We start from the raw sequence: 57,073 nt of genomic DNA, 5'->3' as shown, positions 1-57,073 counted from the left end.
GGCACTGCAGCCGGACGGGACCGGCCTCAAGCTCCGGGACGACGAAACAGCCGAACTCGTCAGCCTCGACGGTGACCGTCCCACCCGGGTGGCGGACCTTCACCTCGGCCGCTCCCGGCGGCACGAGCTGGCCGATCAGCCGGCGCCGGGCGCCGCTGGCCGCGACCTCGACCTCGACGGTCAGGCCGGGCGCGGTGAACGACAGCAGCCGCGGCTCGGCGGAGCCCCGCACGGTCGCAAGCTCCTGCTGGTCGACCAGCGAGTCGAAGGCCAGCTCGGCCAGCTCGGCGTCAACCGTCCGCCAGGTGAAGCTGGCCTTGGCCGCCTCCCGCACCCGCGCCGGCACCGGATCGACCTGCCGCATCACCGTCTGGAGCTCCTTCAGCAGCGACGCGTCCTCGTCGCCGAGCCCGGCGCTCCCAGCCTCGTTCCTCAACGTCCACCCTTTCCGTCAAGTCATTTTCCAGAGCACGCACGGCTGCTCCTGATACGTCCCGTTGCTCTCACGGCCTCCCACGGGATCCGCATGGCCGACGTGCTGCACGCACAGCCGCTCCTGTTACGCCTCGTTCCTCCGGGTCGTGAGCCGGAACGGGGTCGCTCCGGAGGTCGGCACTGCCTGGTTCAATGCTACCAACAGGCAGGCAGATACAGGCAGGCAGTAGATACAGACAGACAGACAGACAGACAGGCACAGGACGGCGCCCGGCGCGCCACCCGAGCGGGAGGAACCCATGACCCGGACCGTCGCCTCGATCATCGGCGGGCAGCCCTGGAGCGGCGCGGCCGGGGCCCGCCGGATCAGCCTGGCCAACCCGGCCCGCACCGACCAGGTGACCAGCGAGGCGGAGCTGGCCGACGCCGCGGCGTTCCTGGACGCCTGCCGCGCCGCGCAGGCGGCCAGGCGAGCGTGGGCGGCGACCCCGGCGCCCGTGCGCGGGCGTGCCATCCAGCAGGCCGGCCGGCTCGTTGAAGCCAACAAGCAGGCGCTGGCCCGCATCGTCACCGACGAGATCGGCAAGCCGTACGCCGAGTCTCTCGGCGAGGTGCAGGAGGTCATCGACACCTGCAGCTTCTTCCTTGGCGAGGGCCGGCGGCTGTACGGGCAGACCGTGCCGAGCGAGATGCCCGACAAGCAGCTGCTCACCTTCCGGACGCCGGTCGGGGTGGCCGCCATCGTCACCGCCGGGAACTTCCCGGTCGCCGTGCCGTCCTGGTACCTGGTGCCCGCGCTGGTCTGCGGCAACCCGGTGGTGTGGAAGCCGGCCGAGTACGCACCGGCCAGCGCGCAGGCCCTGACCCAGCTGTTCCTCCACGCCGGCGTGCCCGCTGGGGTGCTGCACCTGGTCCTCGCCGACGGCCCCACCACCTTCGAGGGGCTCGAACGGGCCCTTACCGCCGGCCTGGTCGACAAGGTCGGCTTCACCGGCTCCACGGAGGTGGGGCGGCGCATCGGAGCGCTGTGCGGCCGCCACCTGCAGACGCCCTGCCTGGAGCTGGGCGGGAAGAACCCGCTGGTGGTCATGGCCGACGCCGACCTCGACCTCGCCGTGGAAGGGGCACTGTTCAGCGGGTTCGGCACCGCCGGGCAGCGCTGCACCTCGCTCGGCACGGTGCTGGTGCACCACTGGGTCCACGACGACTTCCTGGCCCGCTTCACCGCCGCCACCGAGGCGGCGGCCATCGGTGACCCGTACGCCGACGTGCTGTACGGGCCGATGCTCTCCGAGCGGTTCCTCGAGCGGTTCCTCGGCTGGCTGGACCTCGTCGAGGGCCACCACCGGGTCGGCGGGTCGACCGGGATCGGCCGGATCACGCGCGCCAACCCGAGGCAGGGGTTCGTGGGCGACCCCGACGCCGGCCTGTACTGCCACCCGACGATCGTCGACGGCGTCACCGCCAAGGACGAGCTGTACCGCACCGAGACGTTCGGCCCGATCGTGGGCGTGGCCTCCTTCGGCGACTTCGACGAGGCGGTGGACCTCGCCGACGGGCACGGCTACGGGCTGTCGGCGTCGATCTACACCCAGGACCCCAAGGCGGCGTTCCGCTTCCGGGAGCGGGTCGGCGCCGGGATGGTGAGCGTCAACAACTCCACCTCGGGCGCGGAGGCGCACCTGCCGTTCGGTGGCAACGGGCGCTCGGGCAACGGCGCCCGCCAGTCCGGCATCTGGGTGCTCGACCAGTTCACCCGCTGGCAGGCGGTGAACTGGGACTACTCCGGCAGGCTGCAGAAGGCGCAGATGGACGTGGCCGACGTCGACGCCGACCTCGACTTCCGCCTGGACGCCCCTTGACCGGCCCGCCCGCCGGTTGACACCGCGGGCCCTCTGCTGGTTGACACCGCGGGTCTCCTTCCGGCACCGTCGGGAGCGTGACCGGCGTCCTGCTCACCCGGAACCGCGCCCTCGACCACGGGCGCGTGGTCTCGTGCGCCTGTTGGCAGGCCCGGCGGTCCCTCCTGGCGGCATAGCGCGCCGCCGGACAGGCGGGTACCGCTCGGGCCGCGGCTTCCCCCTGCCGTTCGGGCGACCCCGCCCGCGCACGAGAAGGATGGCCCGCCATGCTGGCGACCCGGACCGCCGACCCCTGGACCGACACCGACGTCATCGACGCCAGGGCCCCCCGCTTCAACCAGGCCACCGTCGGCCTGGTCAGCCTCCTTGCCCTGCTCACCGGGTGGTGGTGGCTGCTCGCCCTGCTCGCCTTCCAGCTCGCGCTCGGCCTGACCCTCGGCCGCCGCTTCTGCCTGCCCTGCCTGCTGTACTTCGAGGTGGTGCAGCCCCGCCTCGGCGAGGGGCCGGTCGAGGACGCCCGCCCGCCGCGGTTCGCCAACATGGTCGGCGTGGCCTTCCTCACCGCCGCGTCAGTCGCGTACCTGGCCGGCTTCCGCACCGTGGGCGCGACCCTTGGCGGTATCGTGGCCGCGCTCGCGCTGCTGGCCGCGGTCACCGGGCTCTGCGTGGGCTGCGAGGCCTACCGCCTGCTGGCCCGGGCCCGCGGTGTCCGGCGCGGCGCCGTGGGCGCCGTCGACCTCGGCGAGCTGGGCGCCGACGCCGTCGCCTCCGAGACGCTGGTGCAGTTCACCCACCCGCTGTGCGGCGACTGCCGCGAGCTGGAGGGACGGCTGCGGCGCGACGCCCGCCCACTGGTCAGCGTGGACGTGTCCGAGCGGCCTGACCTCGCCCGCCGCTACCACGTCACCGTGGTCCCGACCGCGTTCACGGTCGCCGGCGACGGCACCGTCCTCGAACGCCTGGCCTGACCCCAGCGACCATACTTGACTTGGGGAACGTCACTTGGAGAACGTCACTTGGGGAACGTCCGCGGGAGGTTGATCACTGCGAGAGGAGACCGTGCTCTTTCGCCCACTGAAACAGCGTGGCACCGGTGCATGGCAGTCGCGCGTCCGTGTCCCGGAGTTGGTCGACGAGCCGCTCGGCATCGGGAAGCGATAGCTCACTCGCGCTCACTCCATTGGTGATGAGCCACAGCGTGCCGTGGACGACGACCCCTCGCATCGATGCGGCGTGCGTCCCGGCCCGCTCGTCGATCACCGCGACGCCGGCATTGACCTCAGCCCACGCGAGCACCGACGCCTCGCCGACATCCCGCTCCCCACTGCCCAGGATCTGGGCGTAATGGGCGAACGCCCGAAGCTCAGGCAGGCCGTCGCAGGCCACGACTTCGAGCCAGTCAACGTTTCGAATGTCGGCCAGGGGCGGATGCGTCAGCTCGCCCCCGCGAACCTCGTCCAAGACCGCTCTCGGGGTGACCCGCCTGTAGTTCGCGGTGAGGCGGTCGAGAACCGCCAGGCGGCCAGCTCGTGCGAAGTGGCTGAGCGGGGAGGTGTCAAAGACCAGCGCGTTCACGGCAGCGGATCGAACTCACGGCGCAGTGCCTCGACGGGCAGCGCGTCGAGCTGCGGCAGCTCTTCCTTTGCAACAGAGCCCCACAGAAGGTCGACCGTGCGGTTCGCCCCGAGCTTTCCGCCGCGGTAGGCACGGAGCACTGCCTGCGCATAGCGAGGCGAGGCTGACGGTGGATGCAGCTCCTCGACCACGGCCATTCCCAGCTCGATGAAGTCGGCCCTGGTCGGAGGGTGGGCCAGCAACGCTCGACGCTCGGCGTCGGTGACCAGCCCGAGGCTCTTCAACTGGCTGCAGAGCGCGGACCAGCTCACGCGGTACTCTACGCCGAGACGGACCGCCTTCTCCCGAGGCTCACCCGCTCCGGCTTGCCATCGTCTCGTGACCGACTCGCGAGGCAGCAAGAGGTGACTGGCAAACTCGTTGACTCGACGTTCCGTCTCGTCACCGTTCTCAGCGAGGGACAGGTCGGTGGAGTACTCGTCGGCGAACACGTGGTGGCCGATCTCGTGGGCCAACGTGAAGCGGCGACGGCCCGGGTCGGTGTCGCCATTGATCACCGCGACCCCGAAGTCGCCGAGCGACACGTAGGCGCCGTCGCCGGAGGATTCGCCGAGCGGCAGCGAGAAGCAGACGAGCCCGAGCCGCTCGGCGATGTCGGCGAGCTGGACAAGTGGCTCGGTTCCCTGACCCAGGCTGCTGCGGACGCGGTCCGCCGCGCGCTCGGCTTCGCTGACGCTCCGTGGTGTCGGAAGCTGTAGGTCGCTGACAGCAGGGTTCAGGAAACCTTGCCCCACGAGGAACTCCACGTCGCGAGCTGCCTTGTCGACGGCTCGGTCGAGGTGCATCGAGCGGTGACCGACCGCGGCGTCGGCCCGGCGGCTCACCACCGGCTGGGGTGACTCCACAAGGAACCAGTCCAGTGGCCGCTGCAGCTCGGAGGCGATACCAGCCAACTCGACGGCGGACACCTTTCGAGCACCGGCCTCGATCTTGGCGAGCGCCGTTCGATCCAGCCCAAGCGTCGCCGCGAGGTCGGCCTGCGTACGCCCGGCTTCGACACGGGCATCAGCGATGCGCTGGCCGATCTGCTTCTGCTCGAAGATCTGACCTGGTGACACGTGTGCGATTTTAGCACGCGAATGGTCGGCCGGGTCCAGCTCCTGGCTTGGCTCGCCGTAGCGGGCGCCCGGCGAGGCGCCGTACTTGAACCGCAGCAGGTGTTCGTGGCACCTGCCGCAGCGCCACGGCAGGGCTGTGACGGGACCGTTATCTCAGCACTTCGGGAAGGGGCACGTCCGCCTGCGCCCGGCGCGTGAACCGGCTCACGATGTCCGACACTGCACCTTCGTTGGTGAGGCCCGTCGACCGGTTGCGGGCGTAGGCGATCAGCTCGCTCAGGTCGCTGGCGAGTTCCTCGTCCTTGAGCCGCTGCGCGAAGGTGCGGAGCTGCCGAAGTGGCCGGATGCAGGCCGGATAGCCAGCAGCAGCCTGCTGGAGCGCTTGCCGAGCAACCCAAAGCTGGGTCTGCGCTCGGTCGAAGATCGGCTGCTCGTCGAAGTGCCAGTATCGGCAGCACTCGACAAAGTGCAGCTGCTTCTCCCAGTCAGCGGACGCGTGGTATCGACGCCACGGCTCGGTTGGTCCGGCAAGCAGGCGCTGTCCTCTGCTGGTGCGCACGGTGAGCTCGAGCTGGGTGATGCGCTCGGGAAGGTGTGGAACCAGGACGGCCACGGGCTGCAGCGGCTGGGTCGGGAGCTCGGCGGTACCTGCAGCCCGCACGGTGTAGTCGTGCAGCTCGACGGTGACCTCGGTCCAGGACTGCAGGCCGAGCAGCGTCGCGATCGTGTCCTCGTCGGCCATGTCGAAGTGGCTGTAGTCCAGCGCGCCGACCAGCGTGATACCGATCCCGGCTGCGGCGGCGGCAAGCGCGAAGAACAGCGCCTGGAGCGTCTCCACGGCGGTGAGGACCTGGTCAAGGAGCACCAAGCCCGAGATCGGCTGGGTGTTGGGGCGGCGCACGCCGTGATCGGTGAGGATCAGCTCGTCGCCTTCGATCAGGTAGTCCTCGTGCGCCTTGGCGTCACGCAAGGCGATGTCGAGGCCGTCCAGCAGCGGGACGAGGCTTGGCTGCTGGGATGCCTGGCGCAGCAGCATGCCCGCGTTCCGGCGGCGCACGTCCTGGTAGCTGCGTTGGCCGTTCACGGTCAGGAGCGCCGCGACGTAGCGCTTGCCGGGGCCTTCGAGCAGCTCGTGGGCAAGGGCGAGGACGGCGCGGACCGCCTGCCGGTCATCGCGGGCGGCCGCAAGGACGGCTTGGGCGGTGACCGCGGCGTCGTAGCCGCGCCGAGCAGCATCCTGGATGTCGTCGACCAGCGTGTGGTCGTGGACCAGCCGCTGGAGCTGGTCGGGACGCCGCGTGAAGACTGCGTAGGCGTCGTGGGCGATTCGGCGGAAGCGCTGGTCGTCAAGGACCACCTCGGCGTGCAGCGTCATCATGCGCAGCAGCAGACCCATACCGCTGGGGCAGGAAGCACCGAGGAGCTGCTCGAAGTCCCGGGCGCCGTCCTGCTCGAGCAGGAGTAGATCGGTGGTGCCGGCCAGCCGGTAGGCCTCGACGGCGAGCGCGGCGACGATGTCGCCGGCCCGGTCGGAGGCGCTGATCCGCCGCCAGCGCTCCAGCCGCTCGATGAGGTGATTGCCTTCGTCCTCTGCGGCATCCAGGGCCTGCTGCCCCGCGTCGGCGGCTGCTTGGGCTTGCAGCGGCGTGGGCGCCGCGCATGCCGTGAGGTAGCAGCCGGCCACCTGGGTGAGGTGCCCGATCAGCGCGTCGGCGGTGCGCCAGAGCGGCAGGTGCGGCCGAAGCCACCGGGACGTGTGGAGCTGGTCGCGGAGGTCGACGAGGTTGGTGACGAGTTCGAGCAGCCGCGGAGCGGCCGAGGGGTCCTGGATGGCGGCGTTGAGGGTCGGCAGGAACCGGCCCACCCACTCCACGAGGGGGTCGAATGCCTGCTCTGGCGGCCACGGATCGCTGGCCGGGCGCGATCGGGCTTGGCTGCCAGGTTGGCGGTCGAGGATGGCCAGGGCCTCGCGGGCGAGCCGCTGGCGGCGCTGGAGGTCCGGGTCGACCTCGCGCGGGTCGGGGCGTGCACCGCAGGTCGGGCATGGTATCCCGACGACACGGGCCCCGCGGCAGCCGCGGCACTCGATCTGCTTCCACGACAGCCCAATCCTGTTCGCGCGCCGGCGGCTGGTCATGTTTGCACGTAGCCCTTGAACGAGGGGGTCTCAGGGTGCATGCAGTATGGCGGCCCAGACCCAGGCACGCCGGTGAATTTCGCCAGGACACTCGGCGACGCCGGTTGTAGGTCGTTCGGACGGAGACGGTGGTGAGCGCCTGTCAAGCCGACCAGGAGTAGGGCTGGATGGTTGGAGGCCACGTCCGGTCTTGGAGCTTTGCCCAAACCAAGTTCGCCGTGCGCCCAGGCGAGCTTGTCGCACAGCTGCTGGCTCTCCTCCCGCGAACTGGCGAGGACGGCAATGGGACTTGGCACACCCTTGACTATGCAGCAGGCAAGGGCCTACCACACCTCATTGTTCCACTCCAAATTGAAGGGCCTGAATCTACCCCTTGGCCGCGCCTGATCGGGTGAGCGAACGTCGCGCCAAGACGTGCTGTTCATGGAAGTCCCGGGCTTCTGGCACGTCGGCATACCTGCTCATCAGGAGCCTATCCAGCTCAGCGGCCCGCCACAGCGTCGAGGTGCGAAGGAACGCGGAATCAAACGCCTTAGCCCCGACCTCGGCCGCACCGTCGACCTCCCCACGCAGCCCCAGAATCATTCCGAGTTCAACTTGGGTGGTCGCAACGCGGGTCGGCCAATAGTTCGGCCGCTCGGGATCGCTACACTCCTCGATCACTCGGTTCGCGTGCTCCTCGGCAGGATCGGGCTCGCCCAACAGCACGAAGCTCGTCGCAGCATAGAACGACAGCTTCGGGGCGTCGAAGACGAAATGGTGCTCCGGATGCGCTGGGGCCGGCGTCTTATCCATCTCCTTCGTCGCGCGCCGGATCGCCCGCTCGGTCTCCCATTTGTCGCCGCGTCGGGCCCATGCTCTGGCCTGCTGCAGGGTCAACGCGACCAACGCGGAAGCACCCGCCGGCGCGAACGCCTCGCCGGCGCGGGCCGCCTCGATGGCGTCGCGATAGCTACCATCGGCGAGGGAGAACCATGCCTTCGTCTCCAACGCCCACGCCATCAGGTCATGATGATCGGCCTGCCTGCCGAGGTGGAATGCAACGCCGCGGTTCGCCTCGGCGGCGGTGCGGTCGCCAACGTCGAAGTGCAGGCAGGCAAGCAGGAGCGCGAGCCAGCCGGCGGAGACGAGCAGGTGCCGTCGCTGCGCGATCGTGAGTCGTCCTTGGAGGAGCTGGCCGACGTACCTGAGCTGCTTTAGGACCTCCCGCCGAAGCACGACAGGCATCGTACTGGAGTAGTCTCGGCAGAATCGATCGACGATGCGGTCGATCGTCTCCAGCGTGTCCGGGCCGATGTCTGATTGCTCGGTCTGCCGCATCAACTCGACTGCGTCGGCCGTCCAATCTTCACCAGCAGCCACTGTCTCGGTGTTGTACTGCCCATCCTCGACGGAGGAAGTCACCAAGGGCCTACGGCGGACCGATGCGCGTTCCTCGCTGGTAGGCAGGCCCAGATGGTCGGCCGGGAGCCCGAACAGACGGCACAGCCCCCTCCGGTAACGCCGCTCGGGCCGTCGCATGCCACGTTCCCAGCGCCACCACATGTTGGCGTTCACGCCGGCCTGCTTGTCACCCATTGCGAGCATGACCTCTCGCAGATGCCCGGCTGCCTCGCCCAACGACCAATCGCGAAGTTCACGCTGCTCGCGTAGCAGCAAGTTATCTTCTCGCTCGATCGGCATGGAGTCCCTCTAGCGGACGAATAAGGGCAATCGTACCGCGTAGGCCGATCCTTGCTTCTCGCAATGGTCTTCTCATCGTCCACAGCGGCCGAGTGGACGAAGCGCGGCCGATACCGTCAAACCGCCCGCTCATGATCCCTAACAGGGCTACGCGCTCGCCGCGGTCGCCGTTGGGCTGGTCGTCTGCATCCTCCTGCGGGTCGCCGAGCCGGCCGCCATGACCAGCCGGCCCGACCCCGAGGACCCGCTTGCCCAGGTCGCGGCGTCTGATCAGGACGCGGCATCGTTCGGGGAGCAGGCGCCGTGGTGGCCCGGGCGTCGGCGGCGTGCGATCCGGGGACGGGCGGCATGAACGCCCTGGGCGTGGCCCTGATTCTCCTGGCCGTGCTGGGCGGGACGGTCCTGGTCGCCGGGTTGCTGTACGCCGACTACCAGAACGAGTGCGACCACCGGCGCTGGCTGGCCCGGCGGCAGCGCTGGGCAGCGCGGGAGCAGGACAGGGAGCATGACTGACCCCACCGAGGCGGTCTCGCCGGCCGAAGACCACCGCTCACCGACCCTCCCCCGGCGGCCGGCGTGGGTGCGGCACAATGCGAGCGTGATCGTCGACTGCGCGGTGTACGAGAACGGCGTCCGGCGTCCGGGCGTGGTCGACCTGAGGGACGCCTACGAGGCGGCCGGCAAGGGCGCGTTCGTGTGGATCGGGCTGCACCAGCCGACCGAGGAGGAGTTCGGATCGGTCCGGCGCGAGTTCAACCTCCACCCGCTGGCCGTCGAGGACGCCATCAAGGCCCACCAGCGGCCCAAGCTGGAGGTCTACGACGACACGCTGCTGCTGGTCCTCAAGCCGGCCCGCTACGTCGACCATGAGGAGGTCCTCGACTTCGGCGAGATCCTGCTGTTCGTCGGCGAGGGGTTCGTGGTCTCGGTGCGCCACGGCCAGACCAAGGCCCTGGTCGAGGTCCGGTCCAGGCTCGAGGCCCACCCGGAGCTGCTGGGCTGCGGGCCGAGCGGGGTGATGTACGCGGTCCTCGACCACGTCGTGGACAACTACGTCCCGGCCGTGGAAGGCGTCGACGAGGACATCCGCGAGATCGAGCAGCAGGTCTTCGCCGGCCAGGGCGGCTCGGCCGAGCGGATCTACAAGCTGCAGCGCGAGGTGCTCGAGTTCCTCCGGGCGACCGCGCCCCTGATCGACCCGCTGGAGCGGCTGGCCAGGGGCCGGCTCCCCCATGTCGACCCCGAGATGCGCGAGTACTTCCGCGACGTCTACGACCACGCACTGCGGGTCGTCGAGCAGGTCGACGGGTTCCAGCGCCTGCTCAACAACGCCCTCGAGGCCAACGCCACCCAGGTGACCCTGCGCCAGAACGAGGACGTCCGCAAGATCTCGGCCTGGGTGGCCATCCTCGCGGTGCCCACGATGATCGCCGGGATCTACGGCATGAACTTCGAGCACATGCCCAAGCTGCGCTCAACGATCGGCTACCCGCTGGTCATCGGCGTGATGGTGCTGGCCTGCTCGCTGCTGTACCGGATGTTCCGCCGCAGCGGCTGGCTGTAGGTGCGACGAGCGGAGGTCCTCGAGCTGTTCGACAACCCGTGACCGCCCGGACCTGCGTCGTCGTGGGCGGCAACCTGGCCGGGGGCCGCGCCGCCGAGACCCTCCGAGCGGCCGGGTTCGACGGCCGGGTGGTGCTCGTCGGCGCCGAGCCGGACCGCCCCTACGAGCGGCCGCCGCTGTCCAAGGCGTTCCTGCACGGCCGCCAGCCCGAGGAGGCGCTCTACCTGCGCCCCGAGGGCTGGTACGCCGAGCACGAGATCGAGCTGCGGCTGGGCACCCGCGCCACCCGGCTCGACCCGGCCGCGCGCACGGTGGAGCTGGACCGCGGCGGGCCGCTCGGCTACGACCGGCTGCTGGTGGCCACCGGGTCGAGGATGCGCCGCCTCGACGTACCCGGCGCCGGCCTGGCCGGCATCCACCTGCTGCGTACCGTCCGCGACGCCGAGCGCCTGCGGGCCGAGCTGGCGCCCGGCCGCCGGGTGGTCGTGGTCGGTGCCGGGTTCATCGGTACCGAGGTGGCCGCCTGCTCCCGCGACCTGGGCCTCGAGGTCACCATGCTCGAGGCCGCGCCCCTGCCGCTGCCCCGCCTGGGTCCGGAGCTGGGGCGGATCTGGGCCGGGTACCACCGCGACCAGGGCGTGGACCTGCGCACCGGCGACGGAGTGGCCGCGTTCCGGGGCGACGGCCGGGTCGCGGCGGTGGTCACCACCTCCGGCCGGGTCGTCGCCTGCGACCTGGCCGTGGTCGGCGTCGGGGTTGTCCCCGAGACCGAGTGGCTGGCCGGCTCCGGCGTGCGGCTCGACAACGGCGTGGTCGTCGATGAGTACTGCCAGACCCGCGTGCCCGGGGTGTTCGCGGCCGGGGACGTGGCCGCCTGGTGGCACCCGCGGCTCGGCACCCGGCTCCGGGTCGAGCACGTCGACAACGCCCACAACCAGGCGGTCGCCGCCGCCCACGGCATGCTCGGCCGGCGGGTGCCTTTCGCGCCGGTCCCGTTCGTCTGGTCCGACCAGTGGGACCTGCACCTGCAGGTCGTCGGCATCGCCGACCGGTACGACCGGGTGGTGCTGCGGGGCAAGGTCGAGGACCGCTCGTTCGTCGCCTTCTACCTGCTCGGACCCGAGGTGCGGGCCGCCGCCGGGGTGAACCGTCTCAAGGAGATCGCCGCCGCCCGCCGCCTGGTCTGGGCCCGTCTGGACCACCCGGACCAGCTCGCCGACGAGGACGTGGAGCTCCGCTCGCTCATCCCCAAGCGCCCGCCGGCGTGAGCCGAGTTCGCCGGGCGGGAACGCGGGCCGGGCGGGAACGCGGGCCGGGCGGGAACGCGGGTGGTGGCCGTACCGTTGCAGCTTCTCCGAGGGCAGCCTGTTCCCATGGGTGCTCGACAGGCGGGAACGCGGGTGGTGGCCGTACCGTTGCAGCTGGCGAACGACCAGGATGAGCACCAGTCAGACGAGCACCAGTCAGACGAGCACCAAGAGCAAGGAGTCCCGCATGATCTTCGGCTTCCACAAGACCAGCATGCCCGCGGCCAAGGACGCGCTGCCCGGCCGGTCGGCACGGATGCCTGTGCCGGAGCGCCATACTGTCCTGGGCACGCCCCTGACACCGCCCTTCCCGGACCACCTGGAGCAGGCGGTCTTCGGCCTCGGCTGCTTCTGGGGCGCCGAGCGCGCGTTCTGGCAGACCCCCGGCGTGTGGACCACCGCGGTCGGCTACGCGGGAGGGTTCACCCCCAACCCCACCTACGAGGAGGTGTGCAGCGGGCGCACCGGGCACACCGAGGCCGTGCTGGTCGTGTTCGACCCCGGCCAGGTCAGCTACGAGCAGCTGCTCAAGGTCTTCTGGGAGAGCCACGACCCGACCCAGGGGATGCGGCAGGGCAACGACGTCGGCACCCAGTACCGCTCGGCCATCTACACCCGGTCCGACGCCCAGCGCGAGGCCGCCGAGGCGTCCCGCGACGCCTACCAGAAGGAGCTGACCGCGGCCGGGTACGGCCAGGTCACGACCGAGGTCGGCGTGGCGTCGGAGTTCTACTACGCCGAGGACTACCACCAGCAGTACCTCGACAAGGTCCCGAACGGCTATTGCGGCATCGGCGGCACCGGGGTGAGCTGCCCCGTCGGGGTGACGAGGGCGGAGAACTGACGCAGCTGCCGTTGTGCTCGCGACGCTCGGACCGGGACGGCCCGGTTGGCCTCGCCCGCCGCCAACACCGGGCAGGTGAGACCGTCGACGCCGCTCAGCACAGCCTATCCAGGAGGCGTCATGAACCCAGCGCCCGTGCAGCGCATGCTGCCAGTCGCCAGGAACCTCTTCGACATCCCCCCTGACGTCGCCTACTTCAACGTCGCCAGCCTGGCCCCGACCCTGCGCGCCGGCGTTGCCGCCGGGCGGCAGGCGCTGCAACGACGAGCCCAGCCGTGGCGGATCGCCGCCGCCGACTGGTTCGACGACGCCGAGCGTCGGCGGGCGCTGTTCGCCCAGCTCATCGGCGCCCCAGCCGGGAGCGTCGCGCTGGTCCCCGCGACCAGCTACGGCATGGCGGTGGCCGCCGCCAACCTGCCCGCCCGGCCAGGCCAGCGCGTGCTGGTCCTGGCCGAAGAGTACCCGTCTGGGATCTACACCTGGGCTCGCTTCGCACGCCGGACCGGCGCCGAGCTCCACACCGTGCACCGTGCGCCGGGGCAGGGCTGGGCCGACGCGGTCCTGGCAGCGCTCGACGAGCGGGTCTCGGTGGTGTCGGTGCCGCAGGTGCACTGGACCGACGGGGCGCTGGTGGACCTCGACCGGATCGCTCCACCTGCCCGCAGCGTCGGGGCCAAGCTGGTCGTCGACGCCAGCCAGTCCGCGGGCGCGATGCCGATCGATGTCGGCGTCCTGCGACCGGACTTCCTGGTCACGGTCGGCTACAAGTGGCTGCTCGGCCCGTTCGGGCTCGGCTACCTGTACGTCGACGAGGCCTGGCACGACGGCCAGCCGATCGAGGAGAACTGGATCCTCCGCGACGGCGCACGAGACTTCGCCCGCCTGGTCGACTACCCGGACACCTACCAGCCCGGCGCACGCCGCTTCGACGTCGGCGCGCGCACCGCCTTTGAGCTGACCCCGATGGCGATCGCCGCGTTGGAGCAGGTGCACGCCTGGGGCGTCGCCAACATCGCCGCGACGCTGCATGCGGTGACCGCACCCATCGAAGCTCGGGCCTGCGACCACGGCCTGGCGACCCCGGCGGCGCGGGGGGCGCACATGCTCGGCGTGCGCGTCCCTGACCAGCTCCGCAGCAACCTGCTCGCCGCGCTCAGCGAAGCCGGCGTCCACGTGGGTGTCCGCGGGTCGGCGCTGCGGATCAGCCCACATCTGCACATCACCGACGACGACATCACCCACCTGTTCGCGACGCTCGACCGGGTCCTTTGACGAGCCGCGTCCAGCAGCTGGGCTTCCGCTCGCTGCGACGGAGGCGGACTGGGCCACGGGGGCTCGAGCGCAACCGTGTTCCCAAGGCAGGCGTGCAGTCGGGGTTCCGTGGTATCCAGGTGGCATGCCTGCTGCTTCCAAAGCTGGTCCCATGCTGTCCGCCGACGGGGTCACCTTCCAGCTTCATGACACCGGTCGCGACCTGGCCGCGGCCTGGCTGTTCCAAGAGGTCGCCATGCCCCGCGGCGGCTGGAGCCTCGAGCCCGACGGCAACGGCAGACCGTGGCGGCTGCGCTTCCCCCGCCCGGCCGTGGACCGGATGGAGTACCTGATCGAGCTGCTCCACGGTGACGGGCGCAGCGAGCTGGTCTGCGACCCGGCCAACCCGCTGCGCGCCCCCGGACCGTTCGGCGACAAGTCGGTCGTCGAGTTCCCCGAGTACCGGCCGCCGGGCTGGACGGTCCCGGTCGACGCGCCCGCCGGGACCACCACCGACCTCGAGGTCGACGTGCCCACCCTGGGCGGGCGGATGCGGGCCGCGCTCTGGGCCAGCCCGGGAGTGACCGCCCATGAGCGGCTGCCGCTGCTCGTCGCCCACGACGGCATCGAGTACGCGCAGTACTCGAGCCTTACGCTCATGCTCGACCGGCTCTCCCACCGCGGCGCGCTCCCGCCCATGCGGGCCGCCCTGCTCCACCCGATGCGGCGCGACGAGCACTACTCGGCCTCCGACGCCTACGCCGAGGCGCTCGCCCGCGAGGTGCTGCCGTCGCTGGCCACGGTGGCCCCGGCGCCGCCGGGCCGCCGCTTCCGCGTCGGCATGGGCGCCAGCCTCGGCGCGCTCGCGATGCTGCACGCCCACCGGCAGCGCCCGGCCACCTTCGGCGGGCTGTTCCTGCAGTCTGGCAGCTTCTTCCACCACCGCTACGACCACCACGAGATCGGCTTCGAGCACTTCCAGCGCATCCGCCGCTTCATGGACCGCGTGCACGCCGACCGCGAGTGGAGCCACCCGATCCCGATCGTGATCACCTGCGGCGGCGTCGAGCTGAACCTGCCCAACAACCGGGCCACCAGCCTGGTGCTGCGCCGCCAGGGCTACCCGGCGCGCTTCGCCGCCAGCCGCGACGCCCACAACTGGACCGCCTGGCGCGATATGTTCGACCCGCACCTGGTGAGCCTGCTGAAGGAGCTGTGGGGATGAGGCGCGACGAGTGGGCGGTCGAGTCGCCGGCGATCGGCACGGGAGGCGTCGTCGCCTACGGCCACTACGGCCGCCCGCTGCTGGCCTTCCCCTCCGACGGCGGCCGCCGCACCGACTTCGAGGACCGCGGCATGGTCGGCGCCGTCGGCGACCTCGTCGAGGCGGGCCGGGTCAAGCTCTACTGCGTGGACAGCTTCGACGACCAGAGCTGGCGCAACAACGCCCTGCCGCTCGAGGAGCGGGCCCGCAGGCACGCCGGGTACGAGGACTGGGTCGTCAACCACGTGGTCCCGCGGGTCCACGCCGACTGCGGCGGCCCCACCGAGGTGATGCTCACCGGGTGCAGCTTCGGCGCCTACCACGCCGCCAACTTCGCGCTCAAGCGGGCCGACCTGTTCCCCCTCGCCATCTGCATGAGCGGGGTGTACGACGTCGCGGCGGTGGGCGGCGGCTGGGAGCGGGGCGACGCGGTCTACTTCAACAACCCCACGGACTACATGGCCAACGCCGACGGCGACCACCTCGACTGGCTGCGGCGCCAGGTCCACCTGGTGCTGGTCTGCGGCCAGGGCATGTGGGAGGACACCACCGGCGCGCTCGAGAGCACCAAGGCGTTCGCAGGCGTGCTGGACGCCAAGGGCGTCCCCCACGAGCTGGACCTCTGGGGCTACGACGTGCCCCACGACTGGCCCTCCTGGCGGGCCCAGCTCGCCCACCACCTGCCCCGCTTCTGCTAGGAGGCTGTGCCACGGTCGGGCGGGTCCCGCCGCCACGGCCCCCCGAGCGCGCCTGTGCCACGGTCGGGCAGATCCCCCAGCGCGGCCGCTCAGGCCTGGCCGCTGGGCGCAGCGGCCAGGGGGACCCCGGCCACCGTCTCGTCGGCGAGGTGCTCGACCACCGCCTTGAGGTCCCCGGTCCGCTCGTAGACCGCGAGCTGGCGGTCGGCGCTGGTGCCGTCGCGCAGGATCGTGTGCAGGTACTGTGCGTCGGCCCGGGAGCCCAGCTCGTCGACCACGTCGTCGACGAACTCGAGCAGCTCGCGGGCGAGGTCGCGCATGGGGACCTCCTCGAGCTTGCCGAAGTCGATCAGCTTGCCGTCGATGCCGTGGCGGACCGCCCGCCACTTGTTCTCGGCCACCAGGGAGGGCAGGTACTTGCGGAAGCCGAGGTTCTGGCCGCGCAGCTTCAGCAGCTTGGCGCAGATCGCCTGGATGAGAGCGGCCACGCAGATGACCTCATCGACCCGGGTGATCGCGTCGCAGACCCGGAACTCGACGGTCGGGTACTGCCAGTGCGGCCGCAGGTCCCACCAGATCTTCTTGCCGTTGTCGATGCAGTTGGTCTTGATCAGCAGCTCGACGTGGTTGTTGAACTCGTCGTAGGAGCCGAACTCGGGCGGGATGCCGGTGCGCGGGAAGCGCGACCAGATCACGCTCCGGTAGGACTTCAGGCCGGTCTTGCGCCGCAGCCAGAACGGGCTCGAGGTGGACAGGGCGAGCAGGTGGGGCAGGAAGTAGCGCGCCTCGTTCATGACCTCGACGCGCGCCTCGGGGTCGGGGATGCCGACGTGGACGTGCATGCCGAAGATCAGCAGCTCCCTGACCACGTCCTGCATCTCGGCCTCGAGCAGCTTGTAGCGCTCGAGCTCGGTGATGCGCTGGTCCTGCCAGCGCGAGAACGGGTGGGTGCCGGCCGACACGATCCGCAGCCCGTCCGGGCTGAGCAGGCCGGCCAGCGCGCCCCGCAGGCGCACGACCTCGGCGCGCGCCTCGCCGACGTTCTGGCAGATCTTGGTGCCCACCTCCACCACCGACTGCAGCATCTCGGCCTTGACGTCCTCGCCGAGCAGGGGCCGGGCGACCGCGAGCAGCGTGTCGATGTGGGCCCGCAGCTCCCCGTCGGAGTCGACGATCTGGAACTCTTCCTCGATGCCGATCGTGAGTCGCGGCTCGGTCACAGCGATCCCTCCACCACGTAGGCGGGCACGATGCTTCCCGCGCCCGCGGTGACGTTGAGCAGCGCGGACGACGACAGCCGGGTGAGCGTGCCCGCGACCCGGCCGTCGAACAGGTACGGGTCCATGTCGACCGCGAGGTCGAGCAGGCGCACGCCCTCGAGCGCGACCGGGAACGGCTCGCGCGGCACCGGCACGGCCTCCTGCACCACGTAGGACTGGGTCAGGGCGACGTCGACCGCCTGCTCCCAGTCGTTGGCGTGGACCGTCCAGCCGAGCACCACCCCCTTGCCGCCGTACTCGTCGTTGGGCTTGAGCACCAGCTCCCGGGGCCGCTGGCAGACATAGGCGACCAGGTCCTGGATGGGCTCGCCGTGGCGGGTGGTGGGGCCGTGGCGGACCTTGCGCGTCCACGGCACGTGCCGTTCGATCGCCTCGCGCTGGGCCGGGGTGTAGAGCCCGGCGTAGCGCTCGTCCGACAGCAGGGCCAGGCTCATCTTCTTGTGCAGCAGCTTGGCCCGGAAGGTGTTGACCACGCACACCGCCCCGGCCAGGTAGGCGTCGCGCAGGGCGTGGTGGGCCTCGTCCTCGGTGGCCAGCAGCTCGCTGGTGAGCACCCGGCGGTAGACGAGGTTGACCCGCTCCCCCTCGGCCCACAGCGAGCCGCCCGAGAAGTCGAGGCCGGCCGGGTCGCAGATGTGGGTGCGGACCCCGCGCGACTCGAACCACTCCCGGAACATCTCGAACTCCGACAGGGTCGGCAGGCCGGGCCAGTCCACGATCGCGACGACCGGGGTGTCGCCCGTGCCCCACTCGGCGAACGCGCGCAGCATGCAGTCGAGCTGGGCCTGGCGCACGGGCAGGTGGTGCAGCCGCCAGCGCTTGCGGAACGCCTGCATGACCGGCAGGGACTCGAACACCTCGGCGAGCACGTCACCGTAGGCCATGCCCGCCGGCGACTCGGCGTTGTACTCCACGTAGCGGATCTCGTCGGCGAAGAAGCTGTCGAGCCGGCTCGACGGCGACGACGAGCCGCAGCCCGGGTCGGCCAGGGCCAAGCGCTCCTCCTCGGGCGTCAGGTCCAGCTCGGCGCGCAGGTCGGCGTCGGCCAGCAGCGCCCGCTCGAGCGCGCCGAGCGCGGCGTAGACGGTCTCGGCGGCGCCCACCGCCCGGTCCCAGCGCGCCTGCTCGATGAGCTGCGGGCGCAGCGCGACCGAGAGCGGGTGCGCGCCGAAGTACAGGCCCCGCTCGCGCTGCCCCTCGGCGAGCGCGGCGCAGGTCTCGTTGGCGAGCGCCCGGTCGTCGAGGAGCTCGTGCCAGGCGGCGACGGGATCGTTCACACGTACCTCCACCAGCGGTGCTCGCCCCGCCAGGGCGGGGCCGCCTCACCGCGCGCGTAGCGTAGGACCAGCTCGCTCATGTGGTGCAGCACCCAGTCGAAGCCCTCGTCCTTGATCGAGAAGTTGTCGAAGTCGGGGGCCGGGTTCAGGAAGTCGATCGCGTACAGCACCCCGTCCTTGACCGCGAACTCGACGGTGTCCATGTCGTAGCCGAGCGCCCGGGTCAGGGTGCGCGCGTCACCGATGGCCCGCTCGCGCAGCTCACCCTCGGGCGGGTTGTCGGTGACGTAGCGGTCGAAGAACGGCCGCCTGGGGTCGTAGCGGAACGGCAGCACGTCCTCGCCGATCACGATGCAGCGGACGTAATCGTCCCAGTCGATGTACTGCTGCAGGATCATCGTCTTCTGCCCGGTCTGGTCGTAGGCGCGGATCAGCTCCTCGAGCGAGCCGACGACGTACACGTCGCGCGAGCCGCCGCCGGTGTTCGGCTTGAGCACCGCGGGCAGGCCCGTGTAGCCGACGACCGCCTCCCAGTCCAGGGGGTACTGGAGGTTCCGCAGCGACCGGTCCGGGTCGATGTAGCCGATGTACTCCTTGTTGGGCAGCACGATCGTCTTGGGCACCGCCACCCCGAGCTTGCGGGCCAGGGTGCACTCGAAGAACTTCTCGTCGGCCTCCCACCAGAACGGGTCGTTGATGACCGCCGTGCCGAGCAGGGCCACGCTCTTGAGGTAGGCGCGGTAGAAGGGGACCTCGTGGGAGATCCGGTCGACGATCACCGCGTAGCGGGGCGGCTCCTCCAGCTCCCCAGCGCCCCCGAGCGAGCACATCTCGGCCCGGATGCCGTCCTGCTTGCCCTTCTCGTTCACCACGTCGAGGAACGGCAGCGGGAAGGTGTTCTCGATCCCTACGAGCAGGCCGACGAGCTTGGGCATGGGGGCTCCTTCCGGGCGCGGACCGGGCGGGTGCGGCCGTGCACCCGTGCTAGGCCGCACGTGTGCGTCCGGTCGGTGGACGGCGGTGGGTTCCGGTGGCGATCACCCGCTTCCTGGCGGCGGGGAGCGTCGGGGACACGGCGGTGCGCCCGTTCTTGCCCTCGCCACGGCAAGCCTAACCAGCAGCGGCGGCCACGGGAAGGGTGTCGGCGGGCTCGCGGGCGCCATCCTCGGGCTCTAGGGCGGTCCAGGCAGGCCGACCGCCTGGCCGGTGTCACCCAGGGGACCCCACCGGACGAGGCACTCGTCGTGGAGGTCGTTCAGAAAGGCAGCGAGTAGCTCCCTCGTGCTCGCCAGCCCGGCGTCAAGGTACCGCTCGAGCTCGTCGACCGCGGCGTTGCACTGCTCAGCGGTGAACCGGCTGAGCAGTTCGTCGAGGTGGCCGGTCTTCATGATGAACGCTCCTTCGCCCGACAGGTGTCCACGTGACGCACCCGCCCATTCGTATGATCCCATCGCGATCTGCCATGACGCACCGACCGTCCGGAACCTCCGCCGGCCCTGAGACGGCTGCGAAGCGAGGTGGAAGTCTTGCTTCCGGCCGCGCCGTCTACGGGGCGGGTGGGCACTATGATCTGGTGTCAGTAGCCCGCGACCAAGGCATCGACCATGCTCATCTGCGCGTTCGCCCGCTCCGACCCGGGCCGGGTCAGGGACCGGAACGAGGACAGCCACCACCCGGGGAGGACGCTGTTCGCCGTCGCCGACGGCCTGGGCGGCCACTCGGCCGGGGAGGTCGCGTCCGCGACCGCGGTGCGCGTGCTGGCCCGGCTCGACGGCATGCGCCCGGCCAGCGTCGAGGCGGCCCGGGAGGAGCTGGTGGCCGCCTTCGAGGAAGCCAACCGGGTCGTTCGCGACGAGGCGGCGCTCGACCCGGCCCGCGCCGGGATGGGCACCACCCTGACCGCGGCCCTGCTCGCCGCCGAGCAGCTCGTCATCGCGCACGTCGGGGACAGCCGTGCCTACCTGCTTCGGCCCGGCGAGCCGCTGCGGCAGCTCACCAATGACCAGACGGTCGTGGCCGAGATGGTCCGCCAGGGCCGCCTCTCCCGCGACCAGGCCGCCTCGCACCCCTACCGCAGCGTGCTGACCACTGCCATCGGGCTGGAGCGGGAGGTCGACATCCAGCTCCCGCCGCCGCTCCCGCTCCGCTCCGGTGATCAGGTGCTGCTCTGCTCCGACGGCCTCACCGAGCCGGTCGGCGAGGACATGATCGCCGAGCTGCTGATGTCGTCCCCGGACGGCGACGCCACCTGCGACGCGCTGGTCGACGCGGCCAACGCCGCCGGCGGCCCGGACAACGTCACCGTCGTCCTGGTCCGGACCGCCAAGGGCGACCCGGGCGCCTGACCGTCGCGACGCCGGCCCGTGCCGGAGGGGCGCGGAGCATCACCGGGCCGTTCCGTGCGGTCCTCGGCGCCAGCGGCACGGTCGTGGGCGTCGTCGCCGGAGGTCACGGGGATGGCCGCGCCTACCCCGGGCTGGCCGCAACGTGCACAATCGGGTGCGCCGGGGTAGGGCGAGCGCTCCCAAAGGGTAGGCGGAGAAGAAGATGAGCAAGCGCATGGGCAGGCAGGAACCGACGAGACCGCTGGGGCCGTACGACCCCTGGGCGGAGACGTCGCGGCTGGGCGGACCGTGGCCGCCGCAGGAGCGGCAGCGCCCGTCGCGGGCCCGCATCGGCATCGCCCTGCTGGTCGTCGCGCTGCTCGTGCTGACGGTGCTGGGGGTCGGGGGCTTCGTCGGCTGGCGGCTGTGGCCGTCCTTCCCCAACCCGTTCGCTTCCCGGTCGGTGGACCGCAGCCCGCCCGTGGTGCTCAAGGCGATCGAGGACCTGCACGTCTACAAGGCCGCCTCGGGCAACTTCCAGATCCTGATCGACCTCGAGAAGGACTCGAAGTACCTGCCGTCGTTCGTCAAGGGCGAGCGGACGCTGTTCGTGGCCGCCGGCAGCGTGGACGCCGAGGTGGACTTCTCCGGCGTCGACAAGGGCGCGATCAAGGTCTCCGAGGACCGGCGCTCGGTCTCGGTCACCCTGCCTCACGCGCGGCTCACCAAGGCCCGCATCGACCCCGACCGCAGCTTCGTCGCCTCGCGCAAGCGGGGTCTGCTCGACCGGCTCGGTTCGGTGCTGTCCGACAACCCGACCAGCGAGCGGGAGCTGTACCAGCTCGCCACCACCAAGCTCGGGTCGGCCGCGGTCGAGAGCGGGCTGGTGGCCAGGGCCGAGGCGAACACCCGGGCGATGCTTGTGGGCATGCTCCGCTCGCTCGGCTTCACCAACGTCACCGTCACCTTCCAGGACCCGCCCACCTGACGGCGGTCACCCGGGGCACGCCGGGATCACCCCGGGCACGCCGCAGGTCACCGGGGCACGCCGGGATCAGCCTGAGGCGCCTGGCTGCTGTCCGGAATACAACCGGTTATCGGACTGAAGACCTGAGGACGTGGCCACCACCTCGGTGGACGGCGTCAGGCAGGAGCGCCAGCCGGGGCCGCCGCCGTCCAGGTAGGATCGGGCCATGCGGGTGTGCGTCATCGGAGCGGGCTTCGCCGGGCTCGCGGCAGCCTGGACCCTTCAGGAGGGGGGCGCCGAGCCGCTCGTGCTCGAGGCGCGCGACCGGGTGGGTGGCCGCGTCCACTCGGCCCGGCTCGGCAACGCCGCCATCGTGGAGCTGGGGGCCGAGTTCGTCGAGCGGGGGCACCGCGCACTGGCCGACACCACCGGCCGCCTCGGCCTCGAGCTGGCGCCGGCCGGCATGAGCTACGGCGACCGCGAGCCACGGGGCGGGCTCGGCGTGGACCGCGAGACCCTCTGGGCCGAGGTGGCCAAGCTCGGGCGGCTGCTCGCCGAGCCGGGCCGAGCCTGGCGCCGGCCAGGCCTGTCGGTCGCGGCGGTGCTCGAGGCCTTGCCGCTCGACCCGGGGGCGCGCGAGGCGATCGCCGCCCGCATCCAGGTCTCAGCTGCCCAGCCGGTGGGCGCGCTCGCCGCGACCTCGCTCGACCACGCCGGCTCGACGTTCGACCGGAGCGAGAGCGTGCGCGTGGCCGGTGGCAACCAGCGCGTCGCGGACCGCCTGGCCGAGCGCCTGGGCCCGGCGGTCCGGCTCGGCGCCCCCGCCGAGTCGGTGGTGTGGACCGGGCCTGGGGTGCGGGTCCGGGCCGGCGGAGACGTGGTAACGGCCGACGCGGCCGTCGTCGCGGTGCCGGCCTCGGTGACCGGCCGCATCCGCTTCGACCCGGCCCTGCCGGCCTGGAAGGCGGGCGCGCTCGGGCGGGTCGTCTACGGGCACGCGGCCAAGCTCTTCGTGCCCCTGCGGCGGCCGGCCCCGCCCAGCGCGGTTCTGTCAGTTCCCGACCATTACTGGACCTGGACCGCGCGGGGCGCCGACGGGGCCGTGCAGCCGGTGGTCAGCGCGTTCGCGGGCTCGGCGCCGGCGCTCGAGCGGCTCGGCGTCGCCGAGGGCCCGGGTGGCTGGCTGGGCCGGCTGCGGGCGCTGCGGCCCGACCTCGACCTCGACGAGGCCGGCGTGGTGCTGTCGACCTGGGACTGCGATCCCTGGGTGGGTGCCGCCTACTCGACCCGCACCCCGGACCGCGACCCTGGCGACGACGAGCTCCTGGCCCGCCCCGCCGGCCGGCTGCACTTCGCCGGCGAGCACACCGCCGGCGACTGGGCCGGGCTGATGGAGGGCGCGGTCCGCAGCGGCCTGCGCGCTGCCGCCGAGGTCCTCGGGCGCCTGCCCGGCTGAGCCCGGCCGGGCTGTTCAGGGGACCAGGCAGAACGTAGACTTCCGGGCAGCGCGGACATGGGGCGGTAGCATGGCGGAGATGGCCGGCGCCCGGGCGGGCGTGTCGCTGAGGCGGTTCCGTGGCGAGGTGTACACCCGCCACCCGAGCGACGCGCTGCGGGTCGCCCTGGGTGTGGTCCTCGTCGTCCTGTGCACCCGATCCGTGCACAGCGACCGGATCGGCCAGCAGGAGACCAACGTCTTCCGGCTCGTCAACGACCTCCCGATCCCCGGCTGGGCCTACCCGTTCGTCTGGTTCATGATGCAGCTCGGCAACCTGGGGGCCGTGCCTCTGGTCGCGGTGGCGGCCGCGGCGACCCGCCGCTGGCGGCTGGCCTTCGACGCCGCGGTCGCCGGCGGCGCCATCTACGTGGTGGCCAGGGTCATCAAGCAGTTCGTGCAGCGGGGCCGGCCGCAGACCCTGCTCGACAACGTGCACATCCTCGGGGAGCCGGCCCGGGGCCTGGGCTACGTGTCGGGACACTCCGCGGTAGCGGTCGCGCTCGCCACCGTGGCCAGCCCCTACCTCGGCCGCCGGGGCCGGCGGGTCGCGTGGGCGGGCGCCATCGTGGTCTGCCTGGCCCGCATGTACGTGGGGGCGCACCTGCCCCTGGACGTGCTCGGGGGCGCCGCGCTCGGCTGGGCGGCCGGGTCGCTCGTCCACCTCCTGCTCGGGGCGCCCAGGGGCCGCCCAGCCTTGGCCCGCGTGCGCCAGGCCCTGCACCGGTACGGGCTCGACCCGGTCGAGCTGCAGCCGGTCGAGCCCGAGTCGCGCCGGTCGGCCAGCTACTACGTCACCAGCCGGGACCGGCCCGACCTGTTCGTCAAGGTGGTCCCGAGGGAGCGGCGCGACGGCGACCTCCTCTGGCGGGCCTGGCGGTGGCTCACGCTCCGCAGGTCGGCCGGACCACCCCGGTTCAGCCCGCCCGTGCAGCAGGTCGAGCACGAGGCGTCGATGGCGCTGCTCGCCGCGGGCGCCGGCGTGCGCGCGCCCGCGGTCCTGCTGGTGCGCCCGTTCGGCAACGGCGCCGGCCTGCTCGTCGAGCACCGCGTGCCCGGGCTCGGCCTCGAGCGCCTCCCCGCCGAGCGCATCGACGACACCCTGCTCGGCGAGGTCTGGCGGCAGGTCGCCATCCTGCACCGGGCCAGGATCGCGCACGGCGACCTCCAGCCGGACAGCTTCGTGGTCGACGAGGAGGGCCACCCCTGGCTGGTCGACTTCGACCGGGCCGAGGCGGCTGCCGGCGAGCGCCAGCTCGACCAGGACGCCGCCGGGCTGCTCGCCTCGCTTTCGCTCGTCGTCGAGCCGGCCCGGGTCGTGGCATCGGCCCGCGAGGCGCTCGGCCCGGACGCGTTCGGGCGGACGGCTGCGCTGCTCGGGTCCCGCGACCTGCCAGCGCCGACCCGCCGTGCCCTGCGCGCCCGCCCCGAGGTCCGGGAGCAGCTGGAGGCCTGAGGTGCCGGCCCTCCCGGCAGAACCGTTCGGAGTTCGCGACCCCTCAGAGACGTCGGCGTCTACCCGCTGACGACGTCGTGGGGCAAGGACCGGCCCGCGCCGCCAGCGCGCCCGGTCACCGCTTGACCGCGCGCAGCACGATGAGCCGAGAGGCCCGGAAGACCCGCTGACGCCCGCTGATCAGGTTGGTCACGTCGTAGGCCGGGTCGTCGGTCCCGGAGCTGGCCACCCGCCCGGTCACCTTCCAGGTCCCGGACTCGCCGCTGCCGGGCCGCCTGACCTTGACCTCGCTGCCCTTCTCGATGGGCTCTGCCTGCGTCTGCGACATGTACGTCCTCCCGTCCATGGGCCTTTGATCCGGTCACGGCGCCCGGAGGCTACCCGTTTCGCCGAGCACGATCACTGTGGTGACGTCGGGCCGGCCGTCGAGCCAGGCCGAGGTCACCGCAGTGACGGTCACGGTCTGATAGCTGTCGGTCTCGTCGCGGTAGCCGAGACCAGCCTCCACCGGGGTCTCCGGCGGGAACGCCTGCAGGGCCCGGACGAGCTGACCGACGTTGGTGACGGTCGCCTGGTCGAGCAGGCTGGTGGTCTCTCCCATTCGCTGGCCCCTCCCTCCCGGCCACCCCGCCTGCGCGATGGACACGCAGGACACGGTACTCGAACACGTGTTCGGATGGTACTCCCCCGGCGCGGTCCCGTCCACGGACAGGGCCCACCCGCCAGGCGTGGCAGGCCGGCTGGCGCAGCGCCCGCACCGGCCGAGCCGATCCGGCCCCACCCCGGGAACCTGTAGGCTGCGACCGCGTGGGAGGAGCAGCGATGACGCATCCAGTCCTGGACGCGATCCCCGGGTGGCGCTGGTGAGCGTCGGGGCTTCCAGCCGAGCGCCTCGGGCCGCCCCGTAGGCTGCGGGCGTGGCCGACCTCGGGCTCCCCCAGATCGCCATCCTGGCCGGCGCGGCTCTCGTCGCCGGGGCCGTGAACGCGGTCGCCGGGGGCGGGTCGCTGGTCTCGTTCCCCGCCCTGCTCGCGGTCGGCTACCCCGCGCTTGACGCCAACGTCACCAACACGGTCGCGCTCTGCCCCGGCTACCTCGGCGGCACCCTGGGCTACCGCCGGGAGCTCGCCGGCCAGGGTGCCAGGGTCCGCGCCCTGGGCGCGATCAGCGCCGGCGGCGCCGTGCTCGGCGCCTTCCTGCTGGTCGTCAGCTCGGCTGAGTTGTTCGAGCTGATCGTGCCATTCCTGATCTTCCTTGCATGCGGGCTGCTTGCGGTGCAGCCGCGGCTGGCCCGGTTCGTGCAAGCCCGCCGGGAGCGCGACGGCGGCGGGCCGCACCGGGTCGCCCTGTACGCCAGCCAGTTCCTGGCCGCCGTCTACGGCGCCTACTTCGGCGCCGGGGTCGGCATCATGATGCTCGCCATCCTCGGGATCTTCCTGACCGACAGCCTGCAGCGCCTGAACGCCCTCAAGGGGCTGCTCTCCCTGCTCATCAACGTCATCGCCGCGGTCTGGTTCGCGTTGTTCGCCGAGGTGGCCTGGCTCGCCGTGGCCGTCATGGCCCTGGCCAGCCTGCTCGGCGGCCAGGCCGGGGTCGCCCTCGCCCGCCGCCTGGACGACCGCGTGCTCCGCGCCCTGGTCATCGCGTTCGGCCTGGCCGTCGGCCTGCGCCTGCTGCTGTCGTGACCGTCGTCGACCCGGGTGAGGCGAGGCGAGGTCGTCTGACCGCCCGCCACGTCGAGGTCGTCTGACCGCCCGCCACGTCGAGGCCGGAGCGCTCGAGCGAGCATTGCAAACGCCACCAGACCGCACTGTACCCGCGGACGGTGCGCCTGCTACGGTTCGCGCAATGAACGAGCCGGACAGGCGGGACCCGCGATGAAGGCAGGCGGGGAGTGGCGGCTCGGCGCCCCCTGGGGGCCGTCCGCGCGCCGGCTCGCCGTGGTGCTGCTGGCCGCCTCGGCCCTGGCCACGGGAGCGGCCTGGTACGGCAACGGCGTCCAGGGGAGCCCGCCGCAGCGGCCGCCACCCGCGTTCTACCAGCTCCCCGACCCGCTGCCGCTCCCGGAGGGCGCGCCCGGCCAGCTCATCCGGGCCATGCGGATCGCCGGGCCCGCGGCGCCGGCCGGCGCCCGGGCGTGGGCGATCCTGTACCACTCCCGCAGCGCCGACGGCCGTGACGTGGCCGTGTCGGGCCTGGTGGTCGCGCCGTCCCCCAAGCGGGGGCGGGCGCCGGCCGGCGCCCGCCCGGTGGTGGCCTGGGCGCACGCGACGGCCGGGCTGGCCGACCGGTGCGCCCCCTCGAGCCGCGGACTGGCCGGGCTGCGCGCCTTCGGCAGGGTCTGGCTGGCCAGGCTCCTCGACCGGGGCTACGTGGTCGTCGCCACCGACTACGAGGGGCTCGGCACCCCGGGCGTCCACCCCTACCTGGTCGGGAAGAGCGAGGGTCACTCGGTCCTGGACGCGGTCCGGGCCGCCGGCCAGCTCCGCGCCGCCAGGGCGGGCGGCCGGGTCGCGCTCTGGGGGTTCTCCCAGGGCGGGCACGCGGTGCTCTGGGCCGGCCAGCTCGCCCCGTCCTACGCGCCCGAGCTGCCGCTCGCCGGCCTGGTGTCGGTCTCGCCCGGCGGCGCCCTGGCTGCGCTGGACCGGGAGCCGTTCCACCCCGCGCCGCTGCGCACCACCGAGTTCGGCGTCCTGATCGCGACCGCCTGGCACGAGGTCTACGACGCCCCGCTCGACATCCTCACCCCGGCGGGCCGGGCCGCGGCCGAGCGGCTGCTCACCGCCTGCCCAGGGTCCAACCAGGGCGGCGAGCCCGCCCTGGCCCGGGACCCGCGCAAGGTCGGCCCCTGGCCCGGCCTGTTCGCCAGCAACGCCCCGGGCCGCGCCCGCGTGGACGCGCCGGTCCTGGTGGTGCAGGGGGCCGCGGAGGGGACCGCGCCCACGGCCGTGGTGCGCGCCCTGACCGCGCGCCTCTGTGAGCTGGGCGGCAGGCCCCGGCTCAGCGTCTACCCGGGCGTCCACCACGGCAAGGTCATGGAGGCGAGCGGCCCGGACGTGCTGGCCTGGATCGACGCCCGCCTGGCGGGCGTGCCGGCGGGCAGCTCCTGCCCGGCCTGACCGCGCACGGGCCCGAGCCGGCCAGGTTGACGCCGGCGCTGAAGCCCGCGACCACGCCCTCGGACCGCAGCCACTCGAGCCGGGTGTAGGCGTTCGCCCGGGAGCTGCCGACCCGGTCGGCGAGGGCGGCGACCGACAGGCTAGGATGGAAGCGCGATCTCACTCGGCTGGGCGATGCTGCCCCGCGCTCGTCGCCGCGCCGGGCTTGGCCGGCCGAAAGGAGCGCCCCATGACCCAGCAGCAGGCCAGCGACCCGCTCGCCCTCACCGGCTTCGAGGCGATCGAGCTGTGGGTCGGCAACGCCAGGCAGGCGGCCCACTTCTACCGCACCGGGTACGGCTTCACCCCCGTCGCCTACGCCGGTCCCGAGACCGGCGTGCGCGGCCGCGCCTCCTACGTGCTCGCCCAGGGCTCGGTCCGGCTCGTGCTCACCACCGCCCTGACCCCGGACTCCCCCATCGCCGAGCACGTGGCCAGGCACGGCGACGGCGTGCGCGACGTCGGCCTCGGCGTGCTCGACGCCGGGCGCGCGTTCGAGGCGGCGGTGGCCCGGGGCGCCACCCCGGTGCTCGAGCCGGAGGAGCTCAAGGACGAGCACGGGATACTCCGCCGGGCCGCGATCGCGACCTACGGCGACACCGTCCACACCCTGGTCGACCGGAGCGACTACACCGGCCCCCACGCGCCCGGCTACGCCGCCTGGGCGGTGGTGCCCGACCCGCTGCCCGTGGTCGGCCTGGAGGCCGTCGACCACGTCGTGGGCAACGTGGAGCTCGGCCGGATGGACGCCTGGGTCGACTTCTACGAGCGGGTCATGGGGTTCACCCAGCTCGTGCACTTCGACGACGAGGCGATCTCGACCGAGTACTCGGCGCTGATGAGCAAGGTCGCCTGGGACGGCACCGGGCGGATCAAGTTCCCGATCAACGAGCCGGCCAAGGGTCGCAGGAAGAGCCAGATCGACGAGTACCTCGAGTTCTACCGGGGGCCGGGGGTGCAGCACGTGGCCATCGCGACCTCCGACATCGTCGCCACCGTGCGCGCCCTGGCGGCCAGAGGCATCCAGTTCATGCGGGTGCCCGACACCTACTACGACGACCTGGCCGAGCGCTTCGCCGACCTCGACCTCGACGTCGGCGCCCTGCGGGAGCTGGGCATCCTGGCCGACCGGGACGACGAGGGCCACCTGCTGCAGATCTTCACCAAGATGAACCAGGACCGGCCCACGGTGTTCTTCGAGATGATCGAGCGCCACGGCTCGCGGGGCTTCGGCGAGGGCAACTTCAAGGCGCTGTTCGTGGCCCTCGAGCGCGAGCAGGAGGCCCGCGGGAACCTCTGACCTCCCCGGCCCCCGCCCGCGGGAACCTCTGACCGCACCACCCCGGCCCGGGCCCGCCGCGGGAACCTCTGACCGCACCACCCCGGCCCGGGCCCGCCGCGGGAACCTCTGACCGCCCCCGGCCCCGGCCCCGGCCCGCAGGCCCGGGTCAGGGCCGGGTGCCCGGGTCAGGGCCGGGTGCCCTGGTCAGGGCCGGGGGGCGACCTCGGCCAAGCGGTGGTCGAGCACGGGGTCGAGGCTCGGGTCGGGGTCGTGGCCGGCCGGGGCGCGCTCGATCCGCAGCTCGATGCCGCGGCCGTCCAGCTCCATGGTGGCGACCTGGTTGTCGAACCAGGGCCCGCGCAGGACCCGCCAGCCGATCGCGGGACGACGGGCGCCGGCCAGGCGTGCGAGCGCCCGCCCGATCCGCTCCCCCGCCGGGGTCATCGCCAGCCGGTGCACCCGGCGCATGCTCGGCTCCAGCGCGTTGCGGAGCGGCGAGCAGACCACCTGGTAGACCTTGCTCTCGAGGCGGGTGCCGGGCGGGTCGTCGACCCTGGCCAGGTAGGCGTGGTGGACGTCGCCAGACAGCACCACGACCGACGAGGGCGCCGGGCCCCGGCGGCCGCTCGCCACCTCCACGAGCAGGCCGGCGAGCCGGTCGAAGGAGCGGCCGAAGGCGGCCCAGTGCTCGAGGTCGGCCGCCTGGCGGAGGCGCTCGCCGAGCGTGGCGGCCAGCCGGCCCCAGACGCCGGCGCAGACCGCCTCGTTCCACGCCTCCAGGTGGTGGGTGCCCGGCGCGAGCAGGAACGGCAGCGAGGTGGCGACCAGCAGGTGGTCGAACTGCCCGGTCATGCGCTGCTCGACCCAGCGCCACTCCTCCGGGTCGAGCATGTCCCGGTTCTGCTCGTCGAGCACCCGCCCGCAGCGGGAGTCGATCACCAGCAGCCGGGTGGTGCCGAAGTCGCGGTGGTAGCTCCAGCGGGTCCCCTCGGTCTCCTGGTCGGCCTCGGCGGCGAACCGGCGCAGCAACGGCCCGGCGTCCTCGGCCGCCCGCACCTTGGCGTACACCGGGTCGTCGGCGAGCTCGGCGGGCGAGAGGTTGCCGAGCTGCTGGTAGATCCAGTAGGCGGCCAGCCCGCTCTCGATCCGCTCCTGCCACCAGGGCTCGGCCCGCATGGTGGCGAGCCAGGCAGCCGAGGTGTTCCAGTCGTCGTGGACGTCGTGGTCGTCGAAGATCATCGCGCTGGGCACGGTCGACAACAGCCAGCGCAGCACCGGCTCGCTCCACGCCTCCCGGTACAGGTGGGTGTACTCCTCGAAGTCGGCGACCTCCTCCCCGGGCGGCTGGCTGGTGTCGCGCCGCTCGCGGATGAACTCGCGGGTGCCCGGGGAGGTGTCGTCGGCGTACACCTGGTCGCCGAGCAGGAACAGCGCGTGCGGCCAGGCATCGGGCGGCTGCTCGAGCATGCGCAGCGCGAAGGTGCGCAGGGCGTCGACCTCGCGGCCGCGCTTGTCGACGTGCTTGGGCAGCGTGTAGGGCGGCTCGTGGGGCGCGGCGACCCGGCAGGAGCCGAACACCAGCCTGAGCGGCCGGCCTTTGCCCTCCGGGTCGAGGGTGCGGATGGAGCTGGGCGGGAAGCGGCCGCCCGGCTCGGGCCAGACCGGCTCGCCGTCCAGGAGCACCTCGTACTCGTAGGCCCGGCCCGGCTCGAGCCCCTCGACCAGCACGAGCCCGTAGTGGTGGCCCTCGACGTGGAAGGTGGCGGCGCGGTGGCCCAGCACCTCGACCTCGCAGGGGCCGTCGGTCTCCACCCAGACGGTCGCCTGGGCCTCGCCGACGTAGCGAAGCAGCGGTCCGAGCACGAGTCCTCTCATGGTTGCCTAGCCTATCCACCCGGGCCGGCCGTCAACCTGCTCGACCGCCACCGCACCGGGCGGGCCGTCAACCCCGGACCACCCGGGCCGTCAGCCCTCCGGACCGCTGCGGTGGCGGTCGAGCAGGCCGAGCAGCAGGGCGACGGCGGCGACCGCGGCGGCGACGCCGGCGGCGTCAAGGACCACCCCGACGTCGGGCCCCGGCGACGCGGTGAGCAGGGCGGCCGCGCTCAGGGCCTCGGCGGCCAGCACCACCCCGAGGATGGTCGCCAGCCGGTGGACGGGCAGCTCGCGGGCCTGGCGCGCGGGCGGGCGCTGCTCGATCGACCAGTAGGCCAGCTCGGCCATGAGGAACAGCGCGGCCCCGGCCACCGGGGCACCCTCGTCCACCCGGCGCGGCTGGGCGAGCAGGCAGAGCAGGTAGCCGAGCACCAGCGCCCACAGCACCCAGCCGACCCCGGGCGCCCAGGCCTGCACCAGCGACCAGGCGAGCAGCACGCCGGCGAGCAGCGCAAGGGTCACCGCGGCCGGGGCGAGCAGCCCCTGGCTGCGGCTCACCACGACCACCACCACCGCCCAGCCCGCGAGCGAGCCGGCGGCGGTCGTCACCCGCGCACCTGGCGCGCGTACCGCCGGAATGCCGCCACCTCCTCCAGGGCCGACTCCAGCCCCACCCCGTCCCGCCACTCGGCCACCGCGACGCCGAGCCGCTCGTAGCGCGCCCGCACCGCCTCGCGCTCCAGCCGCCACAGGCGCACGGCCAGCTCGCCGAGCTCGCCCTCGCCGGGCTCGGTCAGGCCAAGCGGGGAGACCTCGACGATCACCAGGTCGAAGCCGCGGGCGTGCAGGTCGAGCATGATCGCCCGGCCCCGCTCGTCGAGCAGGGGCGTGAGCGCGATCACCAGCGCCCTGGGCGGCAGCGTGCGGGGTGGGACCAGGCCGATCCCCTTGTCGACGAAGCTGGGCGAGGCGTCGGCCTCCAGCAGCGCCTCCACCACCCGGTGGAGGTGGGCCGGGCCGGTCCCCGGCACCAGCCACCGGAGCGTCCCGCCCAGCCGGACCAGCCCGACCCGGTCACGGCCGTCCAGGTAGCGGGCGGCCAGCGCGGTCGCCGCCCTCACGGCGTCGTCGAGGGTGGACCCGGCCGCCGAGCGCGCCTCCGCGAAGGTGTCGAGGAACAGCACGATGTCGGTGTTGCGCTCCGGGTGGGCGTCGTTGACCCAGAGCGCGCCCTGGCGCGCGCTCGCCCGCCAGTTCACCCGGCGGACCCGGTCTCCGGGCACGAACGGGCGCAGGTCGGCGAACTCGATGCCGTCGCCCTTGGTCCGCGCGACCTGGTTGCCCACGGTGACCCGGGTGTCGCGCGGCCGGACCAGCCCACGCAGGGTGCGCGCGCCCGGGTAGACCCGCAGGGGCACCCGCCGGTCGACCCGGGCCTCGAACTGGAACAGCCCGAACCGGTCGCGGACCCGCAGCCACGCCTCCCCCACCCCGTACAGGCCCCACCGGACCCCCCGGACGACGTACTCCAGACGGGCCACCTCGCCATCGGCCAGCCGCAGCGCGGTCGGGTTCGCCGCCCCCTCCAGGGTGAGCCCCTGGGGGACGGCGACGAGCACCTCGACCTGCTCGAGCGGGGCATGCGCGCACACCTCGACGTGGAGCGGGACGCCCTCGCCCTCCACGGCGCGCTCGTCGGCGAGGGTGAGGCCGACGCTGGCCGCGGGCGCCGGCGACCGGATCAGGCCGTACAGCAGCAGCACCGCGAACGGGGCGACCAGCGCGACCAGCTCGGGCAGGCCGCTGGCGAGCGCGCCGAGCAGCCCGAACGCCACGACCGCGGTGTACGCGCCCAGCTTGTGGGTCGGGTAGCGGGTCATACCCCGGACGGGCGGGGCGCGGCGACCGCGGCCGGGGTGGGCGTCTGCCCGAGGCACTCGGCGACCACGTCCTCGCCCCGGACCCGCTGGGCCCAGAGCTCGGGCCGGAGCACCAGCCGGTGCCCGAGCGCGGGCGCGGCGACCGCCTTGACGTCCTCGGGGGTGACGAAGTCGCGTCCGTCCAGGACCGCCCGGACCCGGGCGAGCTTGAGCAGCGCGAGGGTGCCGCGGGGGCTCGCCCCCACCCGGACCCTGGGGCTGGTCCGGGTGGCCGTCACCAGGTCGACCATGTACCAGCCGACGCTGTCGTCGACGAACACCTCCTCGACCGCCCGCTGCATGGCCAGCAGGGTGGCCCGGTCGATCACCGGGTCGAGGGCGACGTCGTCGGAGCGCCGCTCGATGCGGCGCCGGACCAGGCCCAACTCGTCCTCCCGGTCCGGGTAGCCGACCCCGGCCCGGAGCAGGAACCGGTCGAGCTGGGCCTCGGGCAGCGGGTAGGTGCCCTCGTACTCGACCGGATTCTGGGTGGCCAGGACCAGGAACGGCCGCTCGAGGGGCCGGGTCACCCCCTCGATGGTGACCTGGCGCTCCTGCATCGCCTCGAGCAGGGCGGCCTGCGTCTTGGGGGGTGCACGGTTGATCTCGTCGCCGAGCACCAGGTTGGTGAACACCGGACCCGGTCGGAACTCGAACTCGCTGGTGCGCTGGTTGTAGATGGACGAGCCGGTGATGTCGGACGGCATCAGGTCGGGGGTGAACTGGATGCGGGCGAAGTCCAGGCTGAGCACCTGCGCGAACGACCGGGCGATGAGCGTCTTGGCCAGCCCCGGGAAGTCCTCGATGAGCACGTGGCCGTCGGCCAGGATGCCGCACAGCACCAGCTCGAGCGCCGAGCGCTTGCCGACCACGGCCCGCTCGACCTCGTCGAGGGCCTTGCCAGCGCCGGCCGCCACCTCGGCGAGGTCCATGGGCACTCAGATCGCCTCGAGCCGGTCGAGCAGGTCCATGGGCACTCAGATCGCCTCGAGCCGGTCGAGCATGGCCCCCAGGGCGGCTGGGGTGGCGCCCGGGGCGGTCTGGTCGGCGGGCGGGCGGCGGTCGGCCCGGACCAGCTCCCACAGGTCCGGGCCGAGTGCCGCGGCGGCTGCGGCCGGGTCGCCGTCCAGGGAGATGCCCCGGCGGGCTGCCAGGCGCAGCTCGGCGACCTCCCGGAGCACCGGGCGGACCCGGGCGTGCAGGTCGGCCTCGCGCATGGTCGCGAAGTACAGCGCCTGCTCGAGCCGGCGCAGGTCCTCGGGGCGGCCTGGCTCCCCGGTGCCGCGCCGGGCGGCCCGGTCGTAGGGCGACCGCCGGGGCCGCAGCTCCTCGGTGCGGGTCCGGTAGCCAAGCCGCAGTACCAGCAGCACGGCCAGGCCGAGCAGCCACACCCGGCCGAGCACGGGCCGGTCGGGGGCGAGCGCGCGCAGCACGGCCATCCCGGAGGCGGCCGCCACGCCGAGCGCCGCCCACGTGGCGACCCGCCGGATGGTCGGCGCTGCCTTCCGCCTGCGTGGCGTCGGGGTGGCGCCGGCCCGGGTCATGCCGCGGCCCCTTCCCGGGTCATGCGGCGGCCCCCTCCCGGGTCATGCGGCGGCCCCCTTGAGGTCGTCGCGGACCGCGGCCAGTGCCTGGACCGCGTCCTGCCTCATGCCCTCGTCCACCGCATGCTGGCTGAACTTGGCCCGCTCGAACAGCTCGGTCAGGGCGGTGGCGGACCCGGCCGAGACCCGCAGGCCGGCCAGGGCGCGGGCCAGGTACTCGAGCGGCGCCTCGGCCGGGGCGCGCGGGATCCCGTGCGCGGCCAGGGTCAGCTCCATGGTCGCATAGGCGGCGATCACCGCCTGGCGCGGGTCCAGCTCCCCCTGCAGCTGGTCGAGGGACCGCTCGATCGCCGCCGACAGGTCCTCTGCCACACCGGCCAGGCCCAGCCCGGCCTCCCGCCGGCGCCGCCGTTGCCAGGTCACCACCAGCACGGCGAGCCCGGTGACCGCGCCGGCCAGCGCGAGCGCCTCGAGGCCGAGCACCCGCGGGGACCGTTCCGTGGCCGGCCGGCCGGCAACCGGGGCGCTCTGGGCCGGCGGGTCCTCCGGCCGGCCACCGCTGCCCCCGCCGCCGCGCCTGGCCCAGTCGGGGAGCTCCACGCCAGCCAGGATCACGCAGACCAGCAGCAGGGCCGCCACCCCGACCAGTCCCCGCCAGGGCTTGCGCTTCCTGGGCGCCGTGAGCCCCCGGCGGCGCCAGGCCTGGCTGGCCAGCAGTGCCACCTGCACCAGCCCGAGCACCAGGACCACGCCGTAGAACGAGACGAGTAGCCGGGGCGAGGCGACCAGCGGGCCCCGGGCCGGCCCGGACGCGTCCGGCCGCTGGTTGCGGCTGGCGACCGCGACGACCCAGAGCAGGACGGCGAGGGCGGCGAGGATCGCCGCCGTGCGCGCCGGCGACGGCCGGGGGCCGTCCCCGCCGCGCTCCCGCTCGTCCACGAGGCCTCCTCATGGCCCGGGGCGGCAGCGCCCGGGCGCTCAGGGGAGAGAATGGCACGCCGCGCTGCCGCCGGGGATAGCTGGACGCGGATTATTAGCTGCGGCTCAGGCGGCTGCGGCGCGGCATCAGCCCTGGCCCTCGGCCCCGGGCGACCAGCCCGGGGTCCCAGCCGGCCAGGCGGGCGCCGTCGCGCGGTCCGCCATCCCCGGTACCTCCAAGCTCGGGCGCTGCCCCCGAGGGACGTTGCCACGGCATGCCCTGCCCGGGTCGCGGCTATCCTGGCCAGGAGGCCGGCCCAGGCCCCCGCGCTTCAGGCGAGCGGGGCGGGTGCGCGGCCTTGGTTCGATGTGGGGGGAGCGAGCTCCCCCCGGTCCCCCAAGAGCGCCTGTGCCATGGCCAGGGGGATCCCGAAGGGCGCCTGTGCCATGGCCAAGGGGATCCCGAAGGGGCGCCTGTGCCAGCTTCTGGGGACCCGTGGTCCTCGTTCGATGGGGGGAGCTCGCTCCCCCCCACGGCCCCCCCAACAGCGCCGGTGCCATGGTCCGCCGGGTGCCGCGGGCGAGGTGGTACCGGTGGGTCAGCGCTTGTGGGAGACCATCGAGGCCTCGTCGAGCAGCGCGTAGAGCTCCTCGGCGGCAGCCGAGCCGAACGGGTGCCTGCTGTCGCGACTCTGCTTCCTCGCGTTCCACCAGGCGGCCATCTTCGTCAGCTGCATGGTCCCCCTCCTTCTCCTTGGGCGCTGGTCACCGGCCGGGGGCCGGCGGCGCCGGTGCGGCGCATCGACACGCCCAAGCATGAGGCCGCTCGGTAACGATCTGGCTGAGCCGCCCAACCGGAGTGGTCACGGAAGGTCACGACTTGGACCGGCCTGGCCTCCTCACGCAGGCCCGGCCAGCGGCACTTGCCCGCCCGGCCAGTGGATCCCCGGCTTTCCGACTACCCTGGGACAGGACGACCGCGGCGCAGACACTTGACCGGGGGCTCAAGAGGGTTGCGCGCGGCGGGGCGGGACGCCAGCATCCGGGGCATGAAGCCGTTCGTGGTCGCGCGCAACCCCGAGGACGGGACCAAGCTGCCGTACCTGGTCCGCCTGCCGATCGAGGGCGGGCTGGTCCTGAAGTGCGGGGCGCCCTGGCCGGTCACGGCGCGCGTGTACTGCCACCCCTACGAGCACGCCTGGCCGGCCGACGCCGACGTTGTCGACCACGCGCCGGTCCGCTCGTGCGAGCGCCGGGGGCCGGCGATCGACCTGGTGCTGGCCCGGGGCCGGAACTTCCGCTCCCAGTTCGTGTTCACCTCGCTGCGCGGCGGTCGCCCGGCCATCTTCTGGCAGACGGCCAAGGTGGCCAGGGCGGCCAGGCCCGGCGTGCGGGTGCCGGCCCGCCGCGCCTCAGGCGCCGAGCAGCTGGAGCTTCTGGTCGACACGCGCGAGCGGTACCCGTTCAAGTTCGCCCGCCAGCAGGCGTCGACCGTCCGCCGCGCCCTGCCGGCCGGCGACTACGGTGTGGAGCGGGACGGCGAGGTGCTCGCCGTGGTCGAGCGGAAGGCCGTCGACGACTTCACCCGGAGCCTGGCCGACGGCTCGCTCGCCTTCGAGCTGGCCCACCTGGCCGCGATGGACCGGGCCGCGGTGGTGGTCGAGGGCAGGTACGGGGCGCTGCTCAGGCAGGAGCACGTCCAGCCGGGCTGGCTGCTCGACCTCGTCGCCCGGCTGCAGGTCCGCTACCCGGCCGTCCCGATCGTCTTCGCCGACTCCCGGCCGCTGGCTGAGGAGTGGACGTTCCGGTTCCTGGGCGCCGCCAGCGTGGAGCTGGCGGACCTGGACGGCTGACCGGGCGGGGCTGCCCGCTTCCGCGGGCGGCGGCCGCCCCGGCCGGGGGCCGGCCACGCCCACTGGAAGGCCGCGCGGCCAGCCCGGACCCCTGAGGACCGGCGGAAGGCCGCGGCCAGCCCGGACCCCTGAGGACCGGTCCCTCAGGCCTCGCGGATCGCCCGCCAGCCGAGCAGGCCGCCGAAGCCGATCAGCCCGGCGCCGGCGAGCGCGTCCGCCGCCCGCAGGCTGCGCTCGCCGAGGCGGGGCCGGAGCCCGGCCATGGCCAGCGACAGCACCACGAACCAGGCGAAGCTGCCCACGCCGATGCCCGCGAGCAGGGCCGAGGTGGTGGCCGCGCTGGTCGCGACGCTGGCGGTCGACGCCGCGGCGAACACCCCGGCCCACGAGGCGATGGTGAGCGGGTTGGACGCGGTGGCCACCAGCGAGGTGCGCAGGGCCGACCGGGGCGTGCCGACGTCCCCCTCGACCTCGGCGCCGGCCCGGACCCGGAACGCCGACGCCAGCGTGCGGGCACCGAGCGCCAGCAGCACCCCGGCGCCGACCACGCCGAGCACGACCCGCAACGCCGCGATCCGCAGCAGCTGCGCGGCCCCGGCCACGCCGAGGCAGGCGTAGAGGAAGTCGACCACGGCGGCGCCCGCGCCGATGGCCAGGCCGGACGCGAGCCGCCCACGCAGCACGGTGCGGGCGCAGAGCAGCCAGATCGGCCCGACCTGGGCGCCGACGAGGAAGCCGAGGCCGAGCCCGGCGAAGAGTGCGGTGACCATGCCGGCAGTATCGCGGCCAGCCGGGCCGCGACGCCACGGGATATCCGCGGCCCGCGGGTGCGCGGCCCGCTGGAAGGGACAGCGGGCGGGCTGGCTGCCACGGCCGGCGGGTCTCGGTGCCGGGGGTGGTGCGGCGGTTGGCCGGGGGGCAGAATAGGGGCGTCCCAGAGGTCGAGGTGACGACGGGGGCGGCAGTGCCGAGCGGACCAGGATGCTCGGACCGCGGCCGGGCGCTGGTGGACGCGCTCGGGCTCACCAACCGCGGGATCCAGCTGGAGGCGGCCGCCGAGGGGTTCATCCGGCGGTGCCGGGCCGACGCGCGCGCCTCGGGCGGGCTGGCCAGGGAGGGGCTCCGCGTCTGCGAGGCCTACCGCGGGCTCGCCGACGAGCTGGCCGGCCTCGGCCTGGCCAGCCCGACCGCCACGGCTGTCGTGGCGGTGTTCGAGCATCACATGCGGCTGGTACGGGCGGCGCTCGACCTGGCCTACCGCCCGCAGACCGAGGAGATCGCCGTGCAGCGCGACCGCCTCGCCGACCTCGGCGCCAGCTCCGAGCGGCTGGTCGCGCTGCGCGACCGGCTGGCCGGCGAGGCCCCGGCCGAGCTGCTCGACCCCCGGAAGGGCTGACGCCTGCCGGGGTTCCGCCGGCGAGTCGGTCCAGCAGCTCACGTGGGTGCTGACGTCCCGCAACCGGTGACGCCCCTGGGTTCGCACCAGCTCCTCGAGATTTGCCGGCAGCATCCGGACGCGCTATTGTTTGATCGATCGCTCAAACCGTTCGATCATAGCGTCTGCTCACATCGAACGCTCAGCCTGAGCGCAGGAGGTGCGGCATGCGTGACCATGGTGGCTACCTCGTCGCGGTCTACCTGGCCTACGGCGTGGTCAGCGTCGGCCTGACCGTGTGGCTGGCGCGGACGCTGTTCGCCAGCGGCGCCGTGTTCCTGGAGGACGTCTTCGCCGACCGGCCGGGGATGGCCAGGGCGGTCAACAAGCTGCTGGTGATCGGCTTCTACATGCTGAACCTGGGCTACGCCTGCCTGCTGCTGCGGGCCGAGCAGGCATCCGACACGGTCGGCGCGATCGAGGTGCTCGCCCGCAAGCTCGGCATCCTGCTCGTGTCCCTGGGCGTCCTGCACTTCGTCAACATGTACCTCTTCTACCGCATCCGGCACCGGGCCAGGCTCGAGCAGCTCCCGCCACCCCCGCCCGTGGTGGGGGGTGGGGACGACTGGGGTCCTCCGACGCCGCAGCAGCCGTGGACCCGGCCGGGGGTGCAGGGGTGAGGCGCGCCCGCTCGGCGCCCGGCCCGACGATGTGGTAAGCAGACGGCGTGGGCCGATCGAGAGCGACCAGCGGCGCGCCTGGCGACGTGACCAAGGCGCGGATCATCGACGCGGCGCTGGAGACGATCAAGCGGGAGGGCATCGTCGGCTCAAGCGCCCGCGCGATCGCGCGCACCGGCGGGTTCAACCAGGCGCTGATCTTCTACCACTTCGGCAGCGTCGACGAGGTCCTGCTGGCCGCGGTCGACAAGCTGAGCGCGACCCGCATGGCCAGCTACGAGCAGCACCTGGCCGGCGTCCGCAGCCTGCCCGAGCTGGTCGCGGTCGGCGCCAGGCTCTACGCCGAGGACCTGCGCGACGGCCACATCACGGTGCTGGCCCAGATGCTCGCCGGCTCCTCCTCGTCGCCCGAGTTGAGCCGGCAGCTCCGCGAGCGCTTCACCCCCTGGATCGACCTGGCCAGTGGGGCGATCGCGAGGGCCGTCGCCGGCACCCCGTTCGAGCAGGTCCTGCCCGTCGACGACCTCGCCTTCGCGGTCACCTCGCTGTTCATGGGGATCGAGCTGCTCGACCACCTGGACGACGACCGCGCCCGCGGGCAGGCGGTGTTCGGCACGGTCGAGCTGGTGGCCCGTCTCATGGAGAGCTTCGCCGGCCCCAGCGCCCCAGCCGGCGACCGCCAGACGGGACCGGCCTGACCAGAACACCTGCCTGAAGCACGAGGCCCAGCTGGCGGACCGCGCCAGCCCACGCCGGGCAGCCTGAGCCCGCCACGCCGGGCGGCCTGAGCCCGCCACGCCGGGGGGCGGCCTGAGCCCGCCACGCCGGGCAGCCTGAGCCCGCCACGCCGGGTCACGCCGGCTGCAGCCGACCGGTCACGAGGGGTCCGTCGAGCAGGGCGCTGATCGCCTCCGGCTCGAGCGGCCGGGCGAAGTGGTAGCCCTGGCCGAGCAGACATCCCAGCTCGGCGAGCCGGTCGGCCTGCTCGGCCGCCTCGATCCCCTCGGCGACGGTCTCCAGGTCGAGCGTCCGGCCGATCTGGATGATCGCGCGGGCCACCGCGGTCTGGTCGGGACCGCCGGTCACGACGTCGATGAACGACTTGTCGATCTTGACCACGTCGATCGGGAACCGGTGCAAGTGGGAAAGCGACGAGTAGCCGGTCCCGAAGTCGTCGAGCGCGAACCGCACGCCGAGCCGGCGCAGCGCCGTCAGGGTGGCGGTGATCTCGTCGGCCGAGTCGACCAGTGTCGTCTCGGTGATCTCGAGGACCAGGTGCCTGGGATCGAGCCGGCTGTCGTCCAGCGCCTCGGCAACCTCGGCCACGAGCCCGCGGTGGCGGAGCTGGCGGGCGGACAGGTTCACGCTCAGACCGAGCGACGGGCGGGTCGGGTGGCGGAGCTGCCAGGCCCGCGCCTGGCGGCACGCCTCCCTGAGCACCCACCGGCCGATCGGCACGATCAGCCCGGTCTCCTCGGCCAGCGGGATGAACTGGGCCGGCGAGACCAGGCCACGGCTCGGGTGGCGCCAGCGGACCAGCGCCTCGACCCCGACCATGTCGCCCGCGGGCAGGGTCATGATCGGCTGGTAGAGCAGGGTCAGCTCGCCTCGCTCGACGGCCTGGCGCAGGTCGGTCTCGAGGCGCAGGCGGTCGGTGATGCCGTCCCGCATGGCCGGCTCGAACTCCGCCCACCTGGCCTTGCCGGCCTCTTTGGCCGCGTACATCGCCGTATCGGCGTTGCGGAGCAGCTCCTCGGCGTCGTGGCCGGCCCGGGCGCCGGTGGCCACCCCGATGCTGGCCGTCACCGGGACGTCGGTGCCGTCGACGGCGAGCGGCGCGGTCAGGGCGGCGCCGATCCGGTCGGCGGTGGCCAGGACCTCGTCGCGTGGGGCGCCCTCGAGCAGGACGGCGAACTCGTCGGCGCCGAGGCGGGCGACGGTGTCGGCCGGGCGGAGGCTCTCGGTCAGGCGACCGGCGACGGCCGCCAGCGCGGCGTCCCCCCTGGTGTGGCCGAGGCTGTCGTTGATGGTCTTGAAGTTGTCGAGGTCGACCAGGAGCACCGCGACCTCGTCGCCGTCGCGGGCGCTGGTGGCCAGGGCGTGCTCGATCCGGTCGCGGAACAGGGCCCGGTTGGCCAGCCCGGTCAGCGGGTCGTGGAACATGTGCCTGGTGAGCTGCTCCTCGAACTCCTGCCGCTCGGTCACGTCGCGGACGTTGGACACGATGCCGCGCACGCCCGGGTCGTCGAGCAGGTTGGTGCTCGTCACCTCGAGCCAGCGCCAGGAGCCGTTGGCGTGGGCCATCCGGTACAGGGCGCGCCGGGTCGACCCGGCCCGCCCGAGCAACGCACCCAGGGCTGCCTGGGCGCCGGGCAGGTCGTCGGGGTGCACGGCCTCCATGGCGGTGCGGCCGATCCACCGCTCCGGTGGCTCCCCGAGCACGCGCTCCACGGCCGGGCTCATGTAGGTGATCGTGCCGGCCGCGTCCCCGATGCAGACCACGTCCGAGGCGTTCTGCACCAGCGACCGGAAGCGGGCTTCGCGGAGGGCCAGGTCCTCGGCCAGGCCGACGTTGTCGAGCGCGAGCGCGACCTCGGCGGCGAGCGCCTCCAGCCCGCCGGCGGCCCCGTCCGGGAGCGGCCCGGTGTGGGCGGCGAGGATCGCGCCTTTCAGCGCGCCCTTGGCCCGCAGCGGCACGGTCAGCGCGGCCCGGCCCGAGCCGTCCTCCAGTAGCCCGGCGAGGGCCACGACGTCCCAGCGCGCGGGGTCGCCAGACGCGGCCGGCACGACCGCCGCCTCCGGACGGCCCCCCTCCCGGCCCGCGACAAGGACCGCCTCAGGCGCGCCACCTGCCCGGCCCGGGACCAAGACCGTCTCGGGCGCGCCACCGGCCCGGCCCGGGACCAGGACTGTAGGACCGTCCGGACCGGCCAGGACCAGGCGGAGCTCGACACCGCGGTCGGTCTCCAGCAGGCCGGCGGCCGCCTCGAGCGCGGCCCGGGCGATCACGTCCGCACCGGTGGCGGCGACCAGAGCCCCGCGGGCGCGGGAAAGGATCGTCTCCCGCACCCGCAGCAGGTCGAACTTGGCCAGGGTGGACGCGATCAACCGGACCATCACGACCGTGATGATGACGTTCACGAGCTGGGAGGCGAGCTGGCCGGGGCGGAGCCCACCCGGGCCGGAGACGAGCACGGTGGCGGTCAGCGAGCCGAGCAGGAACAGGGCCGAGGTGCGCAGCGCGGCGGCCGTCGACCCGTAGCTGGCCCGGTAGGCCAGCGCCATGAAGAGCAGCCCGGAGACGTCGAAGCGGGGCCCGGGCACCGTGAGCAGCGCGGCCAGCGCTGCGACTTCGACCGGCAGCACGGCCAGGGGGAAGTCGTCCCGGTCACGGCCGCGCACCCACCACCACCCGAGCCAGCACGCACTCGCCACGGCGGCCACCCGCAGGCCGAGCGGCTGGGCGCCCGCCGTGACCCCGGCCACGACGGCGACCGGCAGGTAGGCGAGCGAGGCCACCAGCAGCAGCCGGCGGAAGCGTGGCAGCAGGCGCTCGGGCAGGACCCGGAAGCGTGTGGGCACGAGGCCGCGCAGCCTGACCAGCCGCGACCGGCTCCCGGTCCGCGGCTGGCTGGACTCGCCCTCGATCGGCATCGCGCTCCCGGCTCCTCCACCCAGGCGGCGTCACGTCACCGCCTCCATCGGAAGGGCCGGGACGATCCTGAGCAGTTGTTCAGGTCCGAGCGGACCGACCTGTCCTGCCACCGCGACGGCGAGGCTTCGACGGACCGGCGGGACTCCCCGCAGGGCCGGTCACGACGTCGGCTTCTCCTCCGGTCCGGCATCGGCGGGATCCGACCCGGCCTCCTCGGGCTCGGACGGTGGGTGCCAGCGGGCGACCAGGCGGCGCGCGGCCCTGGCCTCGTCGAGCCGCCGCACCGGGGCGGTCACCGGAGCCTCGCGCAGCGGCCCCGCGTCCGTCTCGGCCTCGGCGGCCAGCTCGAGCAGGGTGTCGGCGAAGGCGTCCAAGGTCTCTACGCTCTCCGTCTCGGTCGGCTCGACCATCAGCGCCTCGTCGACGATGAGCGGGAAGTACACCGTGGGCGGGTGGTAGCCGCGGTCGATGAGCGCCTTGGCCAGGTCCAGGGCACGCGCGCCCTGCGCCTTCTGCCTGCGCGCCGACAGCACGAACTCGTGCATCACCGGCCTGGTCGCATAGCCCGGCTCGAAGGCAGAGGAGAGCCGCTCGAGCAGGTAGTTGGCGTTGAGCACGGCCCGCTCAGCCACCTGGCGGAGCCCGTCGCCGCCGTTGGCGAGCAGGTACGCGTAGGCGCGCACGATGATGCCGAAGTTGCCGTTCCAGCCGTGCACGCGCCCGATCGAGCGAGGCCGGTCGTGGTCCCACCGGAAGCCGTCGCCGTCGCGGGCCACGACCGGGCTTGGCAGGAAGTCGGTGAGGTGCTCGGCGACCACGAGCGGGCCCGCACCCGGCCCGCCGCCGCCGTGCGGAGTTGCAAACGTCTTGTGGAGGTTGAGGTGGACGACGTCGAACCCCATGTCGCCCGGCCGGACCTTGCCCAGGATCGCGTTGAAGTTGGCGCCGTCGTAGTAGAGCTGGCCGCCGGCACCGTGCACCAGCTCGGCGACCCGGGCGATGTCGCGCTCGAACAGGCCGAGGGTGTTCGGGTTGGTGATCATGAACGCGGCCACGTCAGTGTCCAGGACGGCCTCGAGCGCGTCGAGGTCGACCAGCCCCTCGGCACTCGACGCGACCGTGGTGACGTCGAAGCCGGCCATGCGGACCGAGGCCGGGTTGGTGCCGTGGGCGCTGTCCGGGATGACCACCCGGCGCCGGGGGTCGCCGTTGGCCTCGTGGTGGGCGCGTATGACGAGCAGGCCGGTGAGCTCGCCATGAGCGCCCGCGGCGGGCTGGAACGTGGCCCCGGCCAGGCCGGTCAGCTCGCAGAGGGCGTGCTCGAGCCGGGCCAGCACCTCCAGCGCGCCCTGGACCTGCTCGGCCGGCTGGGCGGGGTGGAGGCGGGCGAACCCGGGCAGGTTCGCGACGGCTTCGGCAACCTTCGGGTTGTACTTCATGGTGCACGAGCCCAGGGGGTAGAAGCCGAGGTCGATCGCGAAGTTGCGGTGGGCAAGGCGGGTGTAGTGGCGCACGAGGTCGCGCTCGGACACCTCGGGCAGGCGCACCGGCCCGGTGCGGCGCGCGCCGGCCGGCAGCGCCCGGTCGAGGTCGACCTCGGGCAGGCCGGCGCCGTCCGGGAACGACGACGCGCGCCGGCCGGCCGCCGACCGCTCGAACACGAGCAGCTCGGCCTGGCCCGTCCCGCCGGTCCCTCCTGGTCCCGAGATCCCCGCCGCCCACGTGGGCGCCTCGAACGGCACCCGACCACGGGCGCCCCGCTCCATCGGCCCGCCGCTCATCGACGCTCCTCCTTCTCACCCTCGGCGCCGGGTCGACCCACCCACTTCTCGCCCCCGACGTCGGGGTGACTCACCCACTTCTCGCCCTCGACGAGGAGTCGACCCACCAACTCCTCACCCTTCGCGCCGGGTCGACCCACCCCGGAGGTGCGGCGCTCAGCGTGCTCCCCTCCGGCCCCCGCAGCGCCCGCTCCAGTGGCCTTGCCCTGCTTGCCGGCGAGCCCGGCGAGCACCTCGCCCATGGCGTCGGCGAGCCGGTCCACGTCGGCCTTGGAGCGCCGCTCGGTCACGGCGACGAGCAGGCCGTCCTCGAGCCCGGGGACCAGGCCGGCGAGCGGCAGACCGGCGAGCAGCCCGCGGTCGGCCAGCCGGCGGCACACCTCGGCCGGGTCGGCGGGCAGGCGTACCACGAACTCCTTGAAGAAGGGCTGGTCGGGGAAGGCGAGGCGGGCACCGGGCAGGGCCGCGAGCCGGTCGGCTGCGTAGCGGGCCGCCCGCAGGCAGAGCCGGCCGAGCTCGTCCAGGCCCTGCGGGCCGAGCCAGCTCAGATAGACCGCGGCCGCGATCGCGTTCAGGGTCTGGTTGGTGCAGATGTTGCTCGTGGCCTTCTCGCGCCGGATGTGCTGCTCGCGGGCCTGCAGGGTCAGCACGAAGCCGCGCCGGCCGTCGCTGTCGACGGTCTCGCCCACGAGCCGGCCGGGCAGCCGGCGAACGTCAGCAGCCGAGCAGGCCAGGAAGCCGAATGCAGGGCCGCCGAAGCTGGGGTGGTTGCCCAGCGCCTGCCCTTCGCCCACCACGATGTCCGCGCCGAGCCGGCCGGGCGGCTCCAGGAGGCCGGCGGCGAGCGGGTCGAAGGTGACGACGAGACGGGCCCCGGCCGCGTGGGCGACCTCCGCGGCGGCGGCCACGTCCTCGATCACGCCGAGGAAGTTGGGCTGTGCCACGACCAGGGCGGCGGTCCCGCTCCCGGCCTTGCCGCGAGCCTCCTCGAGATCGGTGTGGCCGTCCAGGGTGCCGACCTCGACCAGCTTGATGTCGAGGCCCCGGCCGTAGGTCTCGAGCAGCTCGCGCACCCTGGGCGAGACCGCGCCGCTGACCAGGAGCTCGTGCCGCCTGGTGGCCGCGACCGCCATCATGGCCGCCTCGGCCACCGCCGAGGCGCCGTCGTACAGGCTGGCGTTGGAGACCTCCAGGCCGGTCAGCTCGCTGATGAGGGTCTGGTACTCGAAGAGGGCCTGGAGCACGCCCTGGCTCGCCTCGGGCTGGTAGGGGGTGTAGGAGGTGGCGAACTCCCCGCGTCCGGCCAGGTACCAGACCACCGCGGGCACGTAGTGGTCATAGACCCCGGCGCCCAGGAAGCAGGTCAGCTCGTCGAGGTGGCGGTTGCGGGCGGCCAGCCGGGCCAGCTCGGCGGTCACCTCCTGCTCGGCGTGCGGGCGGGGCAGGTCCAGGCCGGCGGGGGCGCGGAGCGCCGCCGGGATCGGCCCGAACAGCTCCTCGACGTCCTCGAGGCCGAGCGCCTCGAGCATCCGGCGCACCTCAGTGTCGGTATGGGGTTGGTAGCTCAACCGCTCCCCTCCTCACGTCCACCGGACCGGGCCAGGGGGCCACGTCCGGACAGCGGGACGAATTAGCGACATAGTGATCCAGCGACTTCTTTCTCCATCGACAAATCGATGAGCCGTCGCCGTCGTGCGGCGACAGCCTCGAGGCCGCGGCGGACCCGCGAACCGTCCGGAACGGGCGGCCGGGCCGGGACCGCCTGATTGAACACCGCCGTCGTGGGTGCCGCAACGCCACCGACAGTCCCATGGCCCGCGTCGCAGACGCCGAACCCTGGCCGGGTGGTGCCGGTACCAGGGCTTCCAAGGTGCGCTCGTGGGTGCCGAGCTGCTCCCAGCGCCGCTGGCCGGGTGCTGCAGGTGCCCGGGCGTCTCCACGACCAGGTGGCCGGGCGGCGCCTCCCACCCGGATGCTGGCCGGGCCGTCGTCGGTGGCGACCTGCAGGTCGACCCTGGCGAGGGCGCCTGACACGTCCAGGCGCCCGGACGGGCCGAGCCTCAGCCGCGGGACCTGCTGGAGCGGGCGGTGGCCCGGGTCGGCATCGGCTCCCCGGACGCCTGCGCCACCGGGTCGAGGTCCTCCAGCGGGAGCTGGCCGGGGCGGGAGGACGCCCGCTCGTCGGCGGGGAGGTGGGCGACGTCGCCCTCGGTGTCGGTCCACACGCGGCCGACGGCGATGCCGAACACCGCCTGCCCGTTCGACAGGACGTCGATCACCTCCTCGCCCGAGTGGCAGGCGTAGATGCGCTCGCCGTCGGAGATCAGGGTGACGTCCGAGAGCGGCCTGCCGGCCGACTCGCGGCGCAGATAGCCGATGGCATCGCGGATCTTCTGCAGGGAGATCCCGGCGTCGAGCAGGCGCTTGATCACGCGTAGCTCGACCAGATCCTCGAAGCTGTAGAGCCGGTGGGTGCCCGACCCGTCGGCCGCGCGCACCGACGGCGTGACCAGGCCGGTCCTGGCCCAGTAGTCGAGCTGGCGGTAGGTGATGCCGACCAGCTTGTAGACCGTGGTGCCACGGTAGCCTGGGCTTGCCGCCTCCGGGGAAGAGCGATCAGCCATCCTCACCCTCCTGCGGCGACAGCGCGAACTACAACGGTGTAAGGGACCAGCCTAGAGATCGCAGAACCGGGCGTCAACGACCCCCGAGCGACAGCGGGCGACCAGGTGGGTGGATGGGAGGAAGGGAGGAAGGGGGCGAGGTCTACTCGAAGTCCTCCGGACTGACCTGGTCGAGGAACTCGCGGAACTTCTTGACCTCGCGCTCCTCGTCGTCGCTCTCCTTGATCAGGATGGACGCCTCGCTGAGGACGCCCTCCTCGGCGTAGATGGGAGTGTTGGCCCGGACGGCCAGCGCGATAGCGTCGCTGGGCCGGCTCGACACCGAGTACTTCGACCCGTTCTGGCGCAGCTCGATGGTGGCGTAGAAGGTGCCTTCCTTGAGCTCGGTGATCACGACCCGCTCGATCGAGACGACGAGCTCGTCGAGCAGGTTTTTCAGGAGGTCGTGGGTGAGCGGGCGCGCGGTGGCGACCCCTTGGAGCGCGAACGCAATGGCCGTCGCCTCGACGTTGCCGATCCAGATCGGCAGGAAGCGCTCGCCGTCGCGTTCCTTGAGCAGCACGATGGGCGTCTGGGTGGGAAGCTCGATCCGGACGCCGACGAGGGTCAGCTCGACCAAAGCGAAACCCCCTCGAGCGTCGAAGGTTCTTGCGCCCGGCCGGGCGCCTGCCAGCAATCAGAGGCTATCAGACGCCCCTCCCACGCGCGACAAGACGATCGCCTGCGGCCGGCCGTGCCAGGTCGAGCCGTCATGCCGCCCTCGGGGCCAGAAACGGGTCGATCACCCCGGTCGCGGCGCCGGCCGGCACCGGGCCGGGCCGGAAGCCCTCCCCCCCACCGGCCGGGACGGGCGCGGGCGCGCCGTCGAGGGGGCGCAGGGGCAGCGGGGCGAGCAGGGTCCCGCCCGCGGCCAGCCACATCCGTGGCGGAGCGCCCGCACGGGGCCCCGGCCGGACCGGCGCGGGCACGGCGACGACCCGGCCGAGCAGGTCCCGGCGGACCAGGGCGTCCACGTCGGCCGCGACCTGCCAGCGGGCGGCATCTGCGCCGGTCCGCACCGTGACCGCCTGGCCGCGGGCGGTCAGCCTGACCCGGACCAGGGCGTTGAAGCCGTACTCGAACAGGGCCTGCACGTCGGTGAAGGCGTTGGGCGAGCCCAGGGCGACCGCGACCAGCCGGCGGCCGCCGCGGCTGGCGGATGCGACCAGGCAGCGGCGGGCCAGGTTGGTGAACCCGGTCTTGCCTCCCTCGGTCCACCGGTAGGTGAACAGAAGCTGGTTGCGGTTGGGGAAGCGCCGGGACGGACCAGCCCCCGGGATGGCGGCCCGACGGGTGCCGGCCAGGGCCCGGAAGTCGGCCCGACGCATGGCCACTTCCCAGAGCCGGGCCAGGTCACGGGCGCTGGTGTGGTGGCCCGGCCGGTCGAGGCCGTGTGGGGTCACGAAGCGGGTGGCCGTGAGGCCCAGCGCGGCGGCCCGCTGGTTCATGCGGCGGGCGAATGCCGCCTGGGAGCCGTCCACCGCCTCGGCCAGCGCAGCGGCAGCGTCGTTGGCGCTCTTCAGCATGAGGGCGAGCAGGAGCTGGCGGACGGTCAGGCGCTCCCCGACGCGGAGCCTGAGCGACTCCCCGCCGACCGCCACCGGCCCGGGCCCGATCACCACCACCCGGCTCTGCGGCAGGCGCTCCAGGGTGAGCAGAGCGGTCATGACCTTGGTGGTCGAGGCCATCGGGCGCGGCCGGGCCGCCGCCCGCTCCAGCAGCACCTGTCCGGTCTCCTGGTCGGCCAGGATGAAGGCGCGGGCGCGGATCTTGGGCAGGGCCACCGGTCCTGGCGGAGCTCCTGCCGCATCGACCGGCCGGGGGACCGACGGGCCGGCCACGGCATCCGGCGCGAGCGGCGCCGGCCCGGCGCCTACGGCCACCACGACCAGGAGCGCGACAAGCGCGGGCCGCCACCGCCGCACGGAGCCGCCGGTCACCGCACGGAGCCGGGAGCCGCCGGTCACCGCACGGAGCCGCCGGTCACCGGCGCCCCTCCGAGCCACCAGCGGCTGTCGCGACGCCCACCCAGGTCACCAGCCGCCCCCTCCGAGCCACACCGGCCGTCAGGGCGCCCACCCGGGTCACCAGCCAGCGGGCCTCCGAGCCACCGGCCGTCGCGACGCCCACCCGGGTCACCGGGGGCCTCCGGGCCACCACCGGCTGTCGCGTCGTCGACCCAGGTCACCGGCGGTGCTCCGTGGCCTCGGCAAAGGTCCCGATCGCGGTTCGCAGGGTGACGTCCCGCATGCGGCTCCCGAGGTCGGCGAGGCTTTCGAGCATCTCGCGGGCCCTGGCCCGCGCCTCCGGGTTGCGCTGGCGGACCAGCGGGGCCACGACCTGCTCGAACAGGGCCGCCTCACGCTCGGCGAACGTCTTGTACATCCGCAGGTGGCGGGCTTCCAGCCCATACTCGGCCAGGTCGCGGGCGAGCCGCAGGACCACCAGGTCGTCACCGCCGTACCAGCTGCCGCGCTCGGTCGAGCCTCTGGCCGCGATGAGGCCGAACGCCTCCAGCTCGGCGAGCTGGTCGGCGGTGGTGCCCGCGGCCCGGCACAGCTCGTCCCGGCTGAACTGGGCGTCGGAGGGCGGCGCGTTCGACAGCAGGCCGCCCCCGGCGGTTGCCGGCCCAGGGCGCTCGGCGAGGGCGTGCCGTGGTAGCGCGCCCGGCTCCCCTGCGGCGCCAGCGAGTGTCCGGGCTGCCCGCGACCCGGCCTCGCGCGCTGCAGGAGAGCGGGCCTCGTGCGCTGCAGGAGAGCGGGCCTCGCGCGCTGCGGGCGGGGAGGTCGGGTCGGCCGGCGGACCGCCTCCGGCGTGCAGCTCCCCGACCGACTCGAGGTCGGCCAGCCGCTGGCGGATCACCCGTAGCGGCAGGTACTGGTCGCGCTGGGCGCGCAGGACGAAGCGGAGCCGGGCCACGTCGTCCTCGGAGAACTTGCGGTAGCCAGACGCCGACCGGTCGGGCCGGATGAGGCCGGCGCCCTCGAGGAAGCGGATCTTGGACACGGTGATGTCGGGGAACTCCGGCTTGAGGACCGCGAGGACCTCACCGATGCTCATCGTGCCGGGCGGCGCCACCGACTGCCTGTCCCGGGCCGACCCGCCGCGTGCTCCCGTTCCCCCTCCGGGGGACGGAGCGGCTGCCTCGCGCTCGACCGGGTCGACCATCACACCTACCCGGCTCCACCGGCCCCTGGCCGGCTCCCCGCGAAGAACACGAGCTTGAACTTGCCGATCTGCAGCTCGTCCCCGCCGACCAGATCTCCGTCCTCGACCCGCTCGCGGTTCAGGTAGGTGCCGTTGAGCGAGCCGACGTCGTGCACGGTGAAGCCGGTCGGGGCACGGCGGATCTCCGCATGCCGGCGGGAGACCGTGATGTCGTCCAGGAAGATGTCGCTCTCGGGGTGCCGGCCGGCGGTCACCACCTGCTTGTCGAGCAGGAAGCGGCTGCCGGCGTTCGGGCCACGGCGCACCACCAGCATGGCCGTGCCCTCCCGCAGCTCCTCGACCGGGGCGGCGACCTCTTCCTCGACCTCAGCTTCGAGGTCCTGTGCGGCCAGGCTGATCGTGGTCGTCGAGTCGTCGGCGGCTGCCACCAGCGCGGCGCCACAATTCGCGCAGAAGTGGGCGCCTTCCGGGTTCTTGTGACCGCACTGGGTGCAGAACATTCCGCCCTCCGGGCTTCGGGTCGATGTCGATGTGGACGCTGACTGTAGAGGACCGGTTGAAACAGGGTCAACGTAAACGGGCTGGTCGGACGTGCGCCAACCCGGGCCGGCGCGAGCCGCCAGAACCCTCGACCTCGAGGTAGCGCGCCTAGCTTTCTGCCACCAGTTCACGATACGCGTCGACATCCATCAGCTCGTCGGCCTGGCTGGCGTCGGTCATCTCGATCACGACGAGCCAGCCCTGGCCATAGGGGTCGGAATTGATGATCTCAGGGCTCTTGTCCAGCTCCTCGTTGCGCTCGACGATCGTCCCGGTCACCGGGCTGAAGAGGTCGGAGACCGACTTCGTCGACTCGACCTCGCCGAACGGCTCCCCGCCGGTGACCGCGGTGCCCACCGGCGGGACGTCGACGTAGACGATGTCGCCGAGGGCGTCCTGGGCATAGTGGGTGATCCCGACGGTGGCGCGGTTGCCGTCGACCCGCATCCACTCGTGCTCCCTGGTGTACTTCAGATCGTCTGGGTACATTCGACTCTCCTGTCTGCCTCGCCCCGTGGCGACGTCCGGGCCGGGCTCTCCGGCTCCGGGCTCTCCGGCTCCCGGCTCCCGGGAGCCGGACGAGCCGCCCGCGCCGGGGCGTAGCCAAGCACAGCCGTCGCCGTCGTGCCAGAGATGTCCACAGCCATCGAGCCGCCGCGCTAGGGGCGCGGGAGCGTGGTCGGAGGGCCGTCGGGCTTCTTCGTGCCCCGGCGGACCACCTTGCTCCACGGGATGTAGTTGGAGACGAATGTGTCCTTGCGCACGACCCGTCCGCTCTGGGTGACGGTACGGTGGACGGTCACGTCGAAGCCGGAGGACCCCTGACTCTCCACGACCTCGGTGCCCTCGGGCAGGGTCGGGTCGTCCTCGTACCTCGTCTGCGGGGCCCGGAAGTTGTACGGGCTCGAGGTGCTGTGGGTGACCTTGTACCCCCGCGACGTCGAGTACAGCGTGACCTTCAGGGTCGCCGGAGTCGCTTTGGCCGTGATGTAGATCCCGTACGGCGAGTCGTTGCGGAACTTGAGGTCGGTGCCCGGCCAGTTGAGGGTCGCGTCGCGCCCCATGGGGTAGTGGCTGATGTGCAGACTGTGGTTGCGGCGCTCGACCACGGGAAGGCCCGCGAAGAAGACCGCGTTGAACACGGTCGTCCCGGCCTGGCAGACGCCGCCGCCGATCCCGTCCACGATCTCCCCGTTGCGGATGACGTGGGCGGTGCGGTAGCCCTTGCTCGGGGTGCGCTGGCCGGTGGCGCCGTTCATCGAGAACACCTGGTCGGGCAGGACGAGGCTGCCGTTCACTGCCGCGGCGATCAGCGAGATGTTGTGCACGCGCGGGGCGTCGCCCGCATTGAACGTGGTCGTGTAGGAGGAGATGACCTCCTTCACCCCGAGTGCCCTGGCCTCGGCGGTGGTCAGCGCGGGCGCGCTGGTGCGGACGGGCAGCGCGGCCCGGCGGTCGGCTCCGACCCGGCCCCCCGCGGCCAGCACCGCCGCCGCGGCCTGGCCCGGGTCCACGACGCTGCCGTCGACCGCCGGGACCACGGCGATGCGCTCGCCGGCCGGGCGGAACGCGGCATCGCGAGGCACGGCGTAGGCGAAGCGGGCCTTCTGGCGGAGCAGCGCGTCGAGCCCTCGCGGGTCGAGGCTGAGCACCAGGCGACCGCGGTCGACGCGGGTCCGCACGCGCGGGCCCAGGTCGGCCGGCAGGAGCCGGGCCTGCCGGCCCGCAGCGGTCACCACCACCGGAGCTGACAGCAGGTCGCGGGCCTGCTTCGCGGCCGCATCGGCAGCAGCCGGGCCGACGGTCGGCTGCTGCTCGGTCACGGGCAGGCTGATCTCGTTCACGGTGGGACGGGCGGCCGCGGCCGCGAGCACCCGCACCGCGCCGGCCCGGTCGACCGCCTGGCCCGGGATCCCGGGCACGAGCCGGACCTGGGCCGCGACCACGAGGAGCCTGGGCTCGGTGGTCGGGCGGCGGACCTGGCGGTCGGCCCTGGCCACCACCCGGTCGAACGCGCTGGTGTCCAGACGCGTCCGCCAGGGCAGCTCCACGCCCGAGAGCCAGGTCCGCAGCCGGTCGGGGTCGGCAGGGCCGGCGCGGCCGACGGCCAGGGCGGCCTCCACGCTCGCGTCGAGGTCGAGGCGGAGTCCCGTCTCCGACCGTGGCAGCTCGAGGCTTGCCGTGTCAGCCCGGACGGTCACCTGCTGTGCTTCCACAGTGTGAGCGCTCGCGGCCAACCGCGCGCGGGCCTGCGCGCGGTGCAGGCCGGACAGGTCGATGCCGGAGACCCGCACCCCGCGCCGGACCCTCCCAGCCGCCAGCGCGGTGTCGACCCCGACCAGGGTGAGCACGAGGACGACGGCGAGGATGGCGGCCAGCAGCGACCGGGGCAGTCCGAGCAGGCGCAGGCGCTTGCCCGGCTCGACCGGGCTGCTGGCCGGCTCCGGTCCCCCCTGCCTGCTGGCCAGCTCCGGTCCCCCTCGCGGCCGGGCCTGCAGCTCCGCCTTCTCCTCTGCCGGCCCTGTGGTCGGCCGGTCGACGACGTCGATGGTGGCTCCTCACTTTCTGCCGCTGCGTGCGACGGCCGCGGGCCGTGACCAGCCTCGACCGATCCAGACAGGCCAGCTTACGTCCCCGGGGGGACAAAGGGGGAACCGGCACGCCCGGTCGCGCTGTCAGCCGGGCTGCGCTGTCAAGGGTGTGCGCGAGCGTACGGCCGGGCGACCACACGGGCGACACGCTCGGGTCACGGCAAGGCAACGATCCCCCGGCTTGCCGGAGCACCGCCCGCTCAGTCCCCGCCGAACACCCGCTTGATCAGCGCCTCGTACCGGTCGGCGAGAGCGGTCGCCGCCGCCGGGGTGCCGGCCTCCGCCCACAGGTGGGTGACCGGCTCGGTGACGTCGGGGAGCAGCAGTGCCCAGTCGTCGTCGGGGCCGCCATCCCGCTCGCCGAGCTGGCCGGGATGGAACACCTTGATGCCGTCGACGTCCTGGGTGCGATGGCCCTTGGCGGCCTCGACGACCTGGCGCATGACCGCCCCCTTCTGCTCCCACGGGGTCGGCACCCGGCGGCGGACGACGTTCGACTCGGGGAGGGCGGCCACCGCCCCGGCCAGGCTCACCTCCTGGGTGGCCAGCAGCTCGAGCAGCTTGCCGAACGACATCAGCGCGTCGTAGGCGGGGTGCAGGGCCGGGAACACGTAGCCGCCGCCCTGCGCGCCGGCGAACACCACCCCGTCGCGCTGGGACGCCCGCATGATGGCGCTGGCGGTCAGCTTCGTCCCCATCACCTCGCAGCCGCGCTCGGCCGCGAGCTCCGCCGCCCGCCGCGTGGTCGACACCGGCAGCGCGATGGTCCCCCGCTGCTCGGACCGGACGATCAGGTCGACGTAGAGGAGCAGCGCCCGGTCGTGGGGGACGACCTGGCCGCGCGAGTCGACCAGGGTGAGCCGCTCCCCGACCGTGTCGAAGCGCACGCCCAGGTCGGCCCCGGAGGCCGTCACCAGGCGGGCCAGCCGGTCCAGGTCCTCCCTGAGCTGCTCTGCCGAGGGGGACACCCGCTCCTCGTCGAGCTTGCCTCCGACCAGCAGCGAGTCCAGGCCGAAGCGGGGCAGCAGCCAGGGCAGCACGAGCGAGCAGGTCCCGCCGCCGGCGTCGATCACCACCTTGAAGCGGCGGTGGCGCACCGCCTGGGCGTCGATGCAGTCGATCAGGGCGGCCGTGTAGTGCTCGATCGCGCGCGGGGGGTAGCGCAGCTCGCCCATCTCGCAGCCGAAGGCGCGACGGAACTCCTCCCGGTTGTAGGTCCGCTCGACCTTGCGCCTCGAGCCGTCGTCGAGGTCGCTGCCGTCGTCGCCGAACACGGCGATCTCGATCGCCTGGCTGTCCCGGGGCGAGGTACGCACGTACATGCCACCGGAAGCGCCCGCCCGGGTGGAGGAGAACCGCACCGCCGGGGCCGGGGCCAGCTCGAGGTCGTCGCAGTCGACCCCGGTGGTGTTCAGCCCGGCCACCAGGACGCGCTTGAGCGCCCGCGACACCCGGCTGGCGTCGCGGGCGAGCGTCACCCTCGATCCCTTCTTGAGGGTGGAGCCGAACGCCATCGCGAGCCTGAGTGCGAGCTCGGGCGTCACGTCGATGTTGGCCAGGCCGGCCACGCCGTGCTCGGAGAACAGGGTGCGCGCGCCCCGGCCCTCCCAGATGATCGACTTGGTGACGACCGCGCCCGGCTCGACCGTCTTGAACGGGTACACCTTGACGCCAGGTCGCAGGATCGCGCCGGGGCCGATGTTGGCGTTGTCTCCCACCACCACGCCTTCCTCGACCTGCCCACCCCGCTTGACGTCGGCGCTGCGGCCCACGACGCAGCCGCGGAGATGGGCGCCCGGCCCGATGTAGGCGTTGTCCTGGACGATGGCCCGGTGCAGGAAGGCGTTCTCCTTGACGACGACGTTGGCGCCGACGACGGTGTACTCGCGCAGAGTGGCCCCGTTCTCCACCTTGGCGAAGTCACCGATCAGGACCGGGGCGCGCAGCAGGGCGTCCGGGTCGACCTCGGCTCCCTCGCCGAGCCACACCCCGGGCCGGACCTGGAACCCGCGTACGTCGACCTGCACCTTGCCGTCCAGGATGTCCTCGTGGGCGCGGCGGTAGGCGTCCAGGTTGCCGACGTCCTCCCAGTAGCCCTCTGCCACGCAGGCGTACAGGGGCGCCCCCGCCGCGAGCAGCTTGGGAAAGACGTCGGCGGCGAAGTCAGCCGGGACGTCCTCGGGGATGTAGTCGAACACCTCGGGCTCGAGCACGTAGATGCCGGTGTTGATGGTGTCGGAGAACACCTGTCCCCAGTGCGGCTTCTCGAGGAAGCGCTCGATGCGGCCGTCCTCGGTGGCGATGACGATGCCGAACTCGAGCGGGTCCTCGACCCGCTTGGTGACCACGGTGCCCAGCGCCCCCGAGCGGCGGTGGAAGGCAGCCACTTCGTCCAGGCCGATGTCGGTCAGGGCGTCGCCCGAGATGACCGTGAACGTCTCCTGGAGCTGCTCGGCGGCGTTCCTGACGCTGCCTGCGGTGCCCAGCGGGCGCGGCTCGGTCGCGTACGTCAGGTCGACGTCCATGTCGGAGCCGTCGCCGAAGTAGTTGCGGACCTGGCTGGCCAGGAACTGCACCGTGACCACGATTTCCTTGACGCCGTGGTTGCGGACGTGCCGGACGATGTGCTCCATAATCGGCCGGTTGGCCAGCGGCAGCATCGGCTTGGGTTGGTTGGCGGTGAGCGGACGAAGACGGGTGCCCTCGCCACCAGCCATGATCACGGCCTTCATGGGGCGGCCTCCTTGCTGCCTGTGGAGCTGCGTGCGCTCCCGCTGGCCAGGATGGGTCGCGGGCCGCCGCGCCTGACCGCGGCGCCGTTGGGACGGCAAAGCCCCGGCGCCTTCAGGCTGGGCTACGCGCTGGCGCGCGACGCTCGCAGCCTTTCAAGGGCCATTCTGACGTAGACCGCCCCGGCCACGTAGTAGAGGACGACGCCGGCCCACAGCAACGCCAGCCCGATGACGTGCGCGGCCGGGGCGATGGCCAGGCCGGTCTCGCCGACGACGAGGATCGGCAGCGCGAGCATCAGGACGAACGTTGCCGCCTTGCCCACCCAGACGACGTCGGGTGGGCGCACCCCCCGCTTGGAGAGCAGCGGGAACCCGCCCAGCAGGAAGACGTCCCGACCGACCAGCAGGGCAACCGCCGGCCAGGGCAGCACCCCGCGGGCGACCAGGGCGATGGCCACCGACGCGATCAGCAAGCGGTCCGCCAGCGGGTCGAGCAGCTGCCCGAGCCGGGAGACCTGGCCGGTGCGCCTGGCCAGCCAGCCGTCCACCCAGTCGGTGGAGCCCACCAGGGCGGTGAGCCAGAGTCCGGTGCCGTAGCGGCCGGTGGCCAGCAGCCACGCGCACACCGGCATGAGCAGCAGCCGGGCGAACGAGATCGCGTTCGGCACAGTGACGATCGCCGTGGACGGCCGGTGGTCGGCACCGCCCCGCGAAGCCGCGCCCTCAGCCGCGGGCGGGGAGCCGGGCCCGCCCACGGCCCCCGTGCCAGTCCCGGTCGCCCCGCCAGTCCAGGGCGCGCCGG

General features: G+C 73.3%; 52 protein-coding genes (1 of these 52 cut by a window edge). 21 read left to right on the top strand and 31 right to left on the bottom strand.

Features of this window, described 5'->3' with window-relative positions; translation table 11 throughout:
* Positions 1-436: the 5' portion of a hypothetical protein gene (locus tag VG276_03955; GenBank protein HEV8648558.1), read on the bottom strand. Its footprint begins 56 nt before the window's first position; only the first 436 of its 492 coding nucleotides appear in the window; its start codon is at positions 434-436; the stop codon falls past the left edge of the window.
* Positions 437-734: 298 nt separating this feature from the next.
* On the opposite strand from VG276_03955, the gene VG276_03950 reads away from it, so the two are divergent.
* Positions 735-2,297, top strand: a complete 1,563-nt coding sequence (locus VG276_03950; protein HEV8648557.1) for an aldehyde dehydrogenase family protein — start codon at positions 735-737, stop codon at positions 2,295-2,297.
* 266 nt (positions 2,298-2,563) lie between these two features.
* Positions 2,564-3,265 carry a DUF4395 family protein gene (locus VG276_03945; GenBank protein ID HEV8648556.1) on the top strand — a complete coding sequence of 234 codons (702 nt, stop codon included), beginning with the start codon at positions 2,564-2,566 and terminating at the stop codon, positions 3,263-3,265.
* Positions 3,266-3,338: 73 nt separating this feature from the next.
* On the opposite strand, the gene VG276_03940 is transcribed toward VG276_03945, so the two are convergent.
* From VG276_03940 to VG276_03925, 4 genes are all read right to left on the bottom strand, one after another.
* A complete protein-coding gene (locus tag VG276_03940; protein ID HEV8648555.1) occupies positions 3,339-3,872 on the bottom strand; it encodes a hypothetical protein in 534 nt (177 codons plus the stop codon).
* A complete protein-coding gene (locus tag VG276_03935) occupies positions 3,869-4,990 on the bottom strand; it encodes an XRE family transcriptional regulator (protein HEV8648554.1) in 1,122 nt (373 codons plus the stop codon). Before VG276_03935 ends, VG276_03940 begins: the two co-directional genes overlap by 4 nt.
* Before the next feature lie 148 nt (positions 4,991-5,138).
* Positions 5,139-7,127: a hypothetical protein gene (locus tag VG276_03930; protein HEV8648553.1), complete on the bottom strand. Its 1,989-nt coding sequence runs from the start codon at positions 7,125-7,127 to the stop codon at positions 5,139-5,141.
* Positions 7,128-7,493: 366 nt separating this feature from the next.
* Positions 7,494-8,810, bottom strand: coding sequence for a hypothetical protein (locus tag VG276_03925; GenBank protein HEV8648552.1), 1,317 nt, complete (start codon positions 8,808-8,810; stop codon positions 7,494-7,496).
* Positions 8,811-9,113: 303 nt separating this feature from the next.
* Between VG276_03925 and VG276_03920 the strand changes: the two genes are divergently transcribed.
* From VG276_03920 to VG276_03890, 7 genes are all read left to right on the top strand, one after another.
* On the top strand, positions 9,114-9,323 hold the full coding sequence (locus VG276_03920; protein HEV8648551.1) for a hypothetical protein: 210 nt from the start codon (positions 9,114-9,116) through the stop codon (positions 9,321-9,323).
* Positions 9,316-10,374 carry a magnesium/cobalt transporter CorA gene (gene corA / locus VG276_03915; GenBank protein HEV8648550.1) on the top strand — a complete coding sequence of 353 codons (1,059 nt, stop codon included), beginning with the start codon at positions 9,316-9,318 and terminating at the stop codon, positions 10,372-10,374. Before VG276_03920 ends, corA begins: the two co-directional genes overlap by 8 nt.
* A gap of 38 nt (positions 10,375-10,412) precedes the next feature.
* Positions 10,413-11,642, top strand: coding sequence for an FAD-dependent oxidoreductase (locus tag VG276_03910; protein ID HEV8648549.1), 1,230 nt, complete (start codon positions 10,413-10,415; stop codon positions 11,640-11,642).
* A 226-nt stretch (positions 11,643-11,868) separates the two neighbouring features.
* Entirely contained in the window at positions 11,869-12,525 is a 657-nt protein-coding gene (msrA, locus tag VG276_03905; protein HEV8648548.1) for a peptide-methionine (S)-S-oxide reductase MsrA, read from the top strand.
* Between the two features lie 120 nt (positions 12,526-12,645).
* Positions 12,646-13,797 (top strand): aminotransferase class V-fold PLP-dependent enzyme, encoded by a 1,152-nt coding sequence (locus tag VG276_03900; GenBank protein HEV8648547.1) that lies wholly within the window; start codon positions 12,646-12,648, stop codon positions 13,795-13,797.
* A 151-nt stretch (positions 13,798-13,948) separates the two neighbouring features.
* A complete protein-coding gene (locus tag VG276_03895; protein HEV8648546.1) occupies positions 13,949-15,001 on the top strand; it encodes an alpha/beta hydrolase-fold protein in 1,053 nt (350 codons plus the stop codon).
* Entirely contained in the window at positions 14,998-15,738 is a 741-nt protein-coding gene (locus tag VG276_03890; protein HEV8648545.1) for an alpha/beta hydrolase-fold protein, read from the top strand. The genes VG276_03895 and VG276_03890 overlap by 4 nt, the downstream gene beginning before the upstream one ends.
* Positions 15,739-15,827: 89 nt before the next feature.
* On the opposite strand, the gene VG276_03885 is transcribed toward VG276_03890, so the two are convergent.
* From VG276_03885 to VG276_03870, 4 genes are all read right to left on the bottom strand, one after another.
* Positions 15,828-16,958, bottom strand: coding sequence for a carboxylate-amine ligase (locus VG276_03885; GenBank protein HEV8648544.1), 1,131 nt, complete (start codon positions 16,956-16,958; stop codon positions 15,828-15,830).
* Positions 16,955-18,295: a hypothetical protein gene (locus tag VG276_03880; GenBank protein HEV8648543.1), complete on the bottom strand. Its 1,341-nt coding sequence runs from the start codon at positions 18,293-18,295 to the stop codon at positions 16,955-16,957. Before VG276_03880 ends, VG276_03885 begins: the two co-directional genes overlap by 4 nt.
* Positions 18,292-19,230 carry a hypothetical protein gene (locus VG276_03875; GenBank protein ID HEV8648542.1) on the bottom strand — a complete coding sequence of 313 codons (939 nt, stop codon included), beginning with the start codon at positions 19,228-19,230 and terminating at the stop codon, positions 18,292-18,294. Before VG276_03875 ends, VG276_03880 begins: the two co-directional genes overlap by 4 nt.
* 237 nt (positions 19,231-19,467) lie before the next feature.
* Positions 19,468-19,683: a hypothetical protein gene (locus tag VG276_03870; protein ID HEV8648541.1), complete on the bottom strand. Its 216-nt coding sequence runs from the start codon at positions 19,681-19,683 to the stop codon at positions 19,468-19,470.
* 216 nt (positions 19,684-19,899) lie between these two features.
* Here VG276_03870 and VG276_03865 point away from each other — a divergent pair, with 216 nt between their 5' ends.
* The 4 genes from VG276_03865 to VG276_03850 all read left to right on the top strand — a co-directional run bounded on the left by VG276_03865 (position 19,900) and on the right by VG276_03850 (position 24,537).
* Positions 19,900-20,640, top strand: a complete 741-nt coding sequence (locus tag VG276_03865) for a protein phosphatase 2C domain-containing protein (protein ID HEV8648540.1) — start codon at positions 19,900-19,902, stop codon at positions 20,638-20,640.
* Between the two features lie 202 nt (positions 20,641-20,842).
* Positions 20,843-21,607, top strand: coding sequence for a DUF4230 domain-containing protein (locus tag VG276_03860; GenBank protein ID HEV8648539.1), 765 nt, complete (start codon positions 20,843-20,845; stop codon positions 21,605-21,607).
* A gap of 205 nt (positions 21,608-21,812) precedes the next feature.
* Complete coding sequence (locus tag VG276_03855) at positions 21,813-23,042, top strand: NAD(P)/FAD-dependent oxidoreductase (GenBank protein ID HEV8648538.1); 1,230 nt, start codon at positions 21,813-21,815, stop codon at positions 23,040-23,042.
* A 70-nt stretch (positions 23,043-23,112) separates the two neighbouring features.
* A complete protein-coding gene (locus VG276_03850; GenBank protein HEV8648537.1) occupies positions 23,113-24,537 on the top strand; it encodes a phosphatase PAP2 family protein in 1,425 nt (474 codons plus the stop codon).
* 115 nt (positions 24,538-24,652) lie between these two features.
* On the opposite strand, the gene VG276_03845 is transcribed toward VG276_03850, so the two are convergent.
* Together VG276_03845 and VG276_03840 are read right to left on the bottom strand one after the other, a co-directional pair.
* Entirely contained in the window at positions 24,653-24,865 is a 213-nt protein-coding gene (locus VG276_03845; GenBank protein ID HEV8648536.1) for a hypothetical protein, read from the bottom strand.
* A 33-nt stretch (positions 24,866-24,898) separates the two neighbouring features.
* Entirely contained in the window at positions 24,899-25,138 is a 240-nt protein-coding gene (locus tag VG276_03840) for a hypothetical protein (protein ID HEV8648535.1), read from the bottom strand.
* Between the two features lie 316 nt (positions 25,139-25,454).
* Between VG276_03840 and VG276_03835 the strand changes: the two genes are divergently transcribed.
* From VG276_03835 to hppD, 3 genes are all read left to right on the top strand, one after another.
* Positions 25,455-26,222: a sulfite exporter TauE/SafE family protein gene (locus VG276_03835; protein HEV8648534.1), complete on the top strand. Its 768-nt coding sequence runs from the start codon at positions 25,455-25,457 to the stop codon at positions 26,220-26,222.
* Between the two features lie 192 nt (positions 26,223-26,414).
* Positions 26,415-27,656, top strand: a complete 1,242-nt coding sequence (locus tag VG276_03830; protein ID HEV8648533.1) for a lipase family protein — start codon at positions 26,415-26,417, stop codon at positions 27,654-27,656.
* Positions 27,657-27,885: 229 nt separating this feature from the next.
* A complete protein-coding gene (gene hppD / locus VG276_03825) occupies positions 27,886-28,995 on the top strand; it encodes a 4-hydroxyphenylpyruvate dioxygenase (GenBank protein ID HEV8648532.1) in 1,110 nt (369 codons plus the stop codon).
* 186 nt (positions 28,996-29,181) lie between these two features.
* On the opposite strand, the gene VG276_03820 is transcribed toward hppD, so the two are convergent.
* From VG276_03820 to VG276_03790, 7 genes are all read right to left on the bottom strand, one after another.
* The gene (locus VG276_03820; GenBank protein ID HEV8648531.1) at positions 29,182-30,852 is read right to left on the bottom strand and encodes an alkaline phosphatase D family protein; all 1,671 of its coding nucleotides are present in this window, start codon (positions 30,850-30,852) and stop codon (positions 29,182-29,184) included.
* Between the two features lie 90 nt (positions 30,853-30,942).
* On the bottom strand, positions 30,943-31,461 hold the full coding sequence (locus VG276_03815; GenBank protein ID HEV8648530.1) for a hypothetical protein: 519 nt from the start codon (positions 31,459-31,461) through the stop codon (positions 30,943-30,945).
* Positions 31,458-32,732, bottom strand: coding sequence for a DUF58 domain-containing protein (locus tag VG276_03810; protein ID HEV8648529.1), 1,275 nt, complete (start codon positions 32,730-32,732; stop codon positions 31,458-31,460). The genes VG276_03815 and VG276_03810 overlap by 4 nt, the downstream gene beginning before the upstream one ends.
* Entirely contained in the window at positions 32,729-33,703 is a 975-nt protein-coding gene (locus VG276_03805; GenBank protein HEV8648528.1) for a MoxR family ATPase, read from the bottom strand. Before VG276_03805 ends, VG276_03810 begins: the two co-directional genes overlap by 4 nt.
* 45 nt (positions 33,704-33,748) lie before the next feature.
* A complete protein-coding gene (locus VG276_03800; GenBank protein ID HEV8648527.1) occupies positions 33,749-34,315 on the bottom strand; it encodes a hypothetical protein in 567 nt (188 codons plus the stop codon).
* Between the two features lie 42 nt (positions 34,316-34,357).
* The gene (locus VG276_03795) at positions 34,358-35,254 is read right to left on the bottom strand and encodes a DUF4129 domain-containing protein (protein HEV8648526.1); all 897 of its coding nucleotides are present in this window, start codon (positions 35,252-35,254) and stop codon (positions 34,358-34,360) included.
* A gap of 578 nt (positions 35,255-35,832) precedes the next feature.
* Positions 35,833-35,970 (bottom strand): hypothetical protein, encoded by a 138-nt coding sequence (locus VG276_03790; protein ID HEV8648525.1) that lies wholly within the window; start codon positions 35,968-35,970, stop codon positions 35,833-35,835.
* 312 nt (positions 35,971-36,282) lie between these two features.
* On the opposite strand from VG276_03790, the gene VG276_03785 reads away from it, so the two are divergent.
* On the top strand, positions 36,283-37,086 hold the full coding sequence (locus tag VG276_03785; GenBank protein ID HEV8648524.1) for an ERCC4 domain-containing protein: 804 nt from the start codon (positions 36,283-36,285) through the stop codon (positions 37,084-37,086).
* Positions 37,087-37,229: 143 nt separating this feature from the next.
* Here VG276_03785 and VG276_03780 read toward each other — a convergent pair whose 3' ends face one another.
* Entirely contained in the window at positions 37,230-37,856 is a 627-nt protein-coding gene (locus VG276_03780; protein HEV8648523.1) for a LysE family transporter, read from the bottom strand.
* A gap of 194 nt (positions 37,857-38,050) precedes the next feature.
* On the opposite strand from VG276_03780, the gene VG276_03775 reads away from it, so the two are divergent.
* The 3 genes from VG276_03775 to VG276_03765 all read left to right on the top strand — a co-directional run bounded on the left by VG276_03775 (position 38,051) and on the right by VG276_03765 (position 39,839).
* A complete protein-coding gene (locus VG276_03775; GenBank protein HEV8648522.1) occupies positions 38,051-38,482 on the top strand; it encodes a hypothetical protein in 432 nt (143 codons plus the stop codon).
* A gap of 206 nt (positions 38,483-38,688) precedes the next feature.
* Entirely contained in the window at positions 38,689-39,141 is a 453-nt protein-coding gene (locus tag VG276_03770) for a hypothetical protein (GenBank protein ID HEV8648521.1), read from the top strand.
* Positions 39,142-39,188: 47 nt separating this feature from the next.
* Positions 39,189-39,839 carry a TetR/AcrR family transcriptional regulator gene (locus VG276_03765; GenBank protein ID HEV8648520.1) on the top strand — a complete coding sequence of 217 codons (651 nt, stop codon included), beginning with the start codon at positions 39,189-39,191 and terminating at the stop codon, positions 39,837-39,839.
* A gap of 154 nt (positions 39,840-39,993) precedes the next feature.
* Here the strand turns inward: VG276_03765 and VG276_03760 are convergent, their stop codons facing one another.
* The 3 genes from VG276_03760 to gcvPA all read right to left on the bottom strand — a co-directional run bounded on the left by VG276_03760 (position 39,994) and on the right by gcvPA (position 46,145).
* Positions 39,994-42,795, bottom strand: a complete 2,802-nt coding sequence (locus VG276_03760; protein HEV8648519.1) for an EAL domain-containing protein — start codon at positions 42,793-42,795, stop codon at positions 39,994-39,996.
* 159 nt (positions 42,796-42,954) lie between these two features.
* Positions 42,955-44,577 carry an aminomethyl-transferring glycine dehydrogenase subunit GcvPB gene (gene gcvPB, locus VG276_03755; protein HEV8648518.1) on the bottom strand — a complete coding sequence of 541 codons (1,623 nt, stop codon included), beginning with the start codon at positions 44,575-44,577 and terminating at the stop codon, positions 42,955-42,957.
* On the bottom strand, positions 44,574-46,145 hold the full coding sequence (gene gcvPA / locus VG276_03750; GenBank protein HEV8648517.1) for an aminomethyl-transferring glycine dehydrogenase subunit GcvPA: 1,572 nt from the start codon (positions 46,143-46,145) through the stop codon (positions 44,574-44,576). The genes gcvPB and gcvPA overlap by 4 nt, the downstream gene beginning before the upstream one ends.
* 310 nt (positions 46,146-46,455) lie before the next feature.
* On the opposite strand from gcvPA, the gene VG276_03745 reads away from it, so the two are divergent.
* A complete protein-coding gene (locus VG276_03745; protein HEV8648516.1) occupies positions 46,456-46,608 on the top strand; it encodes a hypothetical protein in 153 nt (50 codons plus the stop codon).
* A gap of 29 nt (positions 46,609-46,637) precedes the next feature.
* Here the strand turns inward: VG276_03745 and VG276_03740 are convergent, their stop codons facing one another.
* From VG276_03740 to VG276_03700, 9 genes are all read right to left on the bottom strand, one after another.
* The gene (locus VG276_03740) at positions 46,638-47,201 is read right to left on the bottom strand and encodes a MerR family transcriptional regulator (protein ID HEV8648515.1); all 564 of its coding nucleotides are present in this window, start codon (positions 47,199-47,201) and stop codon (positions 46,638-46,640) included.
* 142 nt (positions 47,202-47,343) lie between these two features.
* Positions 47,344-47,820, bottom strand: coding sequence for a bifunctional nuclease family protein (locus tag VG276_03735; GenBank protein ID HEV8648514.1), 477 nt, complete (start codon positions 47,818-47,820; stop codon positions 47,344-47,346).
* A gap of 130 nt (positions 47,821-47,950) precedes the next feature.
* A complete protein-coding gene (locus VG276_03730; protein ID HEV8648513.1) occupies positions 47,951-49,207 on the bottom strand; it encodes a D-alanyl-D-alanine carboxypeptidase family protein in 1,257 nt (418 codons plus the stop codon).
* A 217-nt stretch (positions 49,208-49,424) separates the two neighbouring features.
* A complete protein-coding gene (locus VG276_03725) occupies positions 49,425-50,300 on the bottom strand; it encodes a MerR family transcriptional regulator (protein HEV8648512.1) in 876 nt (291 codons plus the stop codon).
* 113 nt (positions 50,301-50,413) lie between these two features.
* Positions 50,414-50,908: an FHA domain-containing protein gene (locus VG276_03720; protein ID HEV8648511.1), complete on the bottom strand. Its 495-nt coding sequence runs from the start codon at positions 50,906-50,908 to the stop codon at positions 50,414-50,416.
* 148 nt (positions 50,909-51,056) lie between these two features.
* Positions 51,057-51,437, bottom strand: a complete 381-nt coding sequence (gene gcvH, locus VG276_03715; GenBank protein ID HEV8648510.1) for a glycine cleavage system protein GcvH — start codon at positions 51,435-51,437, stop codon at positions 51,057-51,059.
* A gap of 170 nt (positions 51,438-51,607) precedes the next feature.
* A complete protein-coding gene (locus VG276_03710) occupies positions 51,608-53,299 on the bottom strand; it encodes a VanW family protein (GenBank protein ID HEV8648509.1) in 1,692 nt (563 codons plus the stop codon).
* A 440-nt stretch (positions 53,300-53,739) separates the two neighbouring features.
* Positions 53,740-56,271 carry a sugar phosphate nucleotidyltransferase gene (locus tag VG276_03705; GenBank protein HEV8648508.1) on the bottom strand — a complete coding sequence of 844 codons (2,532 nt, stop codon included), beginning with the start codon at positions 56,269-56,271 and terminating at the stop codon, positions 53,740-53,742.
* A 122-nt stretch (positions 56,272-56,393) separates the two neighbouring features.
* A partial coding sequence (locus VG276_03700) for a CDP-alcohol phosphatidyltransferase family protein (protein ID HEV8648507.1) occupies positions 56,394-57,073 on the bottom strand: 680 nt, incomplete at its 5' end.

It is taken from the genome of Actinomycetes bacterium, from assembly GCA_036000965.1.
In the GTDB taxonomy this organism is placed as follows: Bacteria; Actinomycetota; CALGFH01; order CALGFH01; family CALGFH01; genus DASYUT01.
Note: the sequence above shows the minus strand (reverse complement) of the source record. Positions and strands in the feature narration are given on the sequence as shown.

Coding starts and splice junctions, on each gene's coding strand:
- VG276_03950 (HEV8648557.1), top strand. CDS start 735: ATGACCCGGACCGTCGCCTCGATCATCGGCGGGCAGCCCTGGAGCGGC.
- VG276_03945 (HEV8648556.1), top strand. CDS start 2,564: ATGCTGGCGACCCGGACCGCCGACCCCTGGACCGACACCGACGTCATC.
- VG276_03930 (HEV8648553.1), bottom strand. CDS start 7,127: ATGACCAGCCGCCGGCGCGCGAACAGGATTGGGCTGTCGTGGAAGCAG.
- VG276_03925 (HEV8648552.1), bottom strand. CDS start 8,810: ATGCCGATCGAGCGAGAAGATAACTTGCTGCTACGCGAGCAGCGTGAA.
- corA (HEV8648550.1), top strand. CDS start 9,316: ATGACTGACCCCACCGAGGCGGTCTCGCCGGCCGAAGACCACCGCTCA.
- msrA (HEV8648548.1), top strand. CDS start 11,869: ATGATCTTCGGCTTCCACAAGACCAGCATGCCCGCGGCCAAGGACGCG.
- VG276_03900 (HEV8648547.1), top strand. CDS start 12,646: ATGAACCCAGCGCCCGTGCAGCGCATGCTGCCAGTCGCCAGGAACCTC.
- VG276_03895 (HEV8648546.1), top strand. CDS start 13,949: ATGCTGTCCGCCGACGGGGTCACCTTCCAGCTTCATGACACCGGTCGC.
- VG276_03890 (HEV8648545.1), top strand. CDS start 14,998: ATGAGGCGCGACGAGTGGGCGGTCGAGTCGCCGGCGATCGGCACGGGA.
- VG276_03875 (HEV8648542.1), bottom strand. CDS start 19,230: ATGCCCAAGCTCGTCGGCCTGCTCGTAGGGATCGAGAACACCTTCCCG.
- VG276_03870 (HEV8648541.1), bottom strand. CDS start 19,683: ATGAAGACCGGCCACCTCGACGAACTGCTCAGCCGGTTCACCGCTGAG.
- VG276_03865 (HEV8648540.1), top strand. CDS start 19,900: ATGCTCATCTGCGCGTTCGCCCGCTCCGACCCGGGCCGGGTCAGGGAC.
- VG276_03860 (HEV8648539.1), top strand. CDS start 20,843: ATGAGCAAGCGCATGGGCAGGCAGGAACCGACGAGACCGCTGGGGCCG.
- VG276_03855 (HEV8648538.1), top strand. CDS start 21,813: ATGCGGGTGTGCGTCATCGGAGCGGGCTTCGCCGGGCTCGCGGCAGCC.
- VG276_03850 (HEV8648537.1), top strand. CDS start 23,113: ATGGCGGAGATGGCCGGCGCCCGGGCGGGCGTGTCGCTGAGGCGGTTC.
- VG276_03845 (HEV8648536.1), bottom strand. CDS start 24,865: ATGTCGCAGACGCAGGCAGAGCCCATCGAGAAGGGCAGCGAGGTCAAG.
- VG276_03840 (HEV8648535.1), bottom strand. CDS start 25,138: ATGGGAGAGACCACCAGCCTGCTCGACCAGGCGACCGTCACCAACGTC.
- VG276_03830 (HEV8648533.1), top strand. CDS start 26,415: ATGAAGGCAGGCGGGGAGTGGCGGCTCGGCGCCCCCTGGGGGCCGTCC.
- hppD (HEV8648532.1), top strand. CDS start 27,886: ATGACCCAGCAGCAGGCCAGCGACCCGCTCGCCCTCACCGGCTTCGAG.
- VG276_03820 (HEV8648531.1), bottom strand. CDS start 30,852: ATGAGAGGACTCGTGCTCGGACCGCTGCTTCGCTACGTCGGCGAGGCC.
- VG276_03810 (HEV8648529.1), bottom strand. CDS start 32,732: ATGACCCGCTACCCGACCCACAAGCTGGGCGCGTACACCGCGGTCGTG.
- VG276_03805 (HEV8648528.1), bottom strand. CDS start 33,703: ATGGACCTCGCCGAGGTGGCGGCCGGCGCTGGCAAGGCCCTCGACGAG.
- VG276_03800 (HEV8648527.1), bottom strand. CDS start 34,315: ATGACCCGGGCCGGCGCCACCCCGACGCCACGCAGGCGGAAGGCAGCG.
- VG276_03790 (HEV8648525.1), bottom strand. CDS start 35,970: ATGCAGCTGACGAAGATGGCCGCCTGGTGGAACGCGAGGAAGCAGAGT.
- VG276_03785 (HEV8648524.1), top strand. CDS start 36,283: ATGAAGCCGTTCGTGGTCGCGCGCAACCCCGAGGACGGGACCAAGCTG.
- VG276_03780 (HEV8648523.1), bottom strand. CDS start 37,856: ATGGTCACCGCACTCTTCGCCGGGCTCGGCCTCGGCTTCCTCGTCGGC.
- VG276_03770 (HEV8648521.1), top strand. CDS start 38,689: ATGCGTGACCATGGTGGCTACCTCGTCGCGGTCTACCTGGCCTACGGC.
- VG276_03760 (HEV8648519.1), bottom strand. CDS start 42,795: ATGCCGATCGAGGGCGAGTCCAGCCAGCCGCGGACCGGGAGCCGGTCG.
- gcvPB (HEV8648518.1), bottom strand. CDS start 44,577: ATGAGCGGCGGGCCGATGGAGCGGGGCGCCCGTGGTCGGGTGCCGTTC.
- VG276_03740 (HEV8648515.1), bottom strand. CDS start 47,201: ATGGCTGATCGCTCTTCCCCGGAGGCGGCAAGCCCAGGCTACCGTGGC.
- VG276_03725 (HEV8648512.1), bottom strand. CDS start 50,300: ATGAGCATCGGTGAGGTCCTCGCGGTCCTCAAGCCGGAGTTCCCCGAC.
- VG276_03720 (HEV8648511.1), bottom strand. CDS start 50,908: ATGTTCTGCACCCAGTGCGGTCACAAGAACCCGGAAGGCGCCCACTTC.
- gcvH (HEV8648510.1), bottom strand. CDS start 51,437: ATGTACCCAGACGATCTGAAGTACACCAGGGAGCACGAGTGGATGCGG.
- VG276_03705 (HEV8648508.1), bottom strand. CDS start 56,271: ATGAAGGCCGTGATCATGGCTGGTGGCGAGGGCACCCGTCTTCGTCCG.